Genomic DNA, 57671 nt, shown 5'->3' on the forward strand with positions numbered 1-57671 from the left:
GCACAGGCCGTGCACCCGGGCTACGGATTCCTTTCCGAGAACGCCGAATTCGCCGCCGCTCTGCACGACGCGGGCATCGTCTTCATCGGGCCGCCGGCCAAAGCCATCGGCACCATGGGCGACAAGATCACCGCCAAGGCAGCGGTGTCGGCGTTCGGGGTGCCGGTGGTTCCCGGTATCTCGCGTCCGGGTCTGACCGACGAGGAGCTCATCGCCGGCGCCCCCGAGGTGGGGTTCCCGGTTCTGGTGAAGCCGTCCTCCGGTGGCGGCGGCAAGGGCATGCGCGTCGTGCATGCGGCTGCCGAATTGCCGGCCGCGCTGGCCTCGGCCCGTCGCGAGGCCGCCTCGGCATTCGGCGACGACACCCTGTTCCTCGAACGATTCGTGTTGAACCCCAGGCACATCGAGGTGCAGGTCGTCGCGGACAGCCACGGCAATGTCGTGCATCTCGGCGAGCGTGAGTGCAGTCTGCAGCGCCGGCACCAGAAGGTCATCGAAGAGGCGCCGTCGCCCGTACTGGACGAGGCGACGAGGGCCCGCATCGGAGCGGCAGCGTGCGACACCGCCCGCAGCGTCGACTACCGCGGCGCCGGCACCGTCGAGTTCATCGTCTCCGCCGACCGGCCCGACGAGTTCTTCTTCATGGAGATGAACACCCGTCTTCAGGTGGAACACCCGGTGACAGAACTGGTCACGGGCATCGACCTCGTCGAACTGCAGGTGCGGGTGGCGGCCGGTGAGGCCCTGCCGATGGCGCAGGACGACATCACGCTGACAGGCCACGCCATCGAGGCCCGCGTGTACGCCGAAGACCCGGCGCACGACTTCCTGCCCACGGGTGGCACCGTGTTGGCACTGGCCGAGCCCGCCGAAGCGCGGGTGGATTCCGGTATCCGGGCCGGTTCGGTGATCGGCAGCGACTACGACCCGATGCTGTCGAAAATCATTGCGTACGGGCCTGATCGGGAGTCGGCGCGGCGCGGCCTGGACCGGGCGCTGGCCGATACCGCCGTGCTGGGTGTCGGTACCAACATCGACTTCCTGCGCTTCCTGCTGGCCGACGAGGACGTCATCGCCGGCCGCCTCGACACCGGACTGCTGGACCGCCGTACGGGCGACTACGTCGCCGCGCAGGCCGGCGACGACGAGTTCATCGCCGCAGCCGCGTACCGCTGGCTGCACAGCTGGGCGGACGCCGGCGAGCTGTGGGCCACCCCGACGGGCTGGCGGGTCGGCGAGCACGCACCGACCACCATCCGGCTGCGGGCCGGCGACCGGACCGATCACGTCCACCTCACCGGTACTCCCGCAGCCGCCACGGCACGCATCGAAGACGGTGAACCCCGCAGCGTCACAGCGTCATTGGACGGTGACCGGCTGATCGTCACGGTCGACGGCCTGCGCACCGAATACCTGACCGCCGTCGAGGACCACCGGCTGTGGCTGGCAGGAGCCGGCCGCACGACCGTCATCGAGGACGTGCGTGAGTCGCCCGTCCGGGCCGACGACGAACACAGCGGCGACGCCGAGATCGTCAGTCCCATGCCCGGATCCGTTGTGGCCGTGGGCATAGCGGACGGGTCGACGGTGAGTAGCGGTGACGTCGTCGTCACCGTCGAGGCCATGAAGATGGAACACGCGCTGTCGTCGCCGGTCGACGGCACCGTGGAATTACTTGTCGCCGTGGGCGATCAGGTCAAAGTGGGCCAGCCGCTGGCCCGGATTACCGCAGCAACCGAGGAGACCAAATGAGCGACTTCATCTCGACCGGCACCCTGCCGGACCACTACGCCGAACTGGCCAAGACGGTCCGGGAATTCGCGCAGACGGTCGTCGCGCCGGTTGCCGCGCAACACGACAAGGACCACACCTTCCCGTACAAGGTCATCGACGGGATGGCCGAGATGGGCCTGTTCGGCCTGCCGTTCCCCGAGGAGTACGGCGGCATGGGCGGCGACTACTTCGCCCTCTGCCTGGCCCTGGAAGAACTCGGCAAGGTAGACCAGAGCGTCGCCATCACGCTGGAGGCCGGCGTCGGCCTGGGTGCGATGCCGGTGTACCGCTTCGGCACCGAGGCGCAGAAGCAGGAATGGCTGCCGCAGCTGGCCAGCGGAAAAGCCTTGGGCGCCTTCGGCTTGACCGAGGCCGGTGGCGGCAGCGACGCCGGCGCCACCAAGACCACCGCCAAGCTGGACGGCGACAGCTGGGTGATCAACGGCTCCAAGCAGTTCATCACCAACTCCGGCACCGACATCACGAAGCTGGTGACCGTCACGGCAGTGACCGGCGAGCTGCCCGGTGGGCACAAGGAGATTTCGTCGATCCTGGTGCCGGTGCCGACGCCGGGCTTCACCGCCGAGCCCGCCTACGACAAGGTCGGCTGGAACGCCTCGGACACCCATCCGCTGAGCTTCGACGACGTGCGGGTGCCGGTCGAGAACCTGCTCGGCGAGCGCGGCCGCGGCTACGCCAATTTCCTGCGCATCCTCGACGAGGGCCGCATCGCCATCGCCGCGCTGTCGGTCGGTGTGGCGCAGGGTTGTGTCGACGAGTGCGTCAAGTACTCGAAGGAGCGGGAAGCGTTCGGGCGCAAGATCGGTGGCTACCAGGCCATCGCCTTCAAGATCGCCCGGATGGAGGCCCGCGCCCACGTCGCCCGCACCGCCTACTACGACGCCGCGGCGCTGATGCTGGCGGGCAAGCCGTTCAAGAAGGCGGCCTGCATCGCCAAGATGATCGCCAGCGAGGCCGCGATGGACAACGCCCGCGACGCCACCCAGGTGTTCGGCGGCTACGGCTTCATGAACGAGTACCCGGTGGCCCGGCACTACCGCGATTCGAAGATCCTCGAAATCGGTGAGGGCACAACGGAGGTTCAGCTCATGCTGATCGCGCGTGAGGCCGGGCTGTGACCGAGAAGCGGGTCATCGAGCAGCGCGGGCTCTGGTACGAGGAGTTCCAGCCGGGCGTCATCTACCAGCACCGGCCCGGCCGCACCATCACTGAGGCCGACAACGTCCTGTTCACCACGCTGACCATGAACACGCAGGCGCTGCACCTGGACGCCGCGTTCTCCGACGCGCTGCCGCCGTTCCATGCACGGCTGGTGAATTCGATGTTCACGCTGTCGACGCTCGTCGGCCTGTCGGTCGCCCAGCTGACGCAGGGCACGATCGTCGGGAATCTCGGTTTCTCCGACATCGCGTTCCCCAGGCCGCTTTTCCACGGCGACACGCTGTACGCGGAGTCCGAGGTGGTCGAGAAGCGCGAGTCCAAGAGCCGGCCGGGGGAGGGAATCGTCACGTTCGCCCATACCGGTCGCAACCAGCACGGCGACATCGTCGCCACGGCGACACGCAAGACCATGGTCCGTAAGCGCCCCGCGGAGCAGCCGTCATGAGCTTGACCGCCCCGGGACCCGGCTGGCTGTTCTGCCCCGCGGACCGTCCTGAGCGGTTCCAAAAGGCCGCCGCCGCAGCAGATGTGGTGATCCTCGACCTGGAAGACGGCTGCGCCGCGAAGGACCGGCCGGCGGCTCGCCAGGCGCTCATCGACACCCCGCTGGACCCGGCGCGGACGGTGGTGCGTTTGAATCCGTCGGACACCGCCGATCATCCGCTCGATCTGGACGCCCTGGCGAAGACGCCGTACACCACGGTGATGCTCGCCAAAACCGAGTCGGCCGAACAGGTTCGGGCGCTCGCGCCGCTCGACGTCGTGGTGCTGGTGGAGACCCCGCTCGGTGCGCTCGCCGTCACCGAGACCGCCCGCGTCGAGAACACCTACGCCGTCATGTGGGGTGCCGAGGACCTGTTCGCGGTGCTGGGCGGCACCGCGAACCGCTGGCCCGACGACAGCTACCGCGATGTGGCCAAGCACGTCCGGTCGCAATCGCTGTTGGCCGCCAAGGCTTTCGGCAAGCTCGCGCTGGACTCGGTGTACCTGGACATCAAGAACCTGGACGGTCTGCGGGCCGAGGTCGACGACGCCGTGGCCGTCGGTTTCGACGCCAAGGTGGCCATCCACCCGACGCAGGTCGCGGTCATCCGGAACGGCTACGCGCCGACCGAGAAGGAGATCGCCTGGGCGCGTGCGGTACTCGATGCCGCGACCCGCGAGCGCGGCGTGTTCCAGTACGACGGCCTCATGGTCGACATGCCGGTGCTGCGCCGCGCCGAACGCATCGTCGCCCTGGCGCCGTAGGAGCTACAGGTCCTCGACGCTGAGGATGCCGTCTTGCACGGCACGGGCGACCAGTTGGGCCTTGGTGGCCGCCGGTCGCCCCGCGGCGGCGTACTTGGCGCGAACGCGTTGCAGGTGGGTCCGGACAGTGGTCGGCGCGAGGTGCAGGCGCTTGGCGACGATGTCCTTGCTCTCGGTCTGAAACCAGGCCTTGAGCACTTCACGTTCGCGCTTGGTGAGCCCAGGCCGGCCGGAGTCGGTGTCCGAGCAGATGGCCGCGGCCATGCGGGGACCGACGTACGGCTCGTGGGTGCTGGCCGCGCGGATGGCCTCGATGAGGTGGCCCTGGCCTTCGCTCTTGGCCAGATAGGTGACCACCCCGATGGCCAGGCAACGCAGGATCACCTCGGAGTTCTCGAGGTGCGAGTAGACGATCACCGCGTGTCCCGCGTCCACGATGGCGGCGACCGCATCGAAATCGGGCTGGCGACTGCGCAGTTCGAGATCCAGGATGACGGCGGCCAGCTGGTGGTCCGCCTTGGGGTAGACGGCCAGGAACGACTCGGCGTCGAGATGGTCGGATGCGACGCGGATGGGCGGGTCGGCCTGGGCGCACCATGCCGAGACGCCGGTGTGGATGACGTCGTGGTCATCGACAACGGCGATGGCCAGCGGCTCAGATGGGTTGGCCGGCGCGGACATGATCGGTCGGTCTTTCTGGGAGTGGGTGGCGCACGGTGATCCACACCGTGTCATCGAGGGTGGTCAGGTCGAATTCATCTTCGTCGTCGACGCTGGATTTCGTCGGCAAATCGGCGTGCTCAGCCCGCTGACACATGACGCTGAGTTCGACCGCGGCCGTTTCGGCGGTGACGGTGATGCGGGCCGGCGAGGCGGCCGCGTGGAGAATTTGGTCGATGAGCCGGGCCAGCCGCCGGGCGGTGGGCACGTCCATGGCCGGCAGCGTGCCCTGGACGTCCACGGAAACGGCCAGGCCGCGATTCTGGGCGGCGTCGATGCGTGGGCGCAGTTCGCGAAGCAGTACGTGCTCGAAGCTCGAGGACTGGTCGAAAAGGGTACGCAGCCGCTGGTATTCGAGTTGTGCGCGGCGCCGTGTCTCGGCATCGACCGGTTCTCCGTCGGCAAGGGTCGACAGCAGCGGCTGGATGGTGGCGGCGAGGTCCGCGTAGCGGCGGTCGTATTCCTCCTGCACGGCGTCGGCGATGTGTGCTGCCGCAGTCAGGCGCATGTGACTTTCGGTCTCGGCGGAAGCGGCTGCGGCAGAACGCCGGATCATGTCGGCGACGACCAGAGCACACAGTTGGGCGACGAGGACACTCGCCGTGTCGTATCCGAGGTCGACGACGGTGTGGACCGACGGATTCCGAATGATCGCGTAGACGGCGGGGACGACCCAGCACCACACCAGGACACCAACGGCGTAGCGCAGCTGGACACTGAGCAGCAGCGGCAGCACACACCAGCCGATCGCGCCTTGTGCCCACTGCAGCCGGGGGTCGAGGTCTTTGATCGGCATCGAGATCGACTGCACCAGCGCAACAACGACGAGGATCATGATGCCGAAACGTGCCCGCGGATAGGCCCGGCCCATGACCCGGGGGATCGCGGACAGCGTCGCCGCCGTCGTCACGACGATGAGGGACCACTGCAGATACGGGTATGCCGCGAACTTCAGGGATGAGGGCACGGTCACCAGCAGGTTGGCCAGGCCGTAGGCAACCAGCGCCAGTCCGTAGCCCATGTGTGCCCGCTCGATGAGCCGCTCCGGGTCCGGCGCTGGGTCGGCACTGGCCGGTATTGATGTGGGCCAACGCAATTCGACCGTGGTGCCCTGCCCGGGCTGCGTGATGATCTCCGCGACACCGCCGAGCTGCTGCATGCGGGCGATGATCGAGTCTGCGATGCCGTGCCCCCGCGTCGGCCGGGTCAGATCGAATCCATGCCCGTCGTCGGCGATCTGGATCCGGCCGAGATGCACGGTGATGGTGACCGCCGTGGCGCCGGAATGCCGGTCGATGTTGGTCAGAGCTTCGCGCGCGGCGGCCGCGATGGTCGCCGCCGTCGCGCCGTCCACCCACATCGCGGTCACCCCGGCATAACTCACGGGCGTCGTGGTGTGCATGGCGTGATCACGCAGGGCGGCAACGAGATCGGCCGGCGGCGCGGGTGTGTGCGATGTCTCGCTGAACACGCGGAGGTCGCGCCGTGCCTGGGCGGCGACGCGCTCGGGTGACAAGGCGGTGCCGGTACCCACCATCAGCAGGGTCGAGGCGACGGTGTCGTGGAGCAGCCGCATCTGCTCGCGGTCGTAGTCGCGCACGGCGGCGTTGACCTTCTGGCGGAGCTCGACGGCCAGCCGCTCGGCGCGGGCGACGTCGACCCTTTCGGCCACGTGCACCGTCAAGAAGCGGATCAGCGTCGATGCCACCCACAACAATGCGAAGTAGTAGACGTTGACCCATTGGTCGCTGTCGTGGATACCGCCGGCCGACGCCGCGCCGGCGGCGAGCGCGGCAACGACGCCTGCGGTCATCGCCGTGTTCAGCAGCGGTTCGAACACCGTGAAGCTCGCGATGGCCGTGCCGGCGATCGCGATCGGCGCGCAGGTCGACGGGCACGCCAGGTCGTCGGCAGCCGCGACAGGCAGGACCAGGCAGGCGGCGAGCGTGACGGCGTAGTCGATCGCGAGAATGCGGGGCGTTGCGGAGCGGGTCAGCAACCGGTACAGCGACCAGGCGCCGGCCAGACCGGCGAACGCGACGCCGGCCAGGCTGATGCGCGGCGCCGAGACCAGCACCACGACGTAGACCACCAACGCCCCGCCGTGCCGCATGAACAGGCTGACCCGCATCGCGTGCTGGAGGAAGTTGCGGCGTGCCGCGCCTGTGCCGGTGTCAAACATGATGGGACTGCCGTACGTGTGCGGTCAGGGTGCGGGCGCGGCCGACGCTCGGGCGACGTTGGGGCCGGCGCGGTTCGGACGTCTCATCGGTTTCTCGCTTCTGGCACTGCCACGTTGATGATGCGATGGTTGTAGCACGCGGCAACGACAGACTCCGGGCCGATTCGCGTGTCACCAGCGCAAATAACAACGAATTCATACGTTCGGGCTACAAGTTGGCCGTATTGCCGCCGGCCCGCACCGGCCCGACCGGCCACTGCGACACGTCTTCAGTCTGTTACCTGCGATAACCGCGGCCGGATGGCCTTCGGGCGCATAATGGCGGTGATGCCCCAGCACTGCGGCGAGCAGAGCGGATCATCCGACTGGTGCCACACCCCGGCATCGGCCGGCGACCCTCACCACCTGAGGGGTTGCCCTGGTCGCCACCGCGCTGAGCTTCTCGCGGACTGACGGCCGAACATGCCGTCACCGAAAGGAGGCGGTATGGCTGACGTGACGGTCCCTGGCCTGGACAACCGAGTGGACCTCGAGCCCGTGCAACTCGTCGCGCCCGACGGCGCGCCCACCTCCGACGCGCGATATCGCCGCGACCTGCCGCCCGAGACGCTGGGCTGGCTGTACGAAGAGATGGTCGTCACCCGCGACCTCGACGTCGAATTCGTCAACTTGCAGCGCCAGGGCGAACTGGCGCTGTTCGCCTCGTGCCGCGGTCAGGAAGCCGCGCAGGTGGGTGCGGCGGCGTGTCTGCGCAAGACCGACTGGCTGTTCCCGCAGTACCGGGAACTCGGAGCCCTGCTGGTCCGCGGCATCACCCCGGCCCAGATCAGCGCGGTGTGGCGGGGCCGCTGGCACGGCGGCCTGGGCTTCACCGAAAAACACTGCGCGCCACTGTCGATCGACATCGGCTCGCACGGTCTGCACGCGGTCGGCGCGGCGATGGCGGCGCAGCGGCTCGGTGAGGACTCGGTGACGGTGGCGTTCATCGGCGACGGCGGCACCTCCGAAGGCGACATGCACGAAGCACTCAACTTCGCGGCCGTCACGTCGGCGCCCTGCGTGTTCTTCGTGCAGAACAACCAGTGGGCCATCTCGGTGCCGGTGCACCGGCAGCAGGCGGGACCGTCGATCGCGCACCGCGCCATCGGCTACGGCATGCCCGGCATCCGGGTCGACGGCAACGACGTGCTGGCCTGCTACGCGGTGATGTCCGAGGCGGCGCAGCGTGCCCGCGCGGGCGACGGGCCGACGCTGATCGAGGCCGTCACGTACCGGATGGGGCCGCACACCACCTCCGATGATCCGACCCGCTACCGCGACCCCGACGAGCTGAAGCACTGGGAGGCACGCGATCCCATCACGCGCTACCGGACGTACCTGGAGCAGACCGGGGTGTGGACGCCCAGGCTGCAGCAGCACGTCGAGAACCGCTCCCGGCGGCTCCGCGCCGAACTGCGCGAGACGGTGCTGACGGCGCCGGACGTCGACGTCGCGGACATGTTCGACAACGTCTACGCCGACATCACACCCGAGCTGGCCCGGCAGCGTGACGCGTTGCTGGCCGAATTGGATTGGGAGGGTTGACATGACGCAGCTCATCGAGCGGCCGCCGTGGTCCGGCGACGCGGAGCCCGACGAGCCGGGACGGCCGGCGGGGGAAATTGCCACGGTCACCACAGTGTCGATGGTGCAGGCCATCAACCGCGCGCTCCGTGACGCGATGGCGGCCGACGACCGGGTGCTGGTGTTCGGTGAGGACGTCGCGCAGCTGGGCGGGGTCTTCCGCGTCACCGACGGCCTGCACGAAACCTTCGGGGAAACAAGGTGTTTCGATACACCGCTGGCGGAGTCGGCCATCGTCGGCATCGCGATCGGCATGGCGATCCGGGGCATGGTGCCGGTACCCGAGATTCAGTTCGACGGATTCGCGGCGCCGGCGTTCGACCAGATCGTCAGCCACCTCGCGAAGTACCGGATGCGTACCCATGGCGATGTCGACATGCCGGTGACCATCCGCATCCCGTCGTTCGGCGGTATCGGTGCGGTGGAACATCATTCGGAGTCGACCGAGTCGTACTGGCTGCACACCGCCGGGCTGAAGGTCGTCATCCCCTCGACGCCGTCGGACGCGTATTGGCTGCTGCGCGAGGCCATCTCGTCCCGTGACCCGGTGATCTTCCTCGAGCCCAAACGCCGGTACTGGACCAAGGGCGAGCTGGACACCAGTGTCCCCGCGTTGCCGATCGGGCGGGCCGCGGTGCGGCGCACCGGGCGCGACGTCACCGTCATCACGTACGGCTCGCTGGTCGACACCGCATTGGCCGCAGCGGATCTCGCGGACGGCCACGATCTGGAGGTCATCGACCTGCGGTCACTGAATCCGCTCGACTTCGACACCGTCGCGGCATCGATCCGCAAGACCGGACGCGCGGTGATCATGCACGAGGGACCGCGCACCCTCGGGTTCGGCGCCGAACTGGCCGCCCGGATCTCCGAAGAACTCTTCTATGACCTGGAGGCACCCGTGTTGCGCGCCACCGGCTTTGACACGCCCTATCCGCCCGCCCGGCTGGAGAAACTCTGGCTGCCCGGTGTCGACCGCCTGCTGGACTGCGTGCACAAGGCGATGAGCCAGCCATGACCGCGACACACGACTTCCTGGTCCCCGACCTGGGTGAGGGATTGGAAGACGCCACCATCACGTCGTGGGCCGTGGCGGTGGGAGACACCGTCGAACTCAATCAGGTGTTGTGCACCGTCGAGACCAACAAGGCGGCCGTGGAGATCCCCAGCCCGTACGCCGGCGTGGTGACCGAACTCGGCGGGGCCGAAGGGCAGACGCTCGCGGTGGGCGCCGTGCTGGTCCGCATCGCCACCGACGCGCCGGCGGCCGCAGAGCCCGCCGAGCCGAAAGCCGATGAGCCGAAAGTCGAAGCGCCGAAGGCCGAGGAGCCGAAAGCCACTTCGCCACAACGCAAACCCGTGCTCGTGGGCTACGGCGCGGACGCCGATCTCGATACCACCCGCCGCCGGCCCCGGGCCAAGCCGCGGGTGCGCAAGCTGGCGGCCGACCTGAACGTCGACCTGACCGGGGTGGCGCCGTCGGGCCCGAACGGCATCGTCACGCGCCAGGACGTGCTGGCCTCGGCGCACCAGACCGGCGACACCGGCTTCGTTCCGGTCAGTGGTGTGCAGGCCGAGATGGCGCGTCGGATGTCGGTGTCACGCAAGGAGATACCGGACGCGCACGCGTCGGTTCAGGTCGACTGCACCGAGTTGCTGCGGGTTCGCGACACCCTGGCCGGTGCCGATGCCACCGTCACACCGTTCGTGCTGACGCTGCGGCTGCTGACCATCGCGCTGCGGCACCACCGCGAGTTCAACGCCACCTGGGTGCCGGCCGAACACGGCGCGAGCGTGCACCTTCACGAGTCGGTGCACCTCGGCATCGGTGTCGCGACATCGCGTGGGCTGCTGGTGCCGGTGGTCCGGGACGCCGAGCGACTCTCCACCCGCGACCTGGCCTGGGCGGTGGACGGACTGATCCGTTCCGCTCGCGACGGCACGCTGAAACCCGTTGAACTGCATGGCTCGACGTTCACCGTGTCGAACTTCGGCGCGCTGGGTCTGGACGAAGGCGTCCCCGTCATCAACTATCCGGAGGCGGCGATCCTCGGCATGGGGACACTCAAACCCCGGGCCGTCGTGCGCGACGGCGAGGTGGTGGCGCGACCGACCATGACACTCACGTGCGCCTTCGACCATCGGATCGCCGACGGCGCCGGGGCGGCCGCCTTCCTCGGCGAATTGCGGGCGCTCATCGAGGCGCCCGAACTCGCGCTCCTCGACGCCTAGAGCTGATCAGCGCTGCTTGGCGGCAGCCAGGCGGGCGGCGAATTCCGGTGACTCGATCGACGCTGCCTGCGGGACGATCTCGATGTCGACCGCCTTCGCGTGCTGCTCGTGGTCCAGGACGCCGGGATGGTCCGTCGCGCGCATCGAGGCCTTGGTCGCCAGCACGACCTCGCGCGGCGCCGCGGCCGGACCGGCGGCCAACGCCAACGCCGCGGCGACGGGATCGTCGGCGACCTCGAGCGCCAGGCCGTGCCGCAAGGCGGCGTCGGCGTCGAACTTCATGCCGAACAACAGCGCCGCCCGCGCCGCCTGCGGACCGATGGCCCGCTGCAGCATCCAGGTCGCGCCGCCGCCCGGGTGAATCCCGAGCTTCTGGAACCGTGGGTCGAAGACCGCCCCGGGCCCGGCGATCCGGACATCGGCGGCGAGCGCGAGGTTGAGCCCGGCACCGACGGCCGGGCCGTTCACCGCGGCGATGGTCGGCAGCGTGCAGTCGGCCACCGCGAGGAAGCCGTCGTAGATGACCCGCAGGCCGTTGACCGTCGCGGCGCCGAGCGCGGTCAGGTCGGCGCCGGCGCAGAACGCCTTCCCGGCGCCGGTCACGACCACGGCGTGCACGCCATGGTCGGCCTCAGCGGCGTTGATCGCGGCCCGCAGGCCGGCGGACATCTCCGCGGTCACCGCATTGCGGCGGTCGGGATCGTTGACCGTGATGAGCGCGACGCGGTCGATGACCTGCGTCAGTACGAGATCGGACACCGCCTCAGCCTATGGCTTGTGTTTCGACTCACGTGAGTCAAAACCTTTACCCGCGGCTGTATCTGCGAAACAACTGTGTGATTCCTTTGGCTGTGCATGTTGAGAGGCGTTCGGAGTTCATGTTGAAGCGTTTTGCTGTGGTTGCTGCTGTGGGCATGGTGCTCCCGTTCGGGGCAGCGACCGCTGCGTACGCCGACCCCGCGCCTGCCGGTGACGAGGGCCCGCCGCCGGACACCGGTGTGGTGGCGTCGGAAGAACCGGCGACGGTCACGACGCCCGACGGCTGGGTGCTCACCGTCGTTGCCAAGAACGAGACCGAACTGCCCGTCGCACCGCTCACCACCGCGGTCAGCTCGCGTGAATACCTGGTGGGCGGCACGTTCACGGGGACCGTGACCGGCAAGGGCAAGACCACCCTCAACGGCGGCACGCTGGAGGCCGGCTACCAGATCGGTTGCGGTATCGAGCTGGGCCAGGTGCGTCTGGTCGGGTCGATCGGTATCGCCACCTCCGGGTCGACGCTGGCCGGCCTGCTGCCCACCGGCGTGAGCGTCCCGATGTCGGGCACCGTGGAAATCCACCCGAAGCCGGGCACCGTGACCCAGGTGCCGGTCGACAAGAAGTCCTTCAAGTCGGCGCCGGTGCGCATCACGCTCAAGGACACTCACGTCAAGGTCGACGGTTGCGTCGGTCAGTCGTTCCTGCGGTCGTACGCGGTGGTGACCAGCTCCACCTCGGACACCGACGACATCGTCGCCTACTACGGGGTCACGAAGTCCGTCTGAGCCACCGCCTAAACGGCATTCGAGCAATGGGGTTCTCGAAATTGCCCTGCAGGAATGCCGTTTCGGCGTCTGGGTGCCGACGATGTGCGTCCGCGGCGAACAATTGGCCCGATATCGGCTCGTAGAGCAGCGAATTCGGGGATAATTTTCCCGAGGTACCGTCTGGGACGGACCAGAGCTGGGGGCCCGTATGGGTGAGCTGACGATGGCCGCGCCGGCGCCGGCGCCGGCGCACCAGCATCAATCAAAGGCGCCAGCGATCCCGCGGCGGCTGCTGTCCGAACCAGGTGACCCCGCCGAACGCCGCGCCACAGCGCGGGCAGCCGATGCACAGGGATGTGCGTCTGATCGTGCCGGCGCGCCTGGTTCGGGCGTTCCGCGGCCCCGGTTGCATCCGTACCTACCGGCGGGCACCCCGACCGCGATCGCTGCTCGCGCGGGTTACGGCCGGCCGCTGGCGGCGGAACAGGCGACCCACCTTGGTCAGGTCCTCGATGCCGACTTTCGCCATGTCCGTATCCACACCGACGACCACGCCGCGGAGTTGGCATCGTCGGTGCGGGCACACGCGTTCACCATCGGCAGTCACATCTTTTTCGGCAGCGGCGAGTACCGGCCCGACACCGTGTCCGGCGCGCGGTTGCTCAATCACGAGCTGGCACACGTCGCGGACGCCATGCCAGGACCGGCCCGGGTGTTCCGTGACGTCATCGTCGATATCGGCGAGCCGACGATCGTCGGTCAACCCGACCCCAATGCCGCCACGAAACCGGAGGACCTGCCGTGGGAGCGGCTCCAGGTGATCGCGACCGGGATGGACGACGCCGCGAAGGCGTTGGCGGCGTTTGCCGGGACCAAGACTCCGTGGGTCTACGTCGGTCTGCATCCGAAGTTCGTGAAGGTCTACGGGACCAACGGCTCGTCTTTGGGGCCGAAGGTGCCGGTGAAGCCTGACGTCAAGGTCACCTTCTACCCGGGCGTGTACGAGCTCGCGGCTGACGGTTCGCTGACGGCGCTGCAGGTTCGCGGCGACGACTACGACCATATTCGGCATGAGATGGATGCAGAGGGCCATGAGGTCCGAAGCGTCATCGGGCAGCGGCAGCTGACTGCGGAGGAACAGAAGAAGGCGCTCGAGGAACGGCAGAAGGCCGCCGACCAGACCGATCCGAAGAGCGCCCCCGCCGCGCCCGCACACCCCGCCAAAGTGGAGAACGTCGACCTGTTGGGGATGCTGTCTGCGCCGGACCAGGTGCGCGACATGATCGCGAAGGTGCCCGGGGCGCGCGTGATCTATTTCGTGCCGAAGTATCTGGTCACGGGTGGTAGCGGCAAGGGCACCGGTACGGTGCCGTCGGTGTACCGCAGCCCGATCGAAGGTCGCGGCGACGGCAAGGCGCCGAACGCGCCGCCGTGGCCGGTCACCGTCGAAGGACCGAAGTTGGTGACCGTCGACTCGGACCCGACCTTCACTGCCAAGGTGCAGTGGTCCGCCAACGGCAATTACAGCTTCGCCTCCCAGGTCATCACACAGGTCGGCAACGATATTCGGTACCGGTGGGAGAAGTTCGACATCACCGAGTACGCCAAGGCGCAAATCAAGAAAGATCCGTCGCACGCCGCCGCCGACGCCAATGCCGCGCCGGAGAAGACCCTCAACGAGCGCATCGATGAATTCACCCATGCCAAGGCCGGCGCCGGCACCGACGTCACCGGGATGGGCGGTGCCAACCGGGAATTCAGCCGCGAGTTCGAGGACTGGTGGAAGGACACCAAGCGGGCCAACAAGCGACTGGGCGCTTCCGGCGGCTCGACGGTCGCTGAGCGGCTCAACAGCGACGTCGCCAACCTGACCACCATCTCATTGGCTCCGGTGTCCCTGCTGGTCACGGCGCTGGGCGCATCGCTGAAATGGCTGGCCGAATTGTTCGGTCAACCCACCGAACAACAAGAGGTGCCGCTGAAGGAAAAAGGCATCTTCCTCATCAGAACCATCGCGACGCCGGCGATCCGCGAGGACAGCGAGGGCAAGGAAGTCATCAGGCCGCCGGCCGTCGCCGGGCACGTCGTCGAGGTCACCGACATGACCACCGCGCTCAACGAGGCGCTGGACGAACCCGCGGCGCAACTTGCCGAACTGCAGGCCCAGATCGACATCGCCCGGAAAGAGGGCAACCAGTCGAAGCTCGAATACCTCGAAAGCCTCATGCAGAAGGCGAAGATGAACCTGACCGGTTCGCCGCTGGACGTGCTGACCGCTCGGCGCAAGGCCAAGAACGACGAACTGGAGAAGTTCCGTCACGACTACCCCTCGCTGTCGGATTACACGTTGAGCCACGACGTCGAGACGCTCGACCGGCTGATCAGCTTGTACAACCGCTACGAGGACAAGCGCACCGCCGGGGCCAGCACCGCCCTGCCGCCGTCGGTCCGGGTCAACGCCGCACTGATCTCCGAGGTCAGCGGCCAGCAGTACCCACTCCTGCTGGCCGCCGGACCGATGCCCAAGGACGGCGACGACTACCGCTGGCTGATCAACGACGTGACCAACATCGACGGCGCGGGCGCGTACGAAGGTCGCGGCGCCACCCCCAGCAAGGCCTTCCAGGCCGCGCTGGACAAATTCGGGGGGAAGGCGTCCTACGGACGCGGCAGCATCGCGGTTCGCACTGCCGGCCTCGGCTTGGAAGCTGACGCGCCGCCCACGATGAACGCCGAGAGCGCACCGGTGGACTGGGCGGTGGCAGAGAAGCGCATCGACGACCTGGTGACAGTGCTGGCCGCGATCGGGCTCGTCGTGGCTTCGGCCGGCACCGCGGCAGCGTTGATCGGCGCGGCCGCCGCGGCAGCACGGCTCATCCAGAAATGGGAAGCCGGCAAGCTGTATTTGGACGCCTCGACCGTCAGCGACGTCCTCGGGCTGCTGGGCGGTATGGGTGCTGCGGGGCAGTTGGTGGCTGGATTCCGGGTGGCCAAGTTCGGCCGTGCCTTCACCATCTTGGAGGAAGCCGGCGCGACCGAGTCAAAGCTGGCAGAAGCTGCCAAGGCGGTCGAGGGCGCCGAGTCGCTGGTCAAGGGCGCCGAGTTGGCCAACAAGGTCATCGGCGGCGCGGGCGTCATCTGGGGCGACGTGACCTTCATCGACCAGATGATGACCATCAGCGCGCAGGAGGAATCCGGCGCGATGACGCACGCCGAAGCGCGGCGGCAGCGCGCGTCCGCGATCTCGTCGGCGGTACAGAACAACGGCATGTTCATTGCCGGCGAGGCGATCGGGGCCCGGGCCAAAGCCAAGGCCAACGACGCGGCGGCGGCCAAAAGCCGCACGCCCGCATCCGCACACTCCGAAACCGAATCGGGTGGCGCCCCGAAGCCGGGCGAGAGCCGGTCCACCGGCACCCCCGACCGCGGCGCGGGCGTCCTCGACATCAAACCGCCGGTGCCGGAATCCGACCCGAACGCCGGCCACGAAGCGCCCAAACCGTCGGAGCCCGAGAAGCGGGCCGGTCCCGACGAGAAGGACAAATCCGACACCAAACCCACCGACCCGGCCGCCACCACCAAGCCGATCGGCGAGCGGCGAGCTACCACCCAGGAGCTGCGGGAGGCGCTGCCGCACGACCTACGCGACCTGATGGTCATCGACCCGACCCTCGAGGGCGATTTCGTGCAGGCCGACTGGGATCCCGATCCGGACACGGGGCTGGTCACCAACATCCGGCTGCGGGTGAGCCCGGATGCGTTGCCGTCGACGGTGCGGATGCACGCCGACACCCTGCGCACGATGCAGAAGTACCAGGGGTTCTCCGGACGGGTTCGGTTGGCGCTCAAGTGGATTGCCGATCTGATCGGTAAGAAGACGTTGGACCCGACCAACAAGCCGCTGTTCGACGCCCAGCTGGAAGTGCAGAAGCTGAACAAGCTGATCGCCGACCACATGAACGCGATGAAGGCGATGGAGCCCCACGCGCGCACCGACGCGGAGGCCAAACTCGACAGCCTGGAGCAACAGCTGGCCGAGCACCAGGGCGCGCTGGACATCGGCGACCTGACGCCAAGCAGCGGCGTGGCGCAGCGCGATGTGGCCCCGCGCAACCGCAAGAAGTACAACGAGCTGCTGACGGAACTGCGCAAACACGAGGCGGGCAGCGACGAACACAAGCGAATCCGTCGGGAGATGTACGAGCTCACCGGCGGAACCAAGCCACTTGCAGTGTGGGAGGCCATCTACTACAGCAACGTCGACAAGGCCAATAAAGCCAACAAGATCGTGGAAGCCGAGCGGGTTCGGGGGAAGTGGGCCGAAAGCGAGAAAACGATCAACGACCTACCGGATGACCTGGGTACCCGGCGGGTTGATCTGTTCAACCCGCCAAAGGAGGGCGCCGAGGTCAAGGCCTACGAAGGCGGAACCGTCTACGCGAGTGAGGACATCATCGCCGAAGTCGCCGCGGACCGGCACCTGGTCAAACGCCGGCGGTGGTCGATGACGTGGATTTTCATCGATTGCGAGCCGAGCGGTCCGCTGAAGAAGATGCTCGGCGACGCCGGGATCACGATCGAACTGCGCGGCCCGCACTCTTCGGGGGCGAAACTGCTGAATCGCATCCCGCCGCCGGTCACCCGCTGACCGACAGGGCGGTGCGACAATCGTTGGTGTGAACCTGGCGCCGTTCCGCATGCATTCGCGTGATGAATTCCAGACCTGGCTGGCCATGGATCTGGAGGTGCGCGACGAGCTCTACGCGATGGTGGGCGAAGAACTCGACGTGGACGTCGCGTCGCTGGACCGGCTGGAAGCCTTCCTGCTGCAGCGCTATCCGTCAGCCGACGCGATCATGACGCTCGATCAGCGCCCTGTCGCCGACGCGGCGGCCCGTCACGTCGGCCTGGTGCTGTTGCTTAACGTCGACGACGCGGTCTGGGACATCGATCTCGACCATCCCGACAACGTCTATTACCGGCTGCCCATCATCGTCTTCCGCGGCGGCGAACAGGAATGCCCGTTGCTCATGGTGTTGGCGTGCCTGCAACGGCGCACCGGCGAAGAGCTGCGCCTCGTGGTCGAGAACTACCAGGAGGACTACAACGTCGACGGTGACTAGGGCACGCACCGCTCATGCTGGTACGGGAAAGGGTACGGCTGCAGTGCCGGTCCGATCCCACCGGAATTGAGGACGTCACTGACGTAGCGCAGCCGCGTCCCGCCGGTCGAGGCTCCCGTCTGGGTGACCCGGACACCGCAGCGAAAGCCACCGGTGAGACTGAGCCCCCGCACACTGAGCCACGGACCGACCTGGCCGAAGATGCGTACCGCGTCGACCGGGGTGGCGGCGAACTGCGCGACGTCGGTGCTGCCACCGATCCGCACCAGTGACGCGCTGTTGTCGTGGAGGGTGAGCCGGTTGACGCTGCCGACGTAGATCGCGTGCCGGGACCGGTTCCAGTAGAACGGAATGACGCATCGGACGACATTGCGGCTGATGGTCACCTCACCGGCGTTGATGGTGCCGCCGTCGGCGGAGCCGAGTCCGATGTGGATGCCCTCGATCGCGCCTGCGACCAGATTGTCATGGACGCGCACCAGGTCAGCGGTGGCACCCGCCACGACGATGCCCTGGGCCATGGCCCGAGACTGTCGGGAGATGCCGGCGAAGAACCGGCTGTTGGCCACCGACAGTGCCAACGAGTCGGGAGCCTGGATCGCCCGGCGGACGAATTTGTTCAGGCCCTGACTCGGGGTGAGCCTGTTCAGGGCTTTCGCGCCGATCAGGGTACTGAACTGCTCGGCGATGTGATGGAGCTGCGGCGGGCCGGACATCGAGAAGCTCGCTCCGTTGGGCAGCCGAACGATCCGAGCGGCTCGGACGTCGGCACCCGCGGGACCCGCGGCCGCGGGCGGCCGCTCGGCTTCCGCGGCCGGCATTTGGACCTTCGCGCTGATGTACCGGCCGAGTTCGCGGGCCAACAGCGGGAGCAGTACGTCGGTGCGGCGGTCGGGGGCGGGCGCGATCCGAAGCTCATTGCCGTCGACGGTGGTCTCGTCGCTGGAGACGACGAGAATGCCGATCTGCTGGTCGCCCACATGCAGTCGGTTGTCGGTGAAATGGTTCCGGCGATTGTCCCGCTTGTCCGAAGGGGCGGTATAGATCGCGGACTGGGTCCGACGCACGTTGTCCGGACAGACCAGTTCGCAGTCGCGCACGGTGACATCGGTGCACCCGAGGAAGGCCAACGTGCCGAATAATCGCGGCCCGCCGATCCGCCCGGCGGTATTGGCGCCGGTGCCGGCCTCGGCGCGGATGCGCTCGACGGTGACGTCCGTGCAGTCCATGAACTGGAGCACCGATTCGTGTCCGCGGATGGAGATAACGGTGGCAGGGCCGACGCCCGTCACCACGATGCGATGTTTGTCGCTGATGGTCACCGGCTCGTCCAGCACGTAGCGGCCGGCGGCCAGGCACAATTCACCGCCGTCATCGGGCAGCGTGTCGGCAGCGGCTTGCAGGTCGTCGCCAGGAAAGGCGGTCACCGTGCAGGTGCACGCCTGGGTGACGGTGAGCGGGTTGAAGGTCGGCCGGCAGTCGGAGATCACCGTTTTGGTCGACAGATCGACGACCGCCAGTGGCGTGATGTGGTGCACGGTGCCATCGGGCGCCGCGTCAGTCAGCGTTTCCACTGCGTCAGCAGCGCTGCCCCGGATCCGCGCCGCCCACCAGTCGCCGGCCAGATACTGGCCCGGCCGGGCGGTGAACGCGACGCCCACGTCGCCACCGTGCCATGTGGCCGATACCTGGCCGGCTGCGCCGACAACCTGGCCGTCCCACCTGCGCAGGCACAACCCCGAGGGGGCGCCGACGACAGTGGTGGGGGCCGACAGCGTCACCACGTCCCCTGCGGTGCCCGGGTTGACCGCGACGGCGGTGAACAGCGGCCCGTTGTCTTTGCGGTCCAGACGCCTGACCAGCGTGCTGACCTCGACCAGATCATTGGGCACAAAGGTGATCGACGGCGACGGCATCAGCGTCGCCGTTGTGCCCGCGACAACGGCAGAGACGGCGGCCGAACCGTTCTCGTAGGACCATGCGAAGCGCGCCGTGGACTCTGAGCCCGAGTCGAGCACTTCGACGCGCAACAGACCGTCGGGCAATTTGCCGCGCGGATCGTCGGGCGGTGCACACGGATCGGCCGGCACTGCGGGCGCGGTGCGCACGACATCGAGGCGGCCGGTGCTGAGCGCCGCCGGGAGCACCGCTGTTGCGCCGGCACACGTGGACGCGGGTGAGGGTGTGACGCGCACCCGCCACGCGACCCTGGTGCGCGTCGTCGTGTCGACCCCGTCCATCGCCGGGTCGACGAGTTCGCCCGGATCCTCGGCAGGCTGCAGTTCCTGCACGACGGCATCCAGATACACCGCCGCGACGCCGGCTTGAGGCAGGGCGGGGATCGCTTCCTGCGCGGTGTAGGCGATGGGTGCCGGGTTCACGGCGCGCAGCCCGCCGATCCACATCGACCCGGTGCCGATCTGCAGGCCGCCGCCCGCGTCGAATGTGATCTCGAAGGCGGTGCTGCCCTCGGCGACACCGGCTTCACCGATGACGGCGGCGGCCAGGTCGGCGCGTTCCCGTTCGGCGGCGTCGATGTTGAGATTCCAGTCGCCGTCCAGGAGTACCCGGCCCTGCTGCATTTTCGTCGCGAGCCACTGTGGTCCGTTGGGACGCAGGGGCACCGAGGTGTAGTCGCCGCTCACGTTATTCCTCCGGGGACGCGATGGTCAGGTGTGGATGCACCGTCAGAACAGTCATCTCGGGCAGGCGCTGTGCCAGCCGCAGGGCCAGCGGCCCACGCCGGGCATGGTGATACGCGCCGATCTCTCCGCCGTCGCTGGCGCCGAGGAACACCGGATCGGCCCGGTGTCGAGACGGCGAGGTCACCAGCGGCGCGAGATATCCGGCCGCTTCGGCACCGAACGACCCCAGCGGAGGCAGCGGTCCCGCCAGGCATTGATGGGCGGTGGGGTGAGCCTGAGGCTGGTCGTGAGGGCCGAGGTGGCAGTAGCGCAGGCAACCTGCTGCCGTCACGACGGCCCGCAGGCCGTCGATGAACAGACAGTCGGTGGCATCGATCACGTCGACGGCGACGACACCGGCGAAAGTACAGCCGCGGGTCCGCAGCTGCGGTGGGAACCGGTTCGCGGCGGCCAGTGCCGGCGTGGGGGCCGGACCTGCGCCCGGTGTGCCGCAGGGCGAGAGCGGAACACCCGCCCCGTCGATGGTGCAGTCGGTGAGGTTGATGGGGAAGGCGGACAGGTCCGCGCGGATGGCGCCGAGGTGGGACCGGCCGGCGTGCAGCCGCACGGTCCACGCGTCGGGGCTGACGGACAGCACGCGCCGCGCCGCGACATTCATGGTCACCGACGTCAGCGTGAGCCCGGCGAGGTTGGCGTCGACGTTCAGATTGCCCTCGAGGTAGCACCCGGCGAGCTCGATCTGCGCGCCGTCAAGGCCGAATCCGAGGTCGCCGACGATCACCGGCGTGAGGCCGGCCGGAGCCACGATGCGCCAGCGGGTGGCTGCTGGGCTTCCGGTGACCATCCCGGGCGAGACAATGCGGTCGTTGGTCGCCAATCGGATTTCCACATCCGGCGCCTCAGCCGCGTCGGGCGGGCGCGCGACGGGCTGGGGCAGCGCCAGCGCGGCGGTCATGGCCGCGGTCAGATCGGGCACGACGACCTCACCGCCGGCAGCCGGCGTCCCGCTCGGGTCGACGACGATGACGGTACCGGCGCCCTCGTCGGGTTCGGCAGTGCTCGCCAGTGCGCCGATCGAGCCGGGGAGCGGTCGGTAGAACGTCGCTCGGATGGTGCCGGTCAACCCGGATCCCACCGACAGGGTGCCGCGCGCCGGGTCGACCAGCACCTGCATCGGGTCGGGTGTGGGTGCTCCCGCGTCGGGTAGGCCGGCCAGCCCGATCGAAGACCAGGGCAGTGGGGTTCCGTCGACGGTAAGGGTCAGCAGCGGTGGATCGTCCGGCGTGTTCGCGGCCAACGGGTGGTTCGCGGCTAGGCGCCATACCGCGCCGTAGGTGATGGCGTCGGGGCCCAACGCTGCGATCAGGCGCCACGTCGCGCGCAGCGGCAGCTCGCCGGGTGCGCGCGGAGGCCGTGCCGTGGGAGGCATACCGGGTGGGTTCTCGTCCTCGGCGTCACTGGCGATCAGCAGTGGCTGGGGCCGCAGGTAGAGCGGCGCGGGGATGCCGAGGGGGTGCAGGGCGAACCGTCGCGGTGCCGACGACGGACACACCTGAACACCGTCGTATCGCCTGACCTGCCACGGGAACACCGTTGCCGTCGCGGCGGCCGGATGGAAGGAGCCGCCCGGGGTGACGCTGCGCCGCGCCTGATCGAGCTCGCTGCCGACCAGGAGGTGTTCGCCGGCGCGCAGCGAAATCGACGCGGTGTGCCGCACCGGGTGGCTGAGCTGCTGGCACCACAACGTGGTTTGCCAGCCTTCGGTCACCCGGGTCGGCCAGCCGGTCACCACCTCGGCGAAGTCCTCCAGCGCGCCGGGCGTCCCGCGGCGGCGCCGCAGCGCCGTTGCCGAGCCGATCTCGGTGCGCCCCGCGTCGGGCGGCAGACCGAGCAACTGGCCGAGGTACGGCAGTGCCCAGTCGGCGGCGCTGTCGGGGAACGTGTCATCGAGGACGCGATCGACGTCCGCGGCCAGCTCGAGCCACTGCTCTTCGAGAGCTGCCAGCAGGGCCAGCGACACAGGAGGTTGATCGCCGTCCGGTGATTCCAGCAGCGCCGGCGGCAGCATGGCCAGGAAGCGGCGGGACGGCACACCGCCGCCGGCGGTCACGCCGAGCTCCCCGAGAGTTGCGCGGTGGCCACGTACAGCAATTCGTAGGGCAAGGCCGGCAGGCGTCCCAGCGAAAGGTCGCCCGAGCTTGCCGCGGTGGCGCTGCCGGTCATTTCCAGTGCGGCGATGCCGATGACGCCGGTGACGGGCTGTGCCACCTCGATGACGTCGCTGCCGTCAAGCGGGACGGCAAGGTCGCGCGGCATCGGGGCCAGTGGCCCGACCGGGTCGAGCAGTGCCGCGCCGACCGCGGCGCAGACCGCGGCCGGGTCCCTTCGGGGGTCGACGGCGACGCTGGCGGTCACGGTGATCGGACTCGGACGGGCCGCGCAGACGCACAGCGGAACTCGCGTGTCGCGGCGTGCGTCGAGGTAGCTGCTCAGGGAGTGCAGCTCAGCGGGAACCGGGGCCCGGACGCCGGTGGCGGCGCTGCGGAGGACGGCGACGTGGAGCCCCGAGCGCCCGCATGGGCAGCCGGGTGGGCCTGCGCCACGCCAGGCGGTGCTGTGGCTGGTGCCGGGGACAGTGAGCGACAGATCGGCCAGATCCTGCAGCGCGACGACCCGGTCCAGAGCGCGGATGCGCGCGGCGGCGGCCCGGCGCATCCGCAACGGATCCTCCTGGTCGGCGGCACCGCTGGTCGGCCCGACGCCGGCGATCTTGCGCACGCCATTGATGCTGGTGGACAGCGTCGTGATGTCGGTGCCGTCGAGTTCACCCGACAACCCGCCGCCGACTCGCCAGCGGGCGGTGATGGTCCCGCGGGGCAGAGCGCCGTTGACGCCGTCGCCGAATGTGACCGCGAGCCGACCGTCGGCCGCCAGGCGGGTGGTGTAGACGGGCTCGCCCGGGCCGCGACGATACAAACTCGGCACCTCGTCGAAGCGCTCACCGGAGACGCTGACGACCAGGCTGTCGGTCACCGTGCCGTCGATGCTCACGTCGCCGGTGACCGGACCGCTGATCACCGCGGTGGCGCCCACCGGCGTCAGCTGGCTCGTGTGGGTGGCACCGTGCTGGATGGGAGCGAGGTTGCCGGTGGCCCGACCACTGCCCTTACCGCGGTCAGCTTTGCCGTGGCGGGCGTTGGCGAGGCTGATCAGCTGGCCACCGGGGTCTGACGGAGTGTCGGACGCGCTGGCCGTGCATCCCGACAGTTCCCAGCCGGTACTTCCGTCGGCGGCGGTGGTTTGGATCGCCAGCCGTGCCGGCAACTGATCCAGGCGCGGGTGAATTCGTGCGGTGGACGTCGTACCTGCGAGCGGCGGCAGCTCGTAGTGTTGGGCGACCTGGCGGGAATCGGTCAGTAGCACCGAAAGCCCGGACTTGACGAGGGCATTCGGCAGCGGATCGGCGAGTTCGATCTTGGCGACCCTCCGGATGGTGCCGGGCGCGACATGCCAGTCGGTGGCGGTGATGGATTTGATGGTCGTGACGTGGCACTGGCCCGACGAGCCGGCGTACAGCAGGATGTACTGCCCGACGCTGGCCTCGCGGGCGTCGTCGACGAATATCCAGTTCTGGTTGTAGGGCGCGGTGGGTTCGCCGCTGGGATAGGGCGCGTCGGCGGTCTTGGGGGCGCCGGAGCTGTCGACGTAGCTGATCTTGTCGAGCCGGGTGGGCAGCCGCAGCTCAGTGCGCACGCGGTAGGCGGCGTAGCTGATCCCGCTGGTCAGGGGCAGCAGCTTGTCCAGGCGACGGTCGAAGGTGAGCAGCACCGCGCCGAGGTCGTCGGCACGTTTGGTCACCCGGGCCAGACCGCGGACGGCCTGGCCGGTGAGCCCGACATAGCTGCTGCCGTTCAGCATCAGCCACCACGCCAGCCACAGATCCCAAATAGTGGGGAACACCGGCGCGCCGCCTTCGCTGACGAACACCACCCGGTCGGACGCGATGAAGCCGGGATCGGCGAGGAACCGCAGTTGCTTTCCCGCGGGGGCGCTGGGTACCGGCACGCCGGTGATGGTCAGTTGCGCCCATTCGGCGCGCAGCTGCGTATCGGCGGCGACCTCGTACATCTGTGCGGCGTGCGTCGACGTGCCCGGCGCCTGCACCGGGGTACCGGCCGGCATCAGTGGGGCGGCGCCCGGCGCCGTCTCGGTGCGGATCCAGCCGTGGGCGGCTGTGCGCTGGCCTGGTCGGTAGCCGACCAGTTCGACGACGCGGCGAAGGTCCGTCCAGTCCTGGGCGGTCCCCAGATACGCCTCGCCTGCGGTCATTTCGGCGTACGCGCACACCGAGTCCGCGACCCGGGCCCACAGGCCGGCGACCTGCAGCAGGGTACGGTCGCCGGCGACGTCGAGAATGTCGCCGAACGTGCCCGCAGGGCGGCTCGGGTCCGGCATATCGGCCAGTCGGGCCAGCAGGTCGTCGCGCAACGCCAGCCGGTCGCCGAGGCGGCGGCGCAGCCGGGACAAGCCGGGCAGCGGATCGGGCGGGGTGGGCAGCAGTTCGGGGGTGACCACGGACTCCGGGGTGGGCATGGTCATGTCAGCGGCCTCCCTCGATGCTCAGCACGATGCGGCCTCGGTCGGGGCGATTCATGTCGTCGTCGCAGACGGCCACCTCGGTGCGGCTCATCACCAGCACGGTGCTGACCGTCCCAGATGGGTCGGTCAGGCGCCGCGCCTCGGTCACCGATACGGCGTCGACCTGGGGCAGGGCGGCGACGGTGGCAGTGACGGTCGACAGGTACACGCTGGCGCCCATCAAGTGCGCTCCGGGAGCGAAAAGTCCTGGGGCCGAGGGAGTTCCGGGGCGGAGGCTGGCGAGGATCGCGGCCCGCGCGGAGTCGGGGTCGCTGCCGGGATAGAGGCAGACCGTCAACGCGATCAGGATGCCGACCGGGGTAGCGGGTGTGGTGATGACTTCCGTTCCACACATCCGCACACCGTCGAGAGTCGACTGCACGGTCGATGCCAGTGCGGCGGCCGCCACCGGGTCGGCGGTATCACCGAGATCGGTTTCGTGGGACTCGTACGCGACGGAGCCGACCGGCCAGGAACCTGACCACGACCGGGTGGCGGTGGCTCGTTCGATGCCGGGTATCTCGATGGCGAATGTGGGCAGGTCGCTGACCAGCACAGCGCGGCGGGGGACCACCGCGTACGCCTGCGGGGCATCGCGGCGGACGTCGTCCAGCGACGTCGCCGCGACTCCACCGCGGCCGGGGGTGATGTTGCGGGCCGTCACGACGGCAGTGGTGGAGTCTTCGACGTCGAGCCAGACGCACGGTGCGCCGACCGGGGTGGTGCTGCGGATCAGCCGATGGGTGGCGTTGGCAGCGGCATTGCCGGCCGGACCCGCGCCGACCTGGTAGCGGGCTGTCACCACGCTGCCCGAAGGCGGGGTCAGCCCGAGTGCGCCGGTGCGGAAGCGGAGCCGGGCGGGCAGCTCGTCGTCCGCGTCGACGACGACCGAGAATCCTCCCGCGGGGGCACGCAGCAGGCTGGTCACCCGGGTGGCCGGCACCGTCATCTTGTTGGGCAGCGTCACGCTGACCTCGAGCAGCCACGGCCGGCCCCCCGGTCTGTGGGACAGCCCGGGCGAGGCTTCGGGCCCGGCGCTGACCATGAGGTAGTCGCTGACCTGCTCGGTCGCCGGGTCGGCGATCCGGCCGGTGAGGCGGTCGACCGGCACCAGCGTGGCCGGGCCGTCGACCGGCAGACCGTGGTGAGCGCTGAAGAGCCCGAGTCGCGCGACTCCGACCCGCATGCCGCCGCGCATCTCGACGCTGGCCGGCACCGCCGTGCGCAGCGCCTCGGCGCCGTCCCAGAAGACGCGCACCAGCGGCAGTGCCGGCCGCAGGGGATCGGTGAACGCGACGGCCGACGTGACGCGCACGACCTGTGCGGGCCGGCTGGCCAGCGGCGGGCGTGGCCATTGCGGTGCTGCTGTCGGCGTGGCAGCGCGGGCCCAGTCGCGCTGCGCTTGGAGGTTGTCGACAGCGACGACCTCGAAGCCCAGCAGCGCGCCGGCCGGTAGCCAATCGGCGAGCGGTATGCCGGCGGACTGCGCCGGCCGGACAAGTACCGCGCTGGTCGCGCCTGCGGAGAGCACGGCGTCGTCTTCGGCCCAGTCGTACAGCGCGACCTCGGCGTGGCTGTGGTAGACCCTGGCCGGGGTTTCCAGCGTGAAGCACGTCGCTGCCGCGGTGACGGGCTCGTCGGCTGCGGCGTCGGTGGCCACGTCGCCGGCGAGGACGTCGACGTGCGGATCGCTGCCGGCCGAGTCGGCAACGATCACCTGGACCGTGGTGGCAGCGCTGATCGCCGGGTACACCGGGTAATCGACAGTGCGGGCCAGGCGCGTGACGTTGGCGCGCCGGCGCGCCGTGGCCAGCCACATCTCGGTGGCGACACGGTCCAGCCGGTAGTGCAGGAGGTCCCCGAGGTGCGCAAACAGCTCGACGAGGGTCACCGTGAAGTCGGCCACCGAGGCATCGGCCGTGGGATCTTCGAATGTCAGGCGTTCCATCAGCATCGCGCGCAACGCGGGGTAGTCGCGAGCCAGGGTGTCGTAATCGGGAGCGATGTTTCTGGCCGGTGGCGGCGGTACCTCGGTGCAGTCACCGCGGTCACCGCATTCGGGGCGCAGACCCAGGGGCAGGTACACGCGCAGCGGGTCGACCGGCACGCCGAGTGCTGTGGTTGCCGCGGGGTCCAATCGCAGCTGGTACACCCCGCGCCCGGGCCGCACGGTGTCGAGCGACAGGGTCAGGTGCGCCGGGATCGGGGTGCCGTCGGCATCGGTCGTCGCGGGAACCGTCGCGACCGCGGTGATGCCGGGTCGAGGTGCTCCCGGCGCCGGGCGCAACGACCACAGGGCCGGGTCGATCAACGCGGCCGGCGGGTCACCGTAGAGCCACACGTCGATCACCCGGCCGGCGGCGGTGAGCCGCGCGGTACCGGCGCGCAGCCCGACGACGTTGTCGACGCTGTCGAACAGTTCCTTGGGGCGTTCCACTGCCGTGGCAGTGGGCTGCTGGGGCAGTGTGTACTGGTCGGGGGCGGGCGTCGTCATGGCCCGACCTTGGGGAGTTCGGCGGTCACCGTCCGCGGTTCACCGGCGGGCAGCGGCCGGTAGGTGATGTGTGCGGCCAGGGTGCTGTCACTGATGTCGACCTGTACGTCCTGGACCTGGATGCGGTCGCCGAGAGCGTCCATCAGACTACCGCGAACGCGGGCGATGACGGTGGGTTCGAGGCTCAGCGACAGTGGTTCGAACAGGGCCGAGGCGCCCAGGCCCGCGCCGAAGCCGGGGTGATGCAGACGCTCGTTCGGGCCGGTCAGCACGACGGCGCGGACGAGGTCGTCCAGGTGCTGCAGATAGTCGGCCGGGACCAGCCGGCGTCCGACGATGCGCCACGGCGCGCGCGTGATCATCATGTTCCTGTCGCTGCGGTCTGGGCGGGCGCGAGGACGACGGGCCCCTGCGGGGCATTGGCTCCGTTCATGCACATGCCGACGCTGGCGGTGGTGAGTACGGCGGCGCCGCCGGCGGTGCATGCGGTCGAGGTGCTGCTCCAGCTCACCGAGAGACAGGGACTGGGGTTGGAACCGACCGTGAAGGGGCAGCCGGTGATGAGCACTGTGTCGGCTTCGGTGCACACCTCGGCGCCGGCGGTGACGGCGATCTGTGAGGGCACGATGGTGCCCTGTCCGCCGTGCGGGCAGGTGATGGTCGCGTTGGTGGTCAGCAGCGGCGCGCTCATCGGCGGGCTCCCGGGCGCGTCACTGTGTCACCTTGAAGGATTCGCCGTTGAGGCTGATGATGCTGCCCTGCAGCGTCAGGGTGGCACCCTGCCCGTTGTCGAGGGTGATGCCGTTGTCGTCGAGCGTCAGACTGGCTCCGCCGGACGCGGACAGGGTGATCGAGGTGCTGTCGTCGGACACTTCGACCCGGTGGCCACCAGGCGTGACGAGCACGATGGTGCCCGGGCCCGCGCCCGCGACGCCGTTGCCGTTGGTCCAGTACGCACCGGACCACACGGGAGGCTTTCCCAGGTCCCCGGCCGGCCATTCGACCCATACCGGGGCCCCGACCGGCGGCACCATCGCCAGGCCGACACCGTCCCCGGCGTACGGCAGCGCGGGCAAGCACCAGCCGGTGGAGCCCGAAAGCACATCGGGCACCTGGACATTGAGGCGGCCGATTCCCGCGGGGTCGTCGTTGTCCAGGACGACCCCGGCGAACTTCCCGAGATAGCGGTCACTCATGTCGAACCGTCTTCCCGGCCGAGGCGATCACAATGACACCGCCGCGGACAGGGCAGCACCCAGGCCGCCGCCAGTTGACGCCGTCGGGTCGCCGAGCGCATTGCGCGTCAGCGACACGTTTTGGGTGTGCCCGCCGGGTGTGACGGTGTGGCGCACGGACTTGACCAGCCACGGACCCGACACGAGGTCACCGAGACCCCGAACCTGCACGGTGCGCCGAGCCCGCACCAGCGGCATGTTGGGCGTCGACAGGGACACCGACAGGGACGCGGCGAACGCGCTGTGCTCGGCCAGGACGCGCGCGGCAACGTCGGGCGGTTGGGTGCCCGCCAGATCGGCCGGGTCGCGCAGCACCGTCACCGCCCCGCCCAGCGATTGGGTGCCCATCGCGTTGCCGGTGCCGTCGTTGTCGGCGATCTGCTGGCTGCCCGAGCCGTCGACGCCGTGGGTGAATTTGACCTTCTGCCCGGCGACGAGTTGTACCGACACGTTGGCGGTGCCGCCGTGTTCGCCGTAACCGAGGTTGAGAGTGGTGGCCGGCGTCGCCAGCGGATCGATGTGGTCGAAGACGCCGACGAGTTGACCGTCGCGCTGTTCGAGGTAGACATCGAAGTCGTTCCGGGCGGCCAGTGCCTTGAGGTAGGACCAATCGGTCCCACGCTGGTGTGGCGTGAATCGGTCGGTGCCGTCGGGTGCGGGGGTGGTGCCGACCTGTGGGGTCGCGACGGGGCCGAGCAGGGTGCGGGCGATGTCGGCGTCACTGACTCCGCCCCAGTCGTGGTCGTGGTCTTCTCGGTCCAGGTCGGCGCTGGAATCCAGGCCGGCGATGGTCAGGGTGGAGGAGCCGCCCGCGGAGAGGTTCCACGAGGCGGTGGTGGCACGGGCGGGCACGACCAGCGAGTCAGGGCCACGGCTCAGCGAAATCTGGAACGGGGCGAACGGTGCCACCAGGGAGTCGAGGGGGCTGGTCCAATGGCTGGTGCTGTCGGCCAGGGCACTGACCACGATGGTCACTTGGGTTTGGCTGCCGATGGCTTCGGACACGTCGACCGATAGCACCCGGGCCAGGTCGGCGTCGGGAATGGGCGCTCCGTTGACGGTGACGCTCACGCTGGTGTCAGCCATTGGGCATGCCGATCGACGTGCCGGGTTCGGTGTCGGTGAGCGCGTCCTGCCAGGGGTTGGTGTCGGCGATGCGCCACCAGCCGGTGCTGTCGCCCAGGACGGTTGCGGCCAGCAGGTCCAGCCGGTCGCCGGCGCGTGCGGTGTAGCGCAGGGCTTCGGGCAGGGCGGGCGCGATCCGCGGAACTCCGAGCGCACGGGTGCTGCCGTCGTCCTGGGGCGCGGAGATGGTCGCCTGGCCGGCGTAGCGCGAGGTGGTCACAGCATCAGCTCCACGCCTTGGGCAACGCCGGCGATGGCCAGGGCGCTGCGTGCGGCTTGATAGGCGTTGGCCAGGAAGTTGGCCATCTTGACGTCGCTCGGCAGATCGGCGGGGCGCAGCACGGTCAGACTGAGGTCCACGTTGGCCTGCACCGGCAACAGCAGTGAGTTGAAGCCCGTTTCGTGTGCGCTGAAGCTGTCGATGCGCACCGGCACGATGCGGGCCGGGCTCCAGGCGAGCACCACCAGCGGTAGCGACGGCGCCGGGATCGGTGCCGCGGACGCGCCTCCTCCGGTCAGCGAGCTCACCGCGCCGCTGACCGCGCCGACCAGCGCACCGAGGACACCGGCGGCCCCGGCCGGCTCCATCATCGCTTCCAGCGTCGCCAGCAGGGGCTGTACGCCCATCGCCCCTGTGATCGGCTTGTCCACCGCGTCGATGCCGTCCAGTTCGATCTTCATGGTGTATTTCTCGACCGGCGCCTGGGCGACTCGCAGCGCCGGCCCGCCCTGAGCACCGCCACTTACGGTGAGCACGCGCGTCACCTCTGCCGGGTTGTATTGGAACGGCACGAAGGTGGGCACCAGCCCGATGTCAGGGTCGGAGAACGAGATGAGCATGCCCCGCATCACGGGCGGGCCTGCGCTCTGGTCGCGGCGCGGACCGCTGCGGCGACGCTGGATGCGATGGTCGCCTCAGGACCCTGCGGCAGCGCGCGGCCGGACAGGGCGGCTTCCATCGTGGGCCGGAGCAACCCGGGATTGGGTGTGCTGTCCACGGTGACGTCGAGGCGGTTCAGATGGGTCATCGTTGCCTCCAGGTGCGGCCGTTCTTGGCCATCTCGTGTCGGATGGCGTGCAGGAGATGCGCATTGGTGACGGGCGTCGCGTCGTTGGCCGCGAAGACCAGGGCTGCGAGTGCGGCGGCGCGGATGCAGGCTCCGGACAGTTCGGCGTCGGCGACGGCGCTCAGGTCGACGTCGTCGGCACAGGTGGGCGCGGGCAACAACGTGTTCCAGATCGCCAGGCGGGCCTGGACGTCGGGTAGGTCGAAGCGCACGGAGACGCGGATACGGCGCTGAAATCCGTCGTCGAGCGCGGCGGGTCGGTTCGTCGCGAGCAGCACCAGGCCGTCGTGGAGTTCGACGCGCTGCAGGAGGTGATCGATTTCGAGGTTGGCGTAGCGGTCGCGGGCGTCGGTGATCTCACCGCGGCGGCCGAACACCCCTTCGGCTTCGTCGAACAGCAGGACGGCGCCACCGCGCGCCGATTCGGTGAGCAACCGGTCGATGTTGTGGGAGGTCTCGCCGAGCCATTTGCTGACCACGCGAGCCAGGTCGACGATCCACAGGTCGCGATCGAGTTCAGCGGCGAGGGCTTCGGCGGCGGCCGTCTTCCCGGTGCCGGACGGCCCGTGGAACAGGCCGATGACCGCGCGGCCGCGGACGGCTCCGCCGGGCCACGCGCTGGTGACGGCAGCGCTGTGCCGGGCGTGCGCCAGGATGTCGTGCAGGCCGGTCTGGGTCTCGTCGGTGAACACGAGATCGCGCAGCCGTACCGACGGCGGCAGGAGGCGTGCCAGCCCTTCGATGCGGTGTTGCGGGTGTGCCCGTACGGCGTTGTGCAGGTCGGCGATGGTGACGTGTCGCCCGGCCACCTCGGCCGCTGCGCGGGCGCTGTGGTGAAGGGAATCGATGGTGGCTTCGGGCAGGCGCATACGGGCCGCGAGTTCGCCGGCCGCCGACGTGTCCAGCCCGCAGTGCCCGAGTACGCGTCGCCACGCGCGGTGCACACCGTCGTTGTCGATGGGTGCTACGTCGACGGTCTGCCAGCCGGGGGAGACGGCGGCGCCCGCGTCCGCGAGCCGCAGCGCGGTCGCGGGGTGGCTGCCGGCGCCGACCGCCAGCACATGGCCGAGCCGCGCCAGGAGTTCGGTCTCGGCCACCGGCCGCTCCGCTGCGGGTGCGGTGTCGACGAACTCGACGTGCCGGCCGGTGGCGGCGGCCACAGCGGTGGCCACAACGGCGCCGTCTTCGCTGTCACCGCAGCGGACGCAGACCCGGTGTCCCGCTTGTAGCAGCGCGGCGGCGCGCGCGACGGGATTCCGAAGCCGGGGGGTCACCGGCTCGACAGGTTGGACGGCAGGCCGGTACCCGTCCAGGGCCAGTGCCGCCGTTGCGGTCAGCCTGATCGGTGATTCGGCGTCGGGTACCGGGCGCAGTACCCCGGCGGCCACGATGCCCGAATCGGTGGGCAGCGCGAGCGGGATCCGCAGGCCGTGATGCACCAGCAACAGCCGCAGGATCGCCAGGCTCGGGTAGCGTCGGCCGGCGTCGTCGTGCAGGTGTCCGAAGGCGGTGGCCAGACCGGGGTCGGCGACGGACCACCAGGCGGCGGCGACCAGCGCCTCTTCGATCGCCGAGGTGCACAGGGCGCCGAGGACATCGGATTCGTCCGCGACCCGCTCCGGCGCGGGGCACCACCCACGGCGGTCGCCCCGGTTCGCGTCTGCGGCGAGTCCGGTGAGGGCGTCCTGGAACAGTGCCCGGTAGTGCAACAGTGCCGTCGGGTACGCCTCCGGTGCGTCGGCGCCGTCCTGGGCCACGCGGGCCGTCGTCATGGCGCCACCGCCAAGTCGGTCGGGGGACCGGTCACGGTGCCGGAGGTGACGGACACGCCGATGCTCTGCCCGGCGTAGTCGCCGACACCGGCCGGCACGGTTGCAGTGACAGTGGCTGCGCCTGCGGGTGTGTACGGCACCGACATGCCGAGGAAGTTCACGGTTCCGGTCGGCAGCACGTGAGCCACCTGGAGGGTGGCGGGTTGGCCGGCGTGCAAGGGTGCGGCGGCACTGATCACGGCCGGTGCGACGGTCAATGCGGCGGCTGCGGTCCCCGCCGGCAGCCCCGACGCCAGGTTGGTGACGGTGAGGACGCGCATACCCGGGACGAGTTGGTTGTTGGGCAGGGTCACCGAGAGGCCGGCCGCCGATGGCACGGCGGTGAGCCGCCACGGTCCGGTGCTGTGCGTGGTCGCCGGGTTGGGGCGGCCGTCGGTCGGATCGTCTGGATCGCCGGCACTGCGCGACAGCTGTACCAGGACCTGGTCGCCGAGACCGCGGACCACGATCAGCACCGGGTGCGTGTAGCCGGTGATCGGCGGCACGACGGCGCTGACATGTGGACCCACGGAGGGGCTGACCGCGACGACGGGTTCGCGCACCGGTGGACCGGGGGTGAAAGGCACCGGCGACGGAACCAGCAGCAAGCTCACCTCGTAGGCCACCGACACCCGCAGCGATTTGAGACCACTGGCCCACAGTCCGGTGACGGTCTCCAACGGAACCGGGTCCAGCGTGATCCGCAGTGGTTCGATGAGGTTGCGCAGCGCAGCGGCGGTGTCGCCGACGGTGTGGTTCGGCGGGGTGGTGATCACGGTGTCCGGGCCCAGGATCGGGTTCTCGTGCAAAACCTGCATGACCGCGGTGAGCGCGTCGTGGACCGCTTCGATCTCGTTGCCGGCCGGCCTCATCTCGCCGGGATCCGCGGACAGTAGATAGTGCAGCGTCAGGGCCAGCGGGGGACGTCCGCGCCGGGTGGTCCATCCGGTCTGGGGCGGCTCCATGTTGAGGTGCGACGCTGCTGGCGTGATGCGGTAGAGAAACCAGTTCAGCCGTGGTCCGCCAACGGGTCGGTCGAGGGGCCCGGCGGTGACCGCGACCGCGCTCGGAATGGCGTCCCGAGTGATGGCTTGTAGGACCAGGTCCACTCCGGAGAGCACTGCTCCGGGGGCCGGCAGTACGCTCATAGCGGCACCGCCCGTCGTGCAGTCAGGCCGTTGGCGTAGGGCTCCAGGAGAGTCATCGGGTCGGCTGCGGAATCGGACGGCGCGGTGACGTGCACGTGGATCTCGCCAATCGACACAGGCGGCGATACGTCCGGGGCGGTCGACGGCCCCGTGGTGGGGGCATCGGGTATGCGCTGCGGCTGTTCGGGCTGAGCGGCCGTGGACAGGGATGCTGCGTCGGTGGACGCGTGGGCGCGCGTGGCGGCGATCGGCTCAGGCGGGGCCTCGGGGGCGACGGGTTCGCGGATGCTGCGGCGGGTGAAGTGCGTAGCAGCAGGAATGTCGGTCGGCGCCGGTGGCGTGTCGGGGCGGATGGGCGGTGGTGCTGCGGCGGGCATCGATGCCGGTCGATCCGAGGGCGTCGGCCTGTGGGGCGCGACGCGGGGTGGGGCATCGTGCGCGCGAATTACTCGAAGAGTGGTTGCCGCAGGCTGCGACGGCGGTGGTAGCAGCGGTGGCTGGGGTGGGCTGAGGGTCGGTGGTAGCGGGGATTGTCGCGCTGCGGGCGAAGACCGGTCGTGTCGACCGGCGTCGGCGGCCGGGGGCGGTGCCGCTGGTGGTGCCGTGGGCGGCTCGGTGGGGCGCGGTATGGCGGGCGGCCGCGGCGGCGGGACAGTGTGGTCGGCCGGCGAGTTGATGGCAGTCGGCGCGGTGACCTGCTCGGCGACGGGCGCGACCGGCGGCTGTTGGGCCGCCGCGTCGGATCCCGGGCGAACTGGTGGACGCTGTGCGCGGGCGATCAGCCCCCGCACGGCGGCACTTCGGGTTTCACGGGACGTGACGGTCATCGGCCCTCGCCGCGGGCCAGTGCTGCCAGCCGTCTGCGCCGTGCTTCGGGAAGAGCTTCGATGCTGGCCAAGTCCCAGCCGTACTGCGAAGCCAGCAGGTGCACCTCGACGTCGGCCTCGGCTGCCGCGGCTGCTACTGCGGAGGTCACCAGGCACTGCACATCGACGAATTCCGTTATCCGCGTGCCGCATTCGATACACGAGAACTCGACCGCGCCGCACAGTGATTGTTCAGCCCAATCGAGTGCCGCGCTGTCACGAGGCTCCTCGGCGGGACCCACCGCGCACCGCTCCACCAGGATCCGGCTGGCGGCGTCGGGGTCGGTCGGTAGGCCGACGAGGTCGGTTGCGGCGGGCTCCCGGACACCGGCGCCAGGGCCGCACCATCCCGATCTCGGTGCATAGTCGGGCACATCGGACGGCCCCAGTGGCAGCTCGTTGAGCACTCCGCAGTCCGCGCAGGAGACGACGAGTTCGAGATCGGTGCCGAGGACCGCACGGTGGGCCTGCAGTAGCAGTCGGTCGACGATGCCCAACGGGAGTGCCGGGGAATCGTCGACTCCGCACGCACTGAGTATCGCCAGTGCCTGCACGAGTTCTCCGTCGGCAACATCCAAGTCTCGCAACAGTTTCAACCGCGATAGTGGGAAGCCGCCGTGGCCGGCCGGCAGCGTGATGTCTGCGGCCGGCGCGGTGTCTGTGCAACCGGCGCCGCTGCTCACGGGATCACACGCTCAGCTCTTTGGGCTCCGTTACCGACGTATCGCGCTCCCAGCCTTCGGTCTCGAGTTTGATCGATTGGATTGCGGTGGCGGCGGTAGCCGCATCCATCGCGGGCAGGGCGGTGTATTCGGACACCCAGCAGCGGAACAGGTGGTAGCTGATGACCTGTTGGCCCGCTTCGTTGAAGACGTCGACAGTGATGTCCTTGCGGAAGTCCGGCAAAGAGATGCCAGGTGCGGTGATGCTGCTCACCTTGTTGGCCCAGGCTTCGAATGCGGGGTCATGGGTCACGCCGCGTTCGAGGGTGACCGACGAGTACGTGGTCAGGCCAGGGCTGCGCCGGTCGTGCGAAGGGTCACCGCCGACCCGGTGGGAGACCGGTGCCGTCGCCCGCGTGAGTGCTGACATCTTGGACAGCCCGGCGACGTACACGCCGTCCCATTTCACCCGGAACATGTGCGTCTTGTAGGGGTCGTGTCGCTTCGGGTTGACAGTGAATTCGGCCATGTCAGTCTCCGGTGTTGATGATCTGGGTGATGGTGACGACGACGAACTCGGCGGGTTTCAGGGGGGCGAAACCGACGACGACATTCACGCGGCCGGCGTCGATCTCTGGCTGGGGGTTGACGGTGCCGTCGCACGTGACGAAGTAGCTGTCGGATTCGGCCTGGGACTCGGACTGTTGGAAGGCGCCCTGCCTGAACAGGCCACGCATGAACGCCCCGACAGCGAGCCGCAACTGGCCCCAGAGCACCGGGTCGTTGGGCTCGAATACCGCGAATTGGGTGCCGAGATAAAGGCTGGCTTCGATGTAATTCGTGAGGCGGCGGATCGGCACGTATTTGAATGGGTCACCGCGGAGGTCCGAGCCGGCGAGCGTTCGTGAGCCCCAGACGACCAGGCCGGCCCCGGGGAAACTTCGTAATACGTTGACGCTGAACGGGTTCAGATCACCAGAGGTCTTGTCGCTGGTTGGATGGGCGGTCGAGATCGCGCCCGCGACCCCGGCGGCCAGACCGGCAGGTGCTTTCCACACCCCGCGTTGGCTGTCGGTGCGCGCCATGATTCCGGCGAGTGCACCCGAGGGTGGCAGCCCCGCGGGCGTCGAGGCCGCGGTGATCAGCCGCGGCCAGTACAGTGCGCCGTACTGCCCTGCGGCGGCGAACAGTCCCGCAGTGCTCACCGCATTGGCCGCAGTGACGCTCGGGTCGGGGTCGACGAGCAGGAATGCGTACTGGGTCTGGCAGTAGGCCAGCGCGGTGCTGACGGCGTCGACGTTGACGGTCGTCACTCCGGGTAGGCACAGCAGGTTGAACCGTGGAAAGTTGAGGGTGTCGAGGGCCAGCATGCCCTCGCCTTCGGTGGCCGAGACGATGGAATTGGCGTCGACGTTGGAGCCGTCGCTGCCGTTGGCGAGCCCGGCGGCCGCGGCGACCGCGGGACGGTCGGCGGCACTGCCGGAGACTTCGGTCCCGCCGGCCGCGACGCCCATCGTCAGCCGGCTGCTGGCGTCCTGAGCGCCGCTCAGTCCGACGACCACGGCACTGTCCGCCCCGTTGGTGTTGCTGGTGAGCACGAGTTTTCCGCCGTCGTCGGACGCCGTCAGGGGCAGGCCTGCGGCGTTGATGAACCCGACGAGGTCGGTGGTGTTGTGGGAATCGGTCGCGGTGCCGGTCGGGAAGAGCACGAGATCCTGTGGCGCACCCTGGTTGATGGACACGCGGAGTGTTCGCTGGGCCAGGCCCACGACGCCTGCCGAGAGATCGTTCTTGCTCGTGGAATGTCCTGCGGACGCGGTGGTTTCGGCGCCAGAGACCTCCGCGGAGACAAGCGCGCTGCCGGCCAGGGCGGTGGTGACGAAGCGCGGATGGCTTGGCGACATCGACAGCTCGCTCCAGGTCTCGCGGGCGAGCAGCGAGGCGGCCCCGACGCCGGGCGCCCAATTACTGATCGTGAGGTTGAACCGGTCATTGGGGTTGACACTTGCGGCCGTGACTTGGGCAAAGATGCCGGTCTGGGCGGCGCCCGAGCCGGTCCCGTTCGCCCATGCGCCCCGGCTCTTCGCGGTGAGGGTGACTTGGACCCCGTTGGCTGCGGCCAATGCGCGGGACGCAGGTAGCGCATCGGATGCGAGTGCGCGCACGACGACCGCCTGGCTGCCGCCATTGGCGAAGAACTGCGAAACCGCGTGCCCCATCGGATGGTCTGTGGCGTCGATGGAGTCGCCGAATGTTCGTACGAAGTCGGCGAAACTGCCGATGGCGGTCGGGGTATCCGCCGGTCCCTTTCGGGCGGCCCCGACGAATGCGGTCACCGAGGTTGACACCCCCGAGATCACATGCGAGCTCGACATCTGTTCGACGATGTAGACCCCGGGATACGTAGTTTGGACGGGCATCTGCTGCCTCCATCGCGGAGTGATGACATGGACATTCGATCCATGGTGAATACCGATAATGGTAAAGACGTGATGGCGCTGTGAAAACCATTCTGATCGCAATTGATTGCGCATTTACGAAGAAACTATAGGACGGCTAGAAATAGAGTGCGACTTGCCCCGCTGCGGGTCGGAATTGATTCCCGCGGCACTGGGTTCAGTATTTGATCTTGAAATCAAATTTGGGGCCTCTGATGAGGCGGCAATGGCGCGTCAAGACAGCCGGCAAATTGTAGCGGCAGCCGCGTCGTGGATCGACGTTATTGCAATGTTGGCGATGAGCCTTGACAACGACTAGTGCGGCGCGGTGACGGCCTCGACGGATGGGGGCGAAGGAGCGCTAGACCCGTTGGGGTGCTATGCAACCGCTACGGAAATGCCGAGGCCTCGCCACCGTGCTGGTGGCGAGGCCTCGACCTGATAGGAATACGTCGGGATTCGAACCCCGGGTCAAGAACAACTAGGAACCAGACGCCTGCGACCGTGCAGAATGACGCATCCGAGAACACTCTATCTTCGATGGGTTGGACGATTCAAGGGTCGGCGTGCCACAGTCGTCACAAGTGTATCGACGGTCCAATTGCCTCACGGTGGTCGCCGAGAATCGGCGTCGGATATAGGGCCATATTATCGGGTCTGTATAAATGATTGTGCGGAGCGGCTTTGTGGACGGCGAATTTCATAAATGGGATTTTTGCCAGATGCGCATTTTGGTGCACAAATTCCGGCGCTTATCTGTCGGTGAAACGGCATTCCGGCGGGGGGATTCTGGAATTTTTGCTGCTGGAATGCCGTTTCTGCGCGGAGGCGGCCGTTGAACGGGCACAATGCGCAGGTTCATAGGAGGGGTGATGAGCGACGGCGCAGATTCGCCCGCAATGCGGCAGCGCGTCGAAGACCGCTACCGGCAGCTGGCCGAGCTGCGCCAGCTGCGGCCCATCGTCGCCGTCGTGAACCGCTTCACCGAGATCGACGGCGGCACGCTGGGCACCGTGGTGTCGGTGCAGCTGTTCACCACGGTCATCCCGCTGGCGATCATCGGCTTCAGCTACCTGACCGGGTTCGCCGACAGCGCCAGCCCCGGCATCGTGGTGAGTCGGCAGCTCGGGCTGGCGTCGCCGCTGACCGACCATGTCCGAGCCGCCTTCGGCCGCGCGTCGGGTCTGCGGTCCAACTGGACGTTCTTCGGCGTCGCGAGCTTCCTGGTGTGGGGCATCCCGATGTCGATGACCATTGCCGGCATCTTTGCCAAGGCCTGGCGCCGCGAACCGTTCGGCTGGGGCGGCAAGCTGTGGCGCGGCGTGACGTGGTTCGTCCTGTATCTGACGATGATCGGGGTGCGCGAACGGATCGCGTTCGGTGCCGAGCACCACGGGTGGAGTCAGATTCTGCTCTTCGCGGTGTCGCTGATCCCGGTCTGGATCTTCTGGACGATCACTCCGGCGCTCCTCGTGCGCGACGGCGGCCGCGCCTGGCGTGCGCTGCTGCTCGCGGGGTTGGCGGGCGTCGTCATCGAGGGCACCGTCCTGCCGCTGGCCGCCCGGATGATCTTTCCGCCGCTGCTGCGCGGGTGGGACGACTTCGGGCCGATCGGCGTGGCGATGGCGCTGCTCACGTGGTGCGGCATCAGCGGCGCCGGCTGGGTCGTCACGGCGTGCGTCGGGGCGGTGCTGTGGGAGCGGACGGCGCCGTCGCGCACGGTCATCGAGGCCGAGACGGATGAGCGCCCCCGACAGGACTCGAACCTGCAACCTACGGAGTAGAAATCCGCTGCGCTATCCATTGCGCCACGGGGGCAAGTAGACGATACGTGACTGGAAACCGACCGGGCGTCGCCACTCTGGCTACCTGTAGTCCTGGTCTCAGCAGGCTGCTCGGTCGTTTCTTTCCGACCTCAGATGACAGCTGCGTTGGCCACCGAGCTTGTCGGGGTCGTCAACTAGCCTCCAACCGATGGCCAGGCATCACACGAAGGACAAGGGCGACCTGGGGGTCGCCAAGGCCCACGCGGACTTGGCGGCCAAGGGATACACGGTCCTCTTCCCGGCAACTGAGCATGCGCCATTCGACCTGGTGGCGTATGGGGCGGGGGAGTTCCACCGCCTCCAGATCAAGTACCGGTCTGCGCGCGCTGGTGCAATCACGGTCAAGTTCCGATCGACGTGGGCGGACCGCAAAGGTACCCACACGACCGTGACCGATAAGGAATCGATCGATGCACTTTGCATCTACTGTCCCGACACGGACGAGTGCTACTACGTGGACCCCTCAGCACACAACTACTCCGTGACGCTGCGAGTCACACCAAGCAAGAACAGTCAGCAGTCGGGAGTTCTTGACGCCGCCGAGTTTCGTGACCTGAAGCCACGGAATCGACGTGTCATTGGTGATGTGTTTTCGGCGTAAACCTGTTCGTCTGCAAAGTTCTGGCGGGGCCAACTCGGAGTGGGCATCGCAACAGCGGTATTGCCCGCGCCCTCCCCGGCGGCGGACTAGCGTTAGGGTCCAGCGCTGGGCAACGACGGAGGAGAGCGACAGCCATGAGCGACGTGCCGGACTTTGACACGGCCGGGTTGCCCGAAGAGTTGAGTGCGGTTGATCAGTTGATGCATCGCGGGGAGGCCAATCCGCGCACCCGGTCCGGCATCATGGGCGTCGAACTGCTGGACGTCACCCCGGACTGGGAGCGGTACCGCGCGGGGTTCGAGCAGGCGTCCCGCAAGGCCATCCGCCTGCGGCAGAAGGTCGTGATGCCGAGCCTGCCGACGGCGGCGGCGCGCTGGGTCGTCGACCCCGACTTCAATCTGGATTTCCACGTGCGGCGCGTGCGTGCCCCCGGCGCGGGAACGCTGCGTGAGGTCTTCGACTTCGCCGAGCTGGCGCTGCAGTCGCCGCTCGACATCTCCCGTCCGCTGTGGACGGCCACGTTGGTCGAAGGGCTGGCCGGCGGTGGCGCCGCGAACATCGTGCACATGAGCCACGCCGTCACCGACGGTGTGGGCAGCATGGAGATGTTCGCGAACCTCTACGACCTCGAGCGCGATCCCGCGCCGCGGCCGTCGGCGCCGTTGCCGATCCCCGAAGACCTGTCGCCGAACGACCTTGCGCGCCAGGGCATCAACGCGTTACCGAAGGGCATCGCCAACAACGTGCTCGACGTGACGCGCGGCGCGGCCGGGCTGCTCGGGCGCATGATGCGCGACCCGGCCGACGCGGTCGGCGGGGTGGTCGACTACGTCCGGTCGAGCCGGCGGGTGATGACGCCCGCGGCGCCACCGTCGCCGGTGCTGCGCCGCCGCGGTCTGGCGTCGCGCAGCGAGGCGATCGACATCAAATTCAGCGATCTGCACAAGGCGTCCAAGGCCGCCGAGGGCTCCATCAACGACGCCTATCTCGCCGCGCTGTGCGGCGCGCTGCGCCGCTACCACGAGGCCAAGGGCATCCCGGTGGCGACGCTGCCGATGGCGGTGCCGGTGAACGTGCGCTCCGACTCGGACCCCGCGGGTGGCAACAGGTTTGCGGGGGTGAACATCGCCGCGCCCATCGGCGTCGTCGACCCGCGCAAGCGCATCCAGAAGGTGCGCGCCCAGATGACCCGCAAGCGCGAGGAGCGCGCCATCGAGGTGGTGGGTGTCGTCGCGCCGTTGCTGAACCTGGTGCCGGACCCGCTGCTCGAGTCCATGGCCGGCTCGGTGGTCAATTCCGATGTGCAGGCCAGCAACGTGCCCGGCCCGCCGATCGACACCTACATCGCCGGCGCAAAGGTGCTGCGGCACTACGGAATCGGGCCCCTGCCCGGTGTCGCGATGATGGCGGTGCTCATCTCGCGCAGCGGCTGGGTCACCATCAGCACCCGCTACGACCGGGCATCGATCAACGATCCCGAGCTGTGGGCCCGCTGCCTGCTCGACGGATTCAACGAGGTGCTGGCCCTGGGCGGGGACGGCCGGGCCATTCCGGCGTCGTTCGCGCTGTCGGACGAACAGGCCGAGCCGGCAGTGAACGGGGGTGCCGCACAATGAGTTCGGACGACGACTACGCGGGCGAGTTCCGCAACGCCCGGCTGCCGGGCTCGGTGGCGGAGATTCTGGCCAGCCCCGAGGGGCCGGAGGTCGGCGCGTTCTTCGACATGGACGGCACCCTGGTCGCCGGGTTCACCGGCGTGATCATGACGCAGGACCGGTTGCGCCGCCGCCAGATGGGCGTCGGTGAGTTCATCGGCATGGTGCAGGCCGCGGTGAACCATCAGCTGGGACGCGCCGAGTTCGAGGACCTGATCGGCCGGGGCGCGCGGATGCTGAACGGCAATTCGCTCAGTGACCTCGACGAGCTGGGCGAGCGGCTGTTCATCCAGCACATCAAGAAGCGGATCTATCCCGAGATGCGCGAGCTCGTCCGCGCGCACCAGGCGCGCGGGCACACCGTCGTGCTGAGCTCGTCGGCGCTGACGGTCCAGGTGGAACCAGTGGCGAACTTCCTGGGCATCAAGAACGTGCTGTGCAACAAGTTCGAGACGAACGAGGACGGACTCATCACCGGTGAGGTGGTCCGGCCGGTGCTGTGGGGGCCCGGAAAGGCCAACGCCGCACAGCATTTCGCCGCGAACAACGGTGTCGACCTGGCGAAGAGCTACTTCTATGCCGACGGCGACGAAGACGTCGCCCTGATGTACCTGGTCGGCAATCCACGGCCCACCAATCCGGCGGCGAAACTGGAATCGGTTGCGGCCAAGCGTGGTTGGCCGGTGCTGAAGTTCTCCAGCCGCAGTGGCAGCAGCCCCATCGCCCAGCTCCGGACCTTCGCCGGTATCGCGTCGCTGGCGCCGGTCGCCGCCGGTGCGCTCGGGCTCGGGCTGTTGACCGGCAGTCGGCGCACGGGCGTCAACTTCTTCACGTCGGCGTGGAGCAAGGCGTTGATGGCGACCCTGGGCATCGACCTGAACGTGCTCGGCGCGGAGAACCTGCGGGCGCAACGGCCCGCGGTGTTCATCTTCAACCACCGCAACCAGGCCGACCCGATGATCGCCGGCGCACTGGTGAGCGACAACTTCACCTCGGTGGGCAAGAAGGAGCTGGAGAGCAACCCGATCATGGGCACCATCGGCAAGGTGATGGACGCCGCGTTCATCGACCGCGATGATCCCGCCTCGGCCATCGAGAGCCTGCACAAGATGGAAGAGCTTGCCCGCAAGGGCCTTTCGATCCTGATCGCACCCGAGGGCACCCGCCTCGACACCACCGAGGTCGGCGAGTTCAAGAAGGGCCCGTTCCGGATGGCCATGGCCGCCGGAATCCCCGTCGTGCCGATCGTGATCCGCAACGCGGAGGTGATCGCCGCGCGCGATTCGTCGACCTTCCACGCGGGCAAGGTCGATGTCGTCGTGTACCCGCCGATCTCGGTCGAGCACTGGACCCTGGACGACCTGTCGGAGCGCATCGCGGAGGTGCGTCAGCTCTATCTCGACACCCTCCGAAAATGGCCGCACGACAAGGTGCCCGACGCCGCGCTGTACCACCGGACCGCGGCGCCGGCCGAACCTGATGAGTCGCCCGACGACAGCGGCGATGCGCCGCGCAGCGCCAAGGGCCGACGGTGAAGCACACCGCGGACGACCTCGCCAGCTTCGACCCGACGGACGACGCGCTGGTGCTGACCGCGGTCGGCTCGGCTGCCGAGTGGGACCTGCTCAACGACTGGCTGGCGCACCAACGTAAGCAGCACCCGGATACCCGCCTCGAGGTGCTCCGGCTGCCGACCGAGGGCGAGCCCTCGCCCGGCACGCTGGCCCGCCTGGTGGAACTGCTCGGCGCCGACGAAAGCCGGTCGGTGGTACCCGTCCGGGTGTTCTGGGTGCCCGCCGGGCTGCCGACGCGCTCCAAGATCGTGGGGTTGATCTCGGGCCGCGACCGGTATCGGCCACCGGAACTGCTGCAGCGCCGCATCCTGCGCAAGGACCCGCTGCGGGCCCGGGTGGTGGCCGGTGAGCCCGCCACGGTGGGGCAGTTACGGCAGCAGTGGAAAGACACCACGACCGCCGAAAACCCCAGGGAATTCGCCCGTTTCGTGCTGCGCCGGGCCCAGCTCGCCATCGAGCGGGTGGAACTGCGGCTGCTCGGGCCCGAGTACAAGTCGCCGCGGCTGGTCAAGCCCGAGGTGCTGGCGTCGGCGCGGTTCCGGGAGGGCCTGGAGAAAATCCCCGGCGCGACGGTCGAGAAGGCCGGCGAGATGCTCGACGAGCTCTCGACGGGCTGGAGCCGGTTCTCCGTCGACTTCATCCCGAAGATCGGGCGCGCCATCTTCAGTCGCGGTTTCGACCCCAACGTGGACTACGACCGCGAGCAGGTCGAGGCCATGCGGCACGCGCTCGAGCTGCACCCCGCCGTCCTGCTGTTCTCGCACCGGTCCTACCTCGACGGCGTGATCGTGCCGGTGGCAATGCAGGAGAACCGCCTGCCACCGGTGCACACGTTCGCCGGCATCAACCTGGCCTTCGGCCTGATGGGGCCGATCTTCCGGCACTCCGGCGTCATCTTCATCCGGCGCAACATCGCCGGCGACCCGCTCTACAAGTACGTGCTCAAGGAGTACGTCGGGTACATCGTGGAGAAGCGCTTCAACCTCAACTGGTCCATCGAGGGCACCCGCTCCCGGACCGGAAAGATGTTGCCGCCCAAGCTCGGTCTGCTCGCCTACGTCGCCGACGCGTACTTCGACGGCCGCAGCGAGGACATCCTGCTGCAGCCCGTCTCCATCAGCTTCGACCAGCTGCACGAGACGGCCGAATACGCCGCGTACGCCCGCGGCGGCGAGAAGACCCCCGAAGGCCTGAGCTGGCTCTACCACTACATCAAGGCACAGGGCGACCGGAACTTCGGCAAGATCTACGTGCGGTTCCCCAAAGCGGTGTCGATGCGCGAACAGCTGGGGCCGCCGGACGGTGAGATCGCCAACGACCCGGCAGCCAAACGCCTTGCGCTGCAGAAGATGGCGTTCGAGGTGGCCTGGCGCATCCTGCGGGCCACCCCGATCAACGCCACGGCGCTGGTCTCGGCGCTGCTGCTGACCACCCGCGGTCTGGCACTGACGCTGGACCAGCTGCACCACACCCTGCAGGACGCGCTGGACTACCTTGAGCGCAAACAGATTCCGATGACCAACTCGGTCCTGCGGCTGCGTACCCCCGAGGGGGTCCGGGCCGCGCTCGACGCGATGTCCGGCGGGCATCCGGTGACGGCGGTCGACAGTGGCCGGCAGCCGGTCTGGTACATCGCGCCGCAGGACGAACACGAGGCCGCGTTCTACCGCAACACGACCATCGACGCGTTCCTGGAAACCGCCATCGTCGAGTTGGCCATGGCACATGCGGCCAAGGCGGAATCCGATCCGGTGGAGGCCTTCTGGTCGCAGGTGATGCGGTTGCGCGACCTGCTCAAGTTCGAGTTCTACTTCGCCGACTCGGCATCCTTCCGCGAGCACATCGTGGAGGAGATGTCGTGGCAGGCCAATTGCGAGCAGCAGCTGGCCGAGGGCGGCGAGGCCATCTACGCGATGCTGCGGGCCAAGCGCCCGATCATCGCCGGCGCGATGCTGCGGCCGTTCCTGGAGGCCTACGAACTGGTTGCCGACGTCTTGCGGGGTACGCCGCCCGACATCAGTGAGAAGGACCTGACGAAGCGGGCCCTCGGCGTCGGCCGGCAGTACGTCGCACAGGGCCGGATTCGCAGCAACGAGTCGGTGTCGGCGCTGCTGTTCACGACGGCACGACAGGTGGTCGCCGACCAGAAGCTGCTCGAGGCGGCGCCCGATCTGGAAGAGCGGCGCACGGCGTTCCTCGCCGAACTGCGGGCGATCCTCGCGGACCTGGCGACCGTCGACTCGATCGGCTGGATCAAATTCGACGTCCGGGAGCTGCAGCGGCGCAAGGCCAAGAAGGCCATCGACGTCATCGAGGCCGAGTAGTAACCCATCCCGGGTTATCCACAGTTCGCGATTCATCCACAACCGGCGCCGCTCTGGGAGCGGCGCCGGTTCTTTTGTCGGTGCCTGACGGATCAATGGACGCACAGGCCGACGAGAACGCCGGCAACACCGAAATGGATGGAGAAGCACATGTTCGAGACACCCATCACCGTGGTCGGCAACGTCGTCACCGACGTGGTCGCGCGCCGGGCCGGGGAGAGCAACGTCGCCACGTTCCGGATGGCGAGCAATTCGCGGAAGAAGACCGAGGACGGCTGGGAGCCGGGCAACTCGCTGTACGTCACCGTCAACTGCTGGGGCCGGGTGGCCGACGGGGTGGCGGGCCGGCTGTTCAAGGGCGACCCGGTGGTGGTCGTCGGTCACATCTTCACCAACGAGTACCTGGACAAAGAGGGCAACCGGCGGTCGTCGATGGAGGTCAAGGCGACGTCTGTCGGTCCGGACATGGGCCGGTGCCAAGTCAAGATCGATCCCCGGCGGCCGAACCCGATCGAACAGGAGCCATCGCAGGCGGAGCCCGAGGCCGGCCCCGAGTCGCCCGAACCCGAGAACTCCGGCGCGCTGGTGCTGTCGGCATAGGGGAAATACCGGGGCGCCTCACGAGGCCCGTCGCGGGGCGCCCCGACCGCGCCATCGGGCGATTTGGCGGCTTGCCTAGGATGGTCAGCGAGTTTTCGCGGGGCCGCGCCACTTCCAGTGCGCAGGGGCTCGCGCTACGAGAACGCTTCGACGAACAGCCAACGAAAGGCATGACGACGGCATGGCCGAATTCATCTACACGATGCGCAAGGTCCGCAAGGCGCACGGCGACAAGGTCATCCTCGACGACGTCACCCTGAACTTCCTGCCCGGCGCGAAGATCGGTGTCGTCGGCCCCAACGGCGCCGGTAAGTCCAGCGTCCTGAAGATCATGGCCGGCATCGACAAGCCCAACAACGGCGACGCCTTCCTGGCACCCGGCGCCACCGTCGGCATCCTCATGCAGGAGCCCGAACTCGACGAGACCAAGACGGTGCGGGAGAACGTCGAGGCCGGTGTCGCGGTCAAGGCCAAGCTCAACCGGTACAACGAGGTCGCCGAGCTGATGGCCACCGACTACACCGACGAGCTCATGGAAGAGATGGGCAAGCTCCAGGAGGAGCTCGACGCCGCCGACGCGTGGGACATCGACTCGCAGCTGGAGCAGGCCATGGACGCGCTGCGCTGCCCGCCGCCGGACGAGCCCGTCACCCACCTGTCCGGCGGTGAGCGCCGCCGTGTCGCGCTGTGCAAGCTGCTGCTGAGCAAGCCCGACCTGCTACTGCTCGACGAGCCCACCAACCACCTGGACGCCGAGAGCGTGCTGTGGCTGGAGCAGCACCTCGCCGACTACAAGGGCGCCATCCTCGCCGTCACCCACGACCGGTACTTCCTGGACAACGTCGCCGAGTGGATTCTCGAGCTCGACCGCGGCCGCGCCTACCCGTACGAGGGCAACTACTCGACGTACCTGGAGAAGAAGGCCGAGCGTCTCGAGGTTCAGGGCAAGAAGGACCAGAAGCTGCAGAAGCGCCTCAAGGACGAGCTGGCCTGGGTGCGTTCGGGCGCCAAGGCCCGCCAGGCCAAGAACAAGGCCCGCCTCGGACGCTACGAGGAGATGGTCGCCGAGGCCGAGAAGACGCGGAAGCTCGATTTCGAGGAAATCCAGATTCCGACGCCGCCGCGTCTGGGCAATGTCGTGGTGGAGGTCGACAACCTGAAGAAGGGTTTCGACGATCGCGTCCTGATCGAGAACCTGTCCTTCACCCTGCCGCGTAACGGCATCGTCGGCGTCATCGGCCCGAACGGTGTCGGTAAGTCCACCCTCTTCAAGACCATCGTCGGTCTGGAGCAGCCGGACGCCGGCACCGTGAAGGTCGGCGAGACGGTCAAGCTGTCGTACGTCGACCAGAGCCGCGCGGGCATCGACCCGAAGAAGACGGTCTGGGAGGTCGTCTCCGACAAGCTCGACTACATCGAGGTCGGCCAGAACGAGATTCCGTCGCGGGCCTACGTGTCGGCGTTCGGCTTCAAGGGACCCGATCAGCAGAAGCCGGCCGGTGTGCTCTCCGGTGGTGAGCGCAACCGCCTGAACCTGGCGCTGACCCTCAAAGAGGGCGGCAACCTGATCCTGCTCGACGAGCCGACCAACGACCTGGACGTGGAAACGCTGTCTTCGCTGGAGAACGCGCTCGAGCAGTTCCCCGGTTGCGCCGTGGTCATCAGCCACGACCGCTGGTTCCTCGACCGCACCTGCACCCACATCCTCGCGTGGGAAGGTGACGACGAGGACGAGGCCAAATGGTTCTGGTTCGAGGGCAACTTCGGTGCCTATGAAGAGAACAAAGTGGAACGACTTGGAATCGAAGCGGCGCGTCCGCACAGAGTGACCCACCGCAAGCTGACTCGCGACTAACGTCGCACGTACGTGCCGATTGCGGCACGACGGCGCGACGTCAGGAGCAAGTCGGATGACGGAAAATCGGGGCGGACTCAGCGGCACGACGCGGTCCGCCGGTGCGGACGGCAACGCTGGTCTCGCACGGGCATATCTGCTGACCTACCGCGGCCCCAGCGATGGTTCGCCGGCCGACGGTGGGGTCACCGCCCCGATCGACGTCGCGATGGCGACCCGCGTGTCCCCGGAGTTGCTGGCGGCGCACTATCGCCTCGGTCATCGCCGGTCGACGGGGGAGACGCTCGTCGCGATCTACTCCGCCGACGATCCCGGTCGCTTCGGCCCGGCGCTGCAGATCGTGACCGATCACAGCGCGCTGCTGATGGATTCGGTGATGGTGCTGCTGCACCGCATCGGTGTCGCCTACACCGCGATCATGAGTCCCGAGTTCCGGGTGCGGCGTGATGCGGCGGGCGAGGTCGTCGCGATGGGTCCGGCGGGTGACCCCAGTGCCCCGGCCGACGGCGTCGACGAGACCTGGATCCATGTGCAGCTGGCGACCATGGGTGACGGCAAGGCCGTCGCCGAGGCCGCCGCCGTGCTGCCGCACGCCCTGACCGACACCCGTGCGGTGCAACTCGATACGCCCGCGATGAACGCCGCGCTCGTCGGCCTGGCCAACGCGCTCGACGCCGACCACAACGGCCGGTTCCCCGGCTACGACCGGCGTGACGTCGCGGCCCTGCTGCGCTGGCTGGCCGACGGGCACTTCGTCCTGCTGGGCTACCAGCAGTGCACCGTGGAGGACGGGCAGGCGCAGGTGGACCCGGCGACCCGGCTGGGCGTGGCCAAGCTGCGCACCGACGTGCTGCCGCCGCTCGCGGGCGACGACGAACTGCTGGCGGTGGCCCAGGCCACCATGCCGAGCTACCTGCGCTACGGCGCCTACCCGTACATCGTGGTGGTCCGCGAGAGCGCGGGGCCGAACGGTCCGGCGCGTGAGCACCGCTTCATCGGTCAGTTCACCGTGACCGCGGGTAACGCCAATGTGCTTGAGATTCCTTTGATCTCACGTCGCGTCAACGAGGCATTGGCCTTGTCCCAGGGGGATCCGAGCCGGCCCGGGCAGCTGATGCTCGACATCATCCAGACGATTCCGCGGTCGGAGCTGTTCTCCCTGACCGCGCGCGACCTCGTCGCGATGGGCAAGTCCGTCATCGACCTGGGGTCGCGGCGGCGCGCGCTGCTGTTCCTGCGCGCCGACAAGCTGGCCCATTTCGTGTCGTGCCTGGTGTACCTGCCGCGCGACCGCTACACCACCGACGTCCGGCTGGCCATGCAGGACATCCTGGTGCGCGAACTCGGCGGCGAGAGCATCGAGTACACCGCCCGGGTCAGTGAATCGCCTTGGGCCGTCGTGCATTTCACCGTCCGGCTGGGCGAGTCCGCCAGCCCCGCGACCATCGACACGTCGGCCGCCAACGAAACCCGTATCCAGGGTCTGCTGACCGAGGCCGCCCGTACCTGGGGGGACCGCCTGATCGGTGCGGTCACGCCCGGCACCATCACCCGCGCCGAGGCCGAGCACTACGCGGTGGCGTTCCCCGAGGTCTACAAGCAGGCGTTCACGCCGGCCGGTGCCATCGAGGGCATCAGCATCATCGATCAGCTGCAGGACGACAGCGTCAAACTGGTGCTGGACTATCCCGAAGCCGGGCCCGACGACGACGGCACCGCCCAACTCACGTGGTATCTGGCCGGCCGGTCGGCCTCGCTGAGCGAGCTGCTGCCGATGCTGCAGTCGATGGGCGTGGTGGTGCTGGAGGAGCAGCCGTTCAACGTCGTGCGCGCCGACGGCATGCCGGTGTGGATCTACCAGTTCAAGATTTCCCGGCACCACTCCACCGTGGACGCCCCGGAAGCCGAACGCGAAGTCATCGCCACCCGCTTCGCCGACGCGGTCACCGCCATCTGGCAGGGCAAGGTGGAGATCGACCGGTTCAACGAGCTGGTGTTGGGCGCGGGACTGACCTGGCAGCAGGTGACGATCCTGCGGGCCTACGCGAAGTACCTGCGGCAGGCCGGTTTTCCGTACAGTCAGTCCCACATCGAGACGGTGCTGCGTGACAACCCGGGCACCGCGAAGTCTCTCGTCGAACTCTTCGAGGCGGTGTTCGACCCGACCGGGGCCGACGCGGCGGATCGCGCCCAAACGGCCGCGGCCGCCGTTGCCGCGGACATCGACGCCCTCGTGAGCCTCGACACCGACCGCGTGCTGCGGGCGTTCGCGGCGCTCGTGCAGGCCACCCTCCGCACCAACTACTACGTGACGGCGCCGGGCTCGGCGCGGCAGCGAAACGCGTTGTCGTTCAAGCTCAACCCGCAGCTCATCGACGAATTGCCGCTGCCCAGGCCCAAATACGAGATCTTCGTCTACTCACCGCGGGTCGAAGGCGTGCACCTGCGGTTCGGCAATGTGGCCCGCGGCGGCCTGCGCTGGTCGGACCGGCGGGAGGACTTCCGCACCGAAATCCTGGGCCTGGTCAAGGCACAGGCGGTGAAGAACGCCGTCATCGTGCCCGTCGGCGCCAAGGGCGGCTTCGTGCTGAAGTCACCGCCCGCTCCCACCGGTGACGCGGCTGCCGATCGCGATGCCCTGCGCAACGAGGGCGTCGCCTGCTACCGGCTGTTCATCGCCGGCCTGCTCGACGTCACCGACAACGTCGAGACGGCCACCGGCGCTGTCGTGCCGCCGCCGCAGGTGGTGCGCCGCGACGGCGACGACGCCTACTTGGTGGTCGCCGCCGACAAGGGCACCGCGACGTTCTCCGACATCGCCAACGATGTCGCCAAGTCATACGGCTTCTGGCTCGGCGACGCGTTCGCCTCCGGTGGTTCGGTGGGTTACGACCACAAGGCGATGGGCATCACCGCCAAGGGCGCGTGGGAGTCGGTCAAACGGCACTTCCGCGAGATCGGGCACGACACCCAGACCCAGGACTTCACCGTCGTCGGCGTCGGCGACATGAGCGGCGACGTGTTCGGCAATGGCATGTTGCTGTCCAAGCACATTCGCCTCGTGGCGGCCTTCGACCACCGGCACATCTTCCTGGACCCGAACCCCGATGCGGCCCGCTCGTGGACCGAACGCGACCGGATGTTCAAACTGCCCCGGTCGAGTTGGGACGACTACGACAAATCGCTCATCAGCGAGGGCGGTGGCGTCTACAGCCGCGACCAGAAGTCCATCCCGATCAGCCCGCAGGTGCGCGCGGCACTGGGCCTGGCCGCCGACGTCACCGAACTGACCCCGCCAGCGCTGATGAAGTCGATCCTGCTGGCGCCGGTCGACCTGTTCTGGAACGGCGGCATCGGCACCTACATCAAGGCCGAGACCGAGTCCGACGCCGACGTCGGTGACCGCGCCAACGACGCCATCCGGGTCAACGGAAACCAGGTGCGCGCCAAGGTCGTCGGCGAGGGCGGCAACCTCGGTGTGACGCAGCGCGGCCGCATCGAGTTCGATCTGGCCGGCGGCCACATCAACACCGACGCCATGGACAACTCGGCGGGTGTGGACTGCTCCGACCACGAGGTCAACATCAAGATTCTGGTCGATGCCCTGGTGACCTCGGGCAAGGTCGCGGCCGCCGAGCGCACCGACCTGCTGATGTCGATGACCGACGAGGTGGGCCGGCTCGTGCTGGCCGACAACATCTCTCAGAACGACCTGATGGGCACCAGCCGCGCCAACGCCGCCAGCCTGCTGCCGGTGCACGCCGCCCAGATTCGCAATCTGGCCGCCGAACGCGGCCTGAATCGGGAGCTGGAGGCGTTGCCGTCGGACAAGGAGATCCGTCGGCGGATGGAGACCGGGTTGGGGCTGACGTCCCCCGAGCTGGCCACCTTGATGGCGCACGTGAAGCTCGCGCTGAAGGAAGACGTGCTGGCCAGTGACCTGCCCGACCAGGAGGTGTTCGCCGGTCGGCTGCCGGACTACTTCCCCGAGGAGTTGCGGGACCGGTTCACCGCGGACATCCGGTCGCACCAGCTGCGCCGGGAGATCATCACCACGATGCTGGTGAACGACCTCGTCGACACCGCCGGCATCACCTACGCCTACCGCGTCGCCGAGGATGTCGGCGTCGGGCCGGTCGACGCGGTCCGCAGTTACGTCGCGGTGGACAAGATCTTCCGGGTCAACGAGGTGTGGCGGAACATCCGGGCGGCAGGCATGGCCGGTGTCCCGGTGGACGTCACCGACCGCATGACGCTGGATCTGCGGCGCCTGATCGACCGGGCCGGGCGCTGGCTGCTGAACTACCGGCCCCAGCCGCTGGCGGTCGGCGCCGAGGCCAACCGGTTCGCGGCGAAGGTCGCCGAGCTCACCCCGCAGATGGCGCAGTGGCTGCGTGGCGACGACAAGGCCATCGCCGAGACCGATGCCGCACAGTTCGAGGCCGCCGGCGTCTCGCAGGAGCTGGCCTACATGGTGGCCACCGGTCTGTACCAGTACAGCCTGCTCGACGTCATCGACATCGCCGACATCGCCGAGCGGGAGCCCGCCGAGGTGGCCGACACCTACTTCGCGCTGACCGACAATCTGGGCATCGACAACCTGCTCACCGCGGTCTCCGAACTCAGTCGCAATGACCGCTGGCATTCGTTGGCGCGCTTGGCGATTCGGGACGACATCTACGGGTCCATCAGGTCGCTGTGCATCGACGTGATGGCGGTCGGTGAGGTCGACGAGACCGGCGAGCAGAAGATCCACGAGTGGGCGTCGACCAACAGTTCCCGGGTGATGCGGGCCCGGCGGACGCTGACCGAGATTCTGGGCGACGAGGTGCGTGACCTGGCGACCCTGTCGGTGGCCGCGCGGCAACTGCGGAGCATGACCACGAGAACGACGGGAACGGGCAATCAGGGATGATGGGCGGGTGACTGAACGCTTCACGACGCCGGTACCGGTGCGCTGGTCGGACATCGACATGTATCAGCATGTCAACCACGCCACCATGGTGACCATCCTCGAGGAGGCGCGGGTTCCGTTCCTCACCGAGCCCTTCGCCGAGGACGTCGCCACCACCGGCCTGCTGATCGCCGAGGTCAACGTGAAGTACAAGGACCAACTGCGCCTTGTCGATTCACCGCTGCAGGTGACCATCTGGACCAACCGGCTGCGCGCCTGCGACTTCACGCTGGGCTATGAGGTGCGGTCGGCGCAGGCCGATCCGGATTCCAAGCCGGCCGTGATCGGGGAGACCCAACTGGCCACCTTCAACATCGAGCGACAGATGCTGGTGCGCATCGCCCCGCATCAGCGGGAGTACCTGCAGCGTTTCGCGCGATGAGCAGGGTGCACCGATGAGCGAGCGGGGCATCTGGCTTGCCGACGCCGCCCAGGCGCAGAACCTGGCCACCTTCGTCGAGCGCGTGCTGCGTCTTGACGAGGCAGCCGTGGTGCGGTTGCGGGCGCGCGGCGAGGGCGTCGTCGTTGCTTGGGCGGCAACGGGTTTCGAGGTGCTGGCCGCGCGTGTGGTGAACGGGCGGGTGTCGCCGTCCGACCTCAGCGCCGGGGCCGACGCGTTGAGTCGCGAGCTGCCCGGCTCGGGCCGGATCGATCCGGGATTCGCGATGGACTCGGCGTGGCGTGGCGCGTTGCCGCCCGACGACGGCTTCAGCCACCTCGACGATGTGCCGGCGGCCGCGGTGCTTGAGCTGTTCCAGCGCGGTGTCGAATTGGCCAAGGAACACAGCGGGCCGCAAGGTCCGCCGCCGTCACTGCTGGACCAGGACGTCCTCACCGTCAGCGCCGGTGACATCGAGGTGGGCATCCCCATGCGGTGTGTATTCGCCTTGACCGCCATGGGTTTCGTACCCGATCCGCTGCCCGAGAACGAGGTGGTCCGGGTCCGGGTGCATCCGACGTGGCTGCGCATCGACGCGCGGTTCGGATCGGTGTACCGCCGCCGTGGTGGCCCGATCCTGCTGTCGCCCTAGGGCTGGGCTGGATCGGGCAAGCGCGAATCAGTGCTTGCGGACGACGTGCTCGGCTTTACCGGGCTTCCACACCGTGATGTCGAGGTGTCCGTCTGCCACTTCGACCGCGGACGCCCCGACCAGGTTGGCGCGATAGCAGTGCTCGAACTCCTGGCCGCGGATGTCGAAGCCGGTCTGTTCGTACAGTGCCTCGGCGAACCGCCGGTGCAGGGCCTTGTCCTGCACGTCCTCCACGACACCCCACAACTTCGCATCGCCATCGCTGACGTGGGTGTCGACCGTCGCGGTGTGCAGGCAGAAGCGCGGATCACGCGCGAGGTCGTCGAACTTCGTGGTGTGCGGCATGCCCGAGATCCACAGTTCGTCTTCGAAGAACCGTGGCTCCATGGGGCTGATGCGCGGAAATCCGTCCGAGCGCAGCGTGCCCAGCATGCACAGGTTTCCGGTGGCGGTATGTCGGCGGACGAAGGTGGTCGCGATTCGCGGCGCGGCGTCCGCGAACTCTTTCCAACTGGTCATGTTCGCGACGGTAGTCCGCGGCGCGCGGCCTGAAAACCCTCCAGAGGACTCGGTCCAGATCCGTCAGCTCGCAACGAGAGCGTCGTGCCAGCGTTGGGTATCGGTGATCTGGACCAGTCCGACGACCTTGCCGTCCCGGATGGTGATGTCGTGGACGAACGCCGCTGAATACTGCTTCCCGGTGGCGCGGCTGCTGCCTCGGTAATAACCGAACGCGATGATGCGTTCGTCGTCGACGACGACGAATTCGTCTGGCTGGGGCGTAATTTCGAAGTGGGTGGCCGCCTCGCCCCAGACCTTCGACAACATCGTCTCGGGGCTGTCGACGTCGCCGCCCAATCCGAACGGCATGCCCGCGCTGACCCGGCCGGTGAAGTCGGGGTGTAGCAACGCCGCGAGGCCGGCGGGGTCATGCGCGGCGAATGCCGCGTACAGGTTCGTCGCTATGTCGCTGGGTGTGCTCATGGTGATCTCCCTCGGGACGAAACCAGCGCGTCGGACTGGTTTTAGAGTGATTGCTCTAAAACCGTATTAGAGCATATCCTCTAATACATGGGAAGACCGCCGCGGCATTCTGCGGACGACTTCGTGGATGCCGCGATCCGGCTATTTGCCGAAGGCGGCGCGCGGGCGCTCACGATGAATGCGGTGGCCCGCGAAATCTCTGCCCCGAGTGGGTCGATCTACCACCGGTTTCCCGACCGGGCAGCACTGTTGGCTGCCGTCTGGTTTCGTACCACCGGCGACTTCCAGCGTGGCTATCTCGATGTCCTCGGGAATCCCGTCACGCCCGCCGGCGCCGTCGACGCCGCGGTCTGGATCGTCGACTGGTGTCGCACACACCTAGCGGAAGCTGTTGTGCTGCAGGCCGGGGTGCGTGCGTTCGATCCGGACGAGTGGGCGGAGGCAGCCCGAACGGATTTGGCGGTGCGGGACGAGAACAGCAAGCGCGACATCGACAAGGCAATTCGACTACTGGCCAAAACATCTGGCCGTCCTGTCGATCAGATCGCGTTCGCATTGCTCGATCTGCCGCTGGCCGCCGTCCGGCGCCATCTGCTCGCCGGCGAAGTACCGCCCAAGCGGACCGGCAAGCTGGTGCGGGACATGGTCGGGCTGCTGCTCGGCGTTGCCGGCGACTAGCCGGCCAGACTCGTCAGCGCGACGTCAAGGTTAGGCCGGCCGGTCCGCCGTCAGTCAGGGATGGTCGCGTATGCCCGGACCGGGAAGGTGCCGAACCCTTCGATCCGCGGTGGGACGGCGGTGAAACGGGCGCCGCGGGCGGGTACCGACGCCAGGTTGGTCAGGTGCTCGACGACGTGAATCCCGTTGCCCAGCAGTGCGGTATGGATGGGCCGTCGGCCTTCGGCTCCTGGGCCGGCGTCGTCGATGTTGACGGAGTCGATACCGACGAGCGCGACCCCGCGGCTCACCAGGAGCTCGGTCGCGCCCTCGGAGAGATACGGCGCGTCGACGGCGTAGGCCGGGGTGCCGAAATATCGATCCCACCCGGTGTCGATCAGGACCGCGCAGCCGGCGTCGATGTCATCGGGAAGCTCGGACACATCGACGGATCGCGCCGCGCCGTCCCGTCGGTGTACGACGACCGTGGGTAGGTCCACCAAGGTGTTCAGGTCGAGGCCGGCCAGGTCTGCCCCGTCCGCGTAGCGGTGGAACGGCGAATCGATGTAGGTGCCCGTGTTGCCGACCATGGTGATCGCGCCGATCGCGAACTCGGTGCCTGCGGCGTAGACCTCGCGAGACGCTTCACGAGTCAGGTGCGAATCGATCGATGGCGCCGGTAGCCCGGGATAGGTCACCATCCCCGCGCGAATCGTATGAGACAAATCGACGAGCATGGCGACCCTTTCCCGCGGTTGATGACCAACTCTAGCGAGACGGGACGGGCTCCGTCGTGATGGCCGCCGGCGTCACCCGCTCGAGCAGCGGCCCCGCGAGCTTCTCGATCAGGTCGAACGAGAAAGGCTGTGTCATACGGCGATTGATGCCGGGGGCGAGGCGGTGCATGACGTAGCCGAGCCAGGCCTCGGCTCGCACGGGCACCACCGCGAGGTCATAGCTGACCGCCCGCACGACGGCCCGCGCCACGAGGTCGGGGCTCATCGGCGCGAACGGCAGCATCTCGGCGAACTCCTGCAGCTGCCTGGTGAGGCGCTGCGCCTGCGCGACGAGCGCGGGGTCCACCCCGACGGTCACCGCGCGGTCACCGATGTTCGTGTTGATCACCCCGGGGCAGATGGCGCTGACCCCGATGCCGTACGGCCTGAGCTCCAGGCGCAGGCACTCACTGAGCATCTTGACCCCCGCCTTGGACACCGAGTACGGCGCCATGACCGGTGTCGGCGTGAACGCCGCTGCCGAAGCGATGTTGACGATGTGACCACCCCGGCCGCGCTCGGCCATCTGCGCACCGAACACCCGGCAGCCGTGCACCACGCCCATCAGGTTGACGCTGAGCTGCTTGTCCCAGTCCGCCGCGGACAGTTCGAGGAACGGCCCGCCGACGACGATGCCGGCGTTGTTGACGACGACGTCGGGCACCCCGTGCTCGGTCCGCACGTCATATGCAAAAGCCTCCCAGTCCTCCGGATCGGTGACGTCCAGCCGGGCTGCCGACGCGCGGCGGCCGGCGCCTTTGATCATGGCGGCGGTCGCTTGTGCCGAGTCGAGGTCGATGTCGGAGACGACCACGTGCGCACCGCCTTTGGCGAAGCGGATCGCGGTGGCGCGCCCGATGCCGCTGCCGGCACCGGTGACGACCACGAGCTGTGGGTCCAGGCTGTTGATCTTCATCCGGCGTCCTTCGCGGTGGCTGCTACTTGGTGGGCATCGGCGGTGCCGGTCCCGTACCGATACACGTCGAGGTCGTAATGGCGGTTCTGCCAGTACATCTCGCCGTGCGTCGTCGGCCGGAACGGGGAATCACCGTGGTAGTCGATGTAATACGTGTTGGACCCTGCGCAGGTGGGCGTG

48 protein-coding genes and 1 tRNA gene (2 of these 49 only partly in view) are annotated in these 57671 nt (G+C 68.5%); 20 read left to right on the forward strand and 29 right to left on the reverse strand.

The genetic code is table 11. The features are described from left to right. The 4 genes in view from ACJH7A_RS11150 to ACJH7A_RS11165 are tightly spaced (each overlapping or abutting the next) and all read left to right on the forward strand, a layout consistent with a single transcriptional unit that may run on beyond the window. Positions 1–1752, forward strand: partial view of a biotin carboxylase N-terminal domain-containing protein gene (locus tag ACJH7A_RS11150; protein WP_406801949.1) — the 3' portion only. The gene continues 228 nt to the left of window position 1, outside the view; the window shows 1752 of its 1980 coding nt (coding positions 229–1980); its start codon lies beyond the left edge, outside the window; it ends in the stop codon at positions 1750–1752. Continuing rightward, positions 1749–2912, forward strand: coding sequence for an acyl-CoA dehydrogenase family protein (locus tag ACJH7A_RS11155; RefSeq protein WP_073696761.1), 1164 nt, complete (start codon positions 1749–1751; stop codon positions 2910–2912). The genes ACJH7A_RS11150 and ACJH7A_RS11155 overlap by 4 nt, the downstream gene beginning before the upstream one ends. Further along, entirely contained in the window at positions 2909–3400 is a 492-nt protein-coding gene (locus tag ACJH7A_RS11160; RefSeq protein ID WP_406801950.1) for a MaoC family dehydratase, read from the forward strand. The genes ACJH7A_RS11155 and ACJH7A_RS11160 overlap by 4 nt, the downstream gene beginning before the upstream one ends. Further along, complete coding sequence (locus ACJH7A_RS11165) at positions 3397–4203, forward strand: HpcH/HpaI aldolase/citrate lyase family protein (RefSeq protein ID WP_406801951.1); 807 nt, start codon at positions 3397–3399, stop codon at positions 4201–4203. The genes ACJH7A_RS11160 and ACJH7A_RS11165 overlap by 4 nt, the downstream gene beginning before the upstream one ends. Positions 4204–4206: 3 nt before the next feature. Here the strand turns inward: ACJH7A_RS11165 and ACJH7A_RS11170 are convergent, their stop codons facing one another. Continuing rightward, positions 4207–4884, reverse strand: coding sequence for a LuxR C-terminal-related transcriptional regulator (locus ACJH7A_RS11170; RefSeq protein WP_212812369.1), 678 nt, complete (start codon positions 4882–4884; stop codon positions 4207–4209). Beyond that, entirely contained in the window at positions 4859–7105 is a 2247-nt protein-coding gene (locus ACJH7A_RS11175) for a sensor histidine kinase (protein WP_406801952.1), read from the reverse strand. The genes ACJH7A_RS11170 and ACJH7A_RS11175 overlap by 26 nt, the downstream gene beginning before the upstream one ends. A gap of 486 nt (positions 7106–7591) precedes the next feature. Between ACJH7A_RS11175 and pdhA the strand changes: the two genes are divergently transcribed. From pdhA to ACJH7A_RS11190, 3 genes are read left to right on the forward strand one after another with little or no spacing between them, the layout of a single operon-like run. Next, entirely contained in the window at positions 7592–8689 is a 1098-nt protein-coding gene (gene pdhA, locus ACJH7A_RS11180) for a pyruvate dehydrogenase (acetyl-transferring) E1 component subunit alpha (protein ID WP_406801953.1), read from the forward strand. A 1-nt stretch (position 8690) separates the two neighbouring features. Beyond that, the gene (locus tag ACJH7A_RS11185) at positions 8691–9746 is read left to right on the forward strand and encodes an alpha-ketoacid dehydrogenase subunit beta (RefSeq protein ID WP_212812365.1); all 1056 of its coding nucleotides are present in this window, start codon (positions 8691–8693) and stop codon (positions 9744–9746) included. Beyond that, positions 9743–10960 (forward strand): dihydrolipoamide acetyltransferase family protein, encoded by a 1218-nt coding sequence (locus ACJH7A_RS11190; protein WP_212812364.1) that lies wholly within the window; start codon positions 9743–9745, stop codon positions 10958–10960. The genes ACJH7A_RS11185 and ACJH7A_RS11190 overlap by 4 nt, the downstream gene beginning before the upstream one ends. A 6-nt stretch (positions 10961–10966) precedes the next feature. On the opposite strand, the gene ACJH7A_RS11195 is transcribed toward ACJH7A_RS11190, so the two are convergent. Further along, a complete protein-coding gene (locus ACJH7A_RS11195; RefSeq protein WP_212812363.1) occupies positions 10967–11719 on the reverse strand; it encodes an enoyl-CoA hydratase in 753 nt (250 codons plus the stop codon). Positions 11720–11838: 119 nt separating this feature from the next. Between ACJH7A_RS11195 and ACJH7A_RS11200 the strand changes: the two genes are divergently transcribed. The 3 genes from ACJH7A_RS11200 to ACJH7A_RS11210 all read left to right on the forward strand — a co-directional run bounded on the left by ACJH7A_RS11200 (position 11839) and on the right by ACJH7A_RS11210 (position 17609). Further along, positions 11839–12504, forward strand: coding sequence for an MspA family porin (locus tag ACJH7A_RS11200; protein WP_406801954.1), 666 nt, complete (start codon positions 11839–11841; stop codon positions 12502–12504). Between the two features lie 190 nt (positions 12505–12694). Beyond that, positions 12695–17134 carry a DUF4157 domain-containing protein gene (locus ACJH7A_RS11205; RefSeq protein WP_406801955.1) on the forward strand — a complete coding sequence of 1480 codons (4440 nt, stop codon included), beginning with the start codon at positions 12695–12697 and terminating at the stop codon, positions 17132–17134. A gap of 28 nt (positions 17135–17162) precedes the next feature. Continuing rightward, complete coding sequence (locus ACJH7A_RS11210) at positions 17163–17609, forward strand: hypothetical protein (protein WP_346414314.1); 447 nt, start codon at positions 17163–17165, stop codon at positions 17607–17609. Here ACJH7A_RS11210 and ACJH7A_RS11215 read toward each other — a convergent pair. The 21 genes from ACJH7A_RS11215 to ACJH7A_RS11315 all read right to left on the reverse strand — a co-directional run bounded on the left by ACJH7A_RS11215 (position 17606) and on the right by ACJH7A_RS11315 (position 39556). Continuing rightward, positions 17606–20254 carry a hypothetical protein gene (locus ACJH7A_RS11215; protein ID WP_406801956.1) on the reverse strand — a complete coding sequence of 883 codons (2649 nt, stop codon included), beginning with the start codon at positions 20252–20254 and terminating at the stop codon, positions 17606–17608. The two genes, ACJH7A_RS11210 and ACJH7A_RS11215, sit on opposite strands and share 4 nt — an antisense overlap. A gap of 1 nt (position 20255) precedes the next feature. Then, a complete protein-coding gene (locus ACJH7A_RS11220; RefSeq protein WP_406801957.1) occupies positions 20256–22364 on the reverse strand; it encodes a hypothetical protein in 2109 nt (702 codons plus the stop codon). Then, positions 22361–24853 carry a hypothetical protein gene (locus ACJH7A_RS11225; protein ID WP_406775563.1) on the reverse strand — a complete coding sequence of 831 codons (2493 nt, stop codon included), beginning with the start codon at positions 24851–24853 and terminating at the stop codon, positions 22361–22363. The genes ACJH7A_RS11220 and ACJH7A_RS11225 overlap by 4 nt, the downstream gene beginning before the upstream one ends. 1 nt (position 24854) lies before the next feature. After that, positions 24855–27386: a hypothetical protein gene (locus tag ACJH7A_RS11230; RefSeq protein WP_406801958.1), complete on the reverse strand. Its 2532-nt coding sequence runs from the start codon at positions 27384–27386 to the stop codon at positions 24855–24857. Beyond that, entirely contained in the window at positions 27383–27751 is a 369-nt protein-coding gene (locus tag ACJH7A_RS11235; RefSeq protein WP_406801959.1) for a hypothetical protein, read from the reverse strand. The genes ACJH7A_RS11230 and ACJH7A_RS11235 overlap by 4 nt, the downstream gene beginning before the upstream one ends. Beyond that, positions 27748–28077 (reverse strand): hypothetical protein, encoded by a 330-nt coding sequence (locus ACJH7A_RS11240; RefSeq protein ID WP_346414320.1) that lies wholly within the window; start codon positions 28075–28077, stop codon positions 27748–27750. The genes ACJH7A_RS11235 and ACJH7A_RS11240 overlap by 4 nt, the downstream gene beginning before the upstream one ends. A 19-nt stretch (positions 28078–28096) precedes the next feature. Then, positions 28097–28582, reverse strand: a complete 486-nt coding sequence (locus ACJH7A_RS11245; RefSeq protein WP_346414321.1) for a phage baseplate assembly protein V — start codon at positions 28580–28582, stop codon at positions 28097–28099. 27 nt (positions 28583–28609) lie between these two features. Then, positions 28610–29707 carry a hypothetical protein gene (locus tag ACJH7A_RS11250; protein ID WP_346414322.1) on the reverse strand — a complete coding sequence of 366 codons (1098 nt, stop codon included), beginning with the start codon at positions 29705–29707 and terminating at the stop codon, positions 28610–28612. Continuing rightward, on the reverse strand, positions 29700–29966 hold the full coding sequence (locus ACJH7A_RS11255; RefSeq protein ID WP_346414323.1) for a hypothetical protein: 267 nt from the start codon (positions 29964–29966) through the stop codon (positions 29700–29702). The genes ACJH7A_RS11250 and ACJH7A_RS11255 overlap by 8 nt, the downstream gene beginning before the upstream one ends. Continuing rightward, complete coding sequence (locus ACJH7A_RS11260; protein WP_406801960.1) at positions 29963–30586, reverse strand: hypothetical protein; 624 nt, start codon at positions 30584–30586, stop codon at positions 29963–29965. The genes ACJH7A_RS11255 and ACJH7A_RS11260 overlap by 4 nt, the downstream gene beginning before the upstream one ends. A gap of 8 nt (positions 30587–30594) precedes the next feature. Beyond that, the gene (locus tag ACJH7A_RS11265; protein WP_406801961.1) at positions 30595–30774 is read right to left on the reverse strand and encodes a hypothetical protein; all 180 of its coding nucleotides are present in this window, start codon (positions 30772–30774) and stop codon (positions 30595–30597) included. Continuing rightward, positions 30771–32585 (reverse strand): AAA family ATPase, encoded by a 1815-nt coding sequence (locus ACJH7A_RS11270; RefSeq protein ID WP_406801962.1) that lies wholly within the window; start codon positions 32583–32585, stop codon positions 30771–30773. The genes ACJH7A_RS11265 and ACJH7A_RS11270 overlap by 4 nt, the downstream gene beginning before the upstream one ends. Further along, on the reverse strand, positions 32582–33772 hold the full coding sequence (locus ACJH7A_RS11275; RefSeq protein ID WP_406801963.1) for a DUF4255 domain-containing protein: 1191 nt from the start codon (positions 33770–33772) through the stop codon (positions 32582–32584). The genes ACJH7A_RS11270 and ACJH7A_RS11275 overlap by 4 nt, the downstream gene beginning before the upstream one ends. After that, positions 33769–34149, reverse strand: a complete 381-nt coding sequence (locus ACJH7A_RS11280) for a hypothetical protein (protein ID WP_406801964.1) — start codon at positions 34147–34149, stop codon at positions 33769–33771. The genes ACJH7A_RS11275 and ACJH7A_RS11280 overlap by 4 nt, the downstream gene beginning before the upstream one ends. Before the next feature lie 446 nt (positions 34150–34595). Then, the gene (locus tag ACJH7A_RS11285) at positions 34596–35321 is read right to left on the reverse strand and encodes a hypothetical protein (protein WP_406801965.1); all 726 of its coding nucleotides are present in this window, start codon (positions 35319–35321) and stop codon (positions 34596–34598) included. A 4-nt stretch (positions 35322–35325) separates the two neighbouring features. After that, positions 35326–35829: a phage tail protein gene (locus ACJH7A_RS11290; protein ID WP_346414330.1), complete on the reverse strand. Its 504-nt coding sequence runs from the start codon at positions 35827–35829 to the stop codon at positions 35326–35328. 1 nt (position 35830) lies between these two features. Then, complete coding sequence (locus ACJH7A_RS11295) at positions 35831–37720, reverse strand: phage tail sheath subtilisin-like domain-containing protein (protein ID WP_406801966.1); 1890 nt, start codon at positions 37718–37720, stop codon at positions 35831–35833. A gap of 940 nt (positions 37721–38660) precedes the next feature. Continuing rightward, complete coding sequence (locus ACJH7A_RS11300) at positions 38661–38798, reverse strand: hypothetical protein (RefSeq protein WP_406801967.1); 138 nt, start codon at positions 38796–38798, stop codon at positions 38661–38663. A 9-nt stretch (positions 38799–38807) separates the two neighbouring features. Then, on the reverse strand, positions 38808–38993 hold the full coding sequence (locus ACJH7A_RS11305) for a hypothetical protein (RefSeq protein WP_406801968.1): 186 nt from the start codon (positions 38991–38993) through the stop codon (positions 38808–38810). 147 nt (positions 38994–39140) lie between these two features. Then, positions 39141–39464, reverse strand: coding sequence for a hypothetical protein (locus ACJH7A_RS11310; RefSeq protein ID WP_406801969.1), 324 nt, complete (start codon positions 39462–39464; stop codon positions 39141–39143). A 19-nt stretch (positions 39465–39483) separates the two neighbouring features. After that, positions 39484–39556 (reverse strand) — tRNA-Arg (locus tag ACJH7A_RS11315). A 156-nt stretch (positions 39557–39712) separates the two neighbouring features. Here ACJH7A_RS11315 and ACJH7A_RS11320 point away from each other — a divergent pair. The 9 genes from ACJH7A_RS11320 to ACJH7A_RS11360 all read left to right on the forward strand — a co-directional run bounded on the left by ACJH7A_RS11320 (position 39713) and on the right by ACJH7A_RS11360 (position 54158). Next, a complete protein-coding gene (locus ACJH7A_RS11320) occupies positions 39713–40165 on the forward strand; it encodes a group I intron-associated PD-(D/E)XK endonuclease (RefSeq protein ID WP_406801970.1) in 453 nt (150 codons plus the stop codon). 134 nt (positions 40166–40299) lie between these two features. Further along, on the forward strand, positions 40300–41781 hold the full coding sequence (locus tag ACJH7A_RS11325) for a wax ester/triacylglycerol synthase family O-acyltransferase (protein WP_406801971.1): 1482 nt from the start codon (positions 40300–40302) through the stop codon (positions 41779–41781). Next, complete coding sequence (locus ACJH7A_RS11330) at positions 41778–43355, forward strand: HAD-IB family hydrolase (RefSeq protein WP_406801972.1); 1578 nt, start codon at positions 41778–41780, stop codon at positions 43353–43355. The genes ACJH7A_RS11325 and ACJH7A_RS11330 overlap by 4 nt, the downstream gene beginning before the upstream one ends. Further along, positions 43352–45718 (forward strand): glycerol-3-phosphate 1-O-acyltransferase, encoded by a 2367-nt coding sequence (locus tag ACJH7A_RS11335; protein ID WP_346414336.1) that lies wholly within the window; start codon positions 43352–43354, stop codon positions 45716–45718. The genes ACJH7A_RS11330 and ACJH7A_RS11335 overlap by 4 nt, the downstream gene beginning before the upstream one ends. Before the next feature lie 150 nt (positions 45719–45868). After that, positions 45869–46318, forward strand: coding sequence for a single-stranded DNA-binding protein (gene ssb / locus ACJH7A_RS11340; RefSeq protein ID WP_346414337.1), 450 nt, complete (start codon positions 45869–45871; stop codon positions 46316–46318). Positions 46319–46499: 181 nt separating this feature from the next. Continuing rightward, positions 46500–48173, forward strand: coding sequence for an energy-dependent translational throttle protein EttA (gene ettA / locus ACJH7A_RS11345; protein ID WP_212812356.1), 1674 nt, complete (start codon positions 46500–46502; stop codon positions 48171–48173). A 55-nt stretch (positions 48174–48228) separates the two neighbouring features. Further along, entirely contained in the window at positions 48229–53088 is a 4860-nt protein-coding gene (locus tag ACJH7A_RS11350; RefSeq protein WP_406801973.1) for an NAD-glutamate dehydrogenase, read from the forward strand. Between the two features lie 7 nt (positions 53089–53095). Continuing rightward, positions 53096–53509, forward strand: coding sequence for a thioesterase family protein (locus ACJH7A_RS11355; protein WP_020102240.1), 414 nt, complete (start codon positions 53096–53098; stop codon positions 53507–53509). A 13-nt stretch (positions 53510–53522) separates the two neighbouring features. Continuing rightward, complete coding sequence (locus tag ACJH7A_RS11360) at positions 53523–54158, forward strand: hypothetical protein (RefSeq protein WP_212812354.1); 636 nt, start codon at positions 53523–53525, stop codon at positions 54156–54158. A 27-nt stretch (positions 54159–54185) separates the two neighbouring features. Here ACJH7A_RS11360 and ACJH7A_RS11365 read toward each other — a convergent pair whose 3' ends face one another. Together ACJH7A_RS11365 and ACJH7A_RS11370 are read right to left on the reverse strand one after the other, a co-directional pair. Next, positions 54186–54677 (reverse strand): pyridoxamine 5'-phosphate oxidase family protein, encoded by a 492-nt coding sequence (locus tag ACJH7A_RS11365; protein ID WP_212812353.1) that lies wholly within the window; start codon positions 54675–54677, stop codon positions 54186–54188. 63 nt (positions 54678–54740) lie between these two features. Continuing rightward, complete coding sequence (locus tag ACJH7A_RS11370) at positions 54741–55142, reverse strand: nuclear transport factor 2 family protein (protein ID WP_406801974.1); 402 nt, start codon at positions 55140–55142, stop codon at positions 54741–54743. An 87-nt stretch (positions 55143–55229) separates the two neighbouring features. Between ACJH7A_RS11370 and ACJH7A_RS11375 the strand changes: the two genes are divergently transcribed. Continuing rightward, positions 55230–55820 (forward strand): helix-turn-helix domain-containing protein, encoded by a 591-nt coding sequence (locus tag ACJH7A_RS11375; RefSeq protein ID WP_406801975.1) that lies wholly within the window; start codon positions 55230–55232, stop codon positions 55818–55820. A gap of 50 nt (positions 55821–55870) precedes the next feature. Here the strand turns inward: ACJH7A_RS11375 and ACJH7A_RS11380 are convergent, their stop codons facing one another. The 3 genes in view from ACJH7A_RS11380 to ACJH7A_RS11390 are tightly spaced (at most 31 nt apart) and all read right to left on the reverse strand, a layout consistent with a single transcriptional unit that may run on beyond the window. Then, entirely contained in the window at positions 55871–56536 is a 666-nt protein-coding gene (locus ACJH7A_RS11380; RefSeq protein ID WP_406801976.1) for a cyclase family protein, read from the reverse strand. Positions 56537–56567: 31 nt separating this feature from the next. Then, positions 56568–57491, reverse strand: coding sequence for an SDR family NAD(P)-dependent oxidoreductase (locus ACJH7A_RS11385; RefSeq protein WP_406801977.1), 924 nt, complete (start codon positions 57489–57491; stop codon positions 56568–56570). Continuing rightward, positions 57488–57671 carry the 3' end of a flavin-containing monooxygenase gene (locus ACJH7A_RS11390; RefSeq protein WP_406801978.1) on the reverse strand. Its footprint extends 1394 nt past the window's final position, so only the last 184 of its 1578 coding nucleotides appear in the window; the start codon falls outside the window, past its right edge; the stop codon is at positions 57488–57490. The genes ACJH7A_RS11385 and ACJH7A_RS11390 overlap by 4 nt, the downstream gene beginning before the upstream one ends.

The organism is Mycobacterium sp. SMC-17 (genome assembly GCF_045310915.1).
Classification (GTDB): Bacteria; Actinomycetota; Actinomycetes; order Mycobacteriales; family Mycobacteriaceae; genus Mycobacterium.

Bases quoted from the DNA above. Each gene is read 5' to 3' on its own strand.
- ACJH7A_RS11155 (WP_073696761.1), top strand. From the start codon at position 1,749: ATGAGCGACTTCATCTCGACCGGCACCCTGCCGGACCACTACGCCGAA.
- ACJH7A_RS11165 (WP_406801951.1), top strand. From the start codon at position 3,397: ATGAGCTTGACCGCCCCGGGACCCGGCTGGCTGTTCTGCCCCGCGGAC.
- ACJH7A_RS11170 (WP_212812369.1), bottom strand. From the start codon at position 4,884: ATGTCCGCGCCGGCCAACCCATCTGAGCCGCTGGCCATCGCCGTTGTC.
- ACJH7A_RS11175 (WP_406801952.1), bottom strand. From the start codon at position 7,105: ATGTTTGACACCGGCACAGGCGCGGCACGCCGCAACTTCCTCCAGCAC.
- pdhA (WP_406801953.1), top strand. From the start codon at position 7,592: ATGGCTGACGTGACGGTCCCTGGCCTGGACAACCGAGTGGACCTCGAG.
- ACJH7A_RS11185 (WP_212812365.1), top strand. From the start codon at position 8,691: ATGACGCAGCTCATCGAGCGGCCGCCGTGGTCCGGCGACGCGGAGCCC.
- ACJH7A_RS11190 (WP_212812364.1), top strand. From the start codon at position 9,743: ATGACCGCGACACACGACTTCCTGGTCCCCGACCTGGGTGAGGGATTG.
- ACJH7A_RS11200 (WP_406801954.1), top strand. From the start codon at position 11,839: ATGTTGAAGCGTTTTGCTGTGGTTGCTGCTGTGGGCATGGTGCTCCCG.
- ACJH7A_RS11205 (WP_406801955.1), top strand. From the start codon at position 12,695: ATGGGTGAGCTGACGATGGCCGCGCCGGCGCCGGCGCCGGCGCACCAG.
- ACJH7A_RS11225 (WP_406775563.1), bottom strand. From the start codon at position 24,853: ATGACCATGCCCACCCCGGAGTCCGTGGTCACCCCCGAACTGCTGCCC.
- ACJH7A_RS11230 (WP_406801958.1), bottom strand. From the start codon at position 27,386: ATGACGACGCCCGCCCCCGACCAGTACACACTGCCCCAGCAGCCCACT.
- ACJH7A_RS11235 (WP_406801959.1), bottom strand. From the start codon at position 27,751: ATGATGATCACGCGCGCGCCGTGGCGCATCGTCGGACGCCGGCTGGTC.
- ACJH7A_RS11240 (WP_346414320.1), bottom strand. From the start codon at position 28,077: ATGAGCGCGCCGCTGCTGACCACCAACGCGACCATCACCTGCCCGCAC.
- ACJH7A_RS11245 (WP_346414321.1), bottom strand. From the start codon at position 28,582: ATGAGTGACCGCTATCTCGGGAAGTTCGCCGGGGTCGTCCTGGACAAC.
- ACJH7A_RS11250 (WP_346414322.1), bottom strand. From the start codon at position 29,707: ATGGCTGACACCAGCGTGAGCGTCACCGTCAACGGAGCGCCCATTCCC.
- ACJH7A_RS11260 (WP_406801960.1), bottom strand. From the start codon at position 30,586: ATGCTCATCTCGTTCTCCGACCCTGACATCGGGCTGGTGCCCACCTTC.
- ACJH7A_RS11265 (WP_406801961.1), bottom strand. From the start codon at position 30,774: ATGACCCATCTGAACCGCCTCGACGTCACCGTGGACAGCACACCCAAT.
- ACJH7A_RS11270 (WP_406801962.1), bottom strand. From the start codon at position 32,585: ATGACGACGGCCCGCGTGGCCCAGGACGGCGCCGACGCACCGGAGGCG.
- ACJH7A_RS11275 (WP_406801963.1), bottom strand. From the start codon at position 33,772: ATGAGCGTACTGCCGGCCCCCGGAGCAGTGCTCTCCGGAGTGGACCTG.
- ACJH7A_RS11280 (WP_406801964.1), bottom strand. From the start codon at position 34,149: ATGCCCGCCGCAGCACCACCGCCCATCCGCCCCGACACGCCACCGGCG.
- ACJH7A_RS11290 (WP_346414330.1), bottom strand. From the start codon at position 35,829: ATGGCCGAATTCACTGTCAACCCGAAGCGACACGACCCCTACAAGACG.
- ACJH7A_RS11295 (WP_406801966.1), bottom strand. From the start codon at position 37,720: ATGCCCGTCCAAACTACGTATCCCGGGGTCTACATCGTCGAACAGATG.
- ACJH7A_RS11300 (WP_406801967.1), bottom strand. From the start codon at position 38,798: ATGATCGCCAGCGGGATGACCGTGGTGAACAGCTGCACCGACACCACG.
- ACJH7A_RS11305 (WP_406801968.1), bottom strand. From the start codon at position 38,993: ATGGTCATCGACATCGGGATGCCCCACACCAGGAAGCTCGCGACGCCG.
- ACJH7A_RS11310 (WP_406801969.1), bottom strand. From the start codon at position 39,464: ATGACCGTGCGCGACGGCGCCGTCCGCTCCCACAGCACCGCCCCGACG.
- ACJH7A_RS11320 (WP_406801970.1), top strand. From the start codon at position 39,713: ATGGCCAGGCATCACACGAAGGACAAGGGCGACCTGGGGGTCGCCAAG.
- ACJH7A_RS11325 (WP_406801971.1), top strand. From the start codon at position 40,300: ATGAGCGACGTGCCGGACTTTGACACGGCCGGGTTGCCCGAAGAGTTG.
- ACJH7A_RS11330 (WP_406801972.1), top strand. From the start codon at position 41,778: ATGAGTTCGGACGACGACTACGCGGGCGAGTTCCGCAACGCCCGGCTG.
- ssb (WP_346414337.1), top strand. From the start codon at position 45,869: ATGTTCGAGACACCCATCACCGTGGTCGGCAACGTCGTCACCGACGTG.
- ettA (WP_212812356.1), top strand. From the start codon at position 46,500: ATGGCCGAATTCATCTACACGATGCGCAAGGTCCGCAAGGCGCACGGC.
- ACJH7A_RS11350 (WP_406801973.1), top strand. From the start codon at position 48,229: ATGACGGAAAATCGGGGCGGACTCAGCGGCACGACGCGGTCCGCCGGT.
- ACJH7A_RS11360 (WP_212812354.1), top strand. From the start codon at position 53,523: ATGAGCGAGCGGGGCATCTGGCTTGCCGACGCCGCCCAGGCGCAGAAC.
- ACJH7A_RS11365 (WP_212812353.1), bottom strand. From the start codon at position 54,677: ATGACCAGTTGGAAAGAGTTCGCGGACGCCGCGCCGCGAATCGCGACC.
- ACJH7A_RS11370 (WP_406801974.1), bottom strand. From the start codon at position 55,142: ATGAGCACACCCAGCGACATAGCGACGAACCTGTACGCGGCATTCGCC.
- ACJH7A_RS11375 (WP_406801975.1), top strand. From the start codon at position 55,230: ATGGGAAGACCGCCGCGGCATTCTGCGGACGACTTCGTGGATGCCGCG.
- ACJH7A_RS11380 (WP_406801976.1), bottom strand. From the start codon at position 56,536: ATGCTCGTCGATTTGTCTCATACGATTCGCGCGGGGATGGTGACCTAT.
- ACJH7A_RS11385 (WP_406801977.1), bottom strand. From the start codon at position 57,491: ATGAAGATCAACAGCCTGGACCCACAGCTCGTGGTCGTCACCGGTGCC.